The organism is Acinetobacter sp. YH12126, from assembly GCF_013418745.1.
Lineage (GTDB): Bacteria > Pseudomonadota > Gammaproteobacteria > Pseudomonadales > Moraxellaceae > Acinetobacter > Acinetobacter amyesii.
Genome location: NZ_VPBM01000026.1, coordinates 1 through 43894 on the forward strand (window position 1 = coordinate 1; position 43894 = coordinate 43894).

At 40.0% G+C, this 43894-nt stretch carries 39 protein-coding genes; 15 read left to right on the top strand and 24 right to left on the bottom strand.

Annotated elements, in window-relative coordinates:
* Positions 1-122 precede the first annotated feature (122 nt).
* On the bottom strand, positions 123-761 hold the full coding sequence (locus tag FTU62_RS15685) for a hypothetical protein (protein WP_180103162.1): 639 nt from the start codon (positions 759-761) through the stop codon (positions 123-125).
* Positions 762-825: 64 nt separating this feature from the next.
* On the bottom strand, positions 826-2529 hold the full coding sequence (locus tag FTU62_RS15690; RefSeq protein WP_180103163.1) for a M61 family metallopeptidase: 1704 nt from the start codon (positions 2527-2529) through the stop codon (positions 826-828).
* Positions 2530-2709: 180 nt separating this feature from the next.
* On the opposite strand from FTU62_RS15690, the gene FTU62_RS15695 reads away from it, so the two are divergent.
* The 3 genes from FTU62_RS15695 to FTU62_RS15705 all read left to right on the top strand — a co-directional run bounded on the left by FTU62_RS15695 (position 2710) and on the right by FTU62_RS15705 (position 6047).
* Complete coding sequence (locus FTU62_RS15695; RefSeq protein ID WP_168379355.1) at positions 2710-4023, top strand: D-alanyl-D-alanine carboxypeptidase PBP6B; 1314 nt, start codon at positions 2710-2712, stop codon at positions 4021-4023.
* 103 nt (positions 4024-4126) lie between these two features.
* Entirely contained in the window at positions 4127-5428 is a 1302-nt protein-coding gene (locus FTU62_RS15700; RefSeq protein ID WP_180103164.1) for an NAD(P)/FAD-dependent oxidoreductase, read from the top strand.
* Between the two features lie 136 nt (positions 5429-5564).
* A complete protein-coding gene (locus FTU62_RS15705; protein ID WP_078194383.1) occupies positions 5565-6047 on the top strand; it encodes a peptidylprolyl isomerase in 483 nt (160 codons plus the stop codon).
* A 156-nt stretch (positions 6048-6203) separates the two neighbouring features.
* On the opposite strand, the gene FTU62_RS15710 is transcribed toward FTU62_RS15705, so the two are convergent.
* The 6 genes from FTU62_RS15710 to FTU62_RS15735 all read right to left on the bottom strand — a co-directional run bounded on the left by FTU62_RS15710 (position 6204) and on the right by FTU62_RS15735 (position 12193).
* The gene (locus FTU62_RS15710; protein ID WP_111885895.1) at positions 6204-6983 is read right to left on the bottom strand and encodes a M48 family metallopeptidase; all 780 of its coding nucleotides are present in this window, start codon (positions 6981-6983) and stop codon (positions 6204-6206) included.
* 112 nt (positions 6984-7095) lie between these two features.
* A complete protein-coding gene (locus FTU62_RS15715) occupies positions 7096-7404 on the bottom strand; it encodes a hypothetical protein (protein WP_078194385.1) in 309 nt (102 codons plus the stop codon).
* A gap of 97 nt (positions 7405-7501) precedes the next feature.
* On the bottom strand, positions 7502-8305 hold the full coding sequence (locus FTU62_RS15720) for a M48 family metallopeptidase (RefSeq protein WP_180103165.1): 804 nt from the start codon (positions 8303-8305) through the stop codon (positions 7502-7504).
* 559 nt (positions 8306-8864) lie between these two features.
* Positions 8865-10184 (bottom strand): adenylosuccinate synthase, encoded by a 1320-nt coding sequence (locus FTU62_RS15725; RefSeq protein WP_078189071.1) that lies wholly within the window; start codon positions 10182-10184, stop codon positions 8865-8867.
* Between the two features lie 66 nt (positions 10185-10250).
* Positions 10251-11417: an ATP phosphoribosyltransferase regulatory subunit gene (locus FTU62_RS15730; protein WP_180103166.1), complete on the bottom strand. Its 1167-nt coding sequence runs from the start codon at positions 11415-11417 to the stop codon at positions 10251-10253.
* 320 nt (positions 11418-11737) lie between these two features.
* Complete coding sequence (locus tag FTU62_RS15735) at positions 11738-12193, bottom strand: Lrp/AsnC family transcriptional regulator (protein ID WP_078189073.1); 456 nt, start codon at positions 12191-12193, stop codon at positions 11738-11740.
* 142 nt (positions 12194-12335) lie between these two features.
* Here FTU62_RS15735 and FTU62_RS15740 point away from each other — a divergent pair, with 142 nt between their 5' ends.
* Positions 12336-13082 (top strand): AzlC family ABC transporter permease, encoded by a 747-nt coding sequence (locus FTU62_RS15740; RefSeq protein WP_180103167.1) that lies wholly within the window; start codon positions 12336-12338, stop codon positions 13080-13082.
* Positions 13079-13378, top strand: a complete 300-nt coding sequence (locus tag FTU62_RS15745) for an AzlD family protein (protein ID WP_111885892.1) — start codon at positions 13079-13081, stop codon at positions 13376-13378. Before FTU62_RS15740 ends, FTU62_RS15745 begins: the two co-directional genes overlap by 4 nt.
* A 163-nt stretch (positions 13379-13541) precedes the next feature.
* On the opposite strand, the gene FTU62_RS15750 is transcribed toward FTU62_RS15745, so the two are convergent.
* Together FTU62_RS15750 and FTU62_RS15755 are read right to left on the bottom strand one after the other, a co-directional pair.
* Positions 13542-13844, bottom strand: coding sequence for a hypothetical protein (locus tag FTU62_RS15750; RefSeq protein ID WP_180004122.1), 303 nt, complete (start codon positions 13842-13844; stop codon positions 13542-13544).
* Positions 13845-14043: 199 nt separating this feature from the next.
* Positions 14044-15072: a type I glyceraldehyde-3-phosphate dehydrogenase gene (locus FTU62_RS15755; protein WP_180103168.1), complete on the bottom strand. Its 1029-nt coding sequence runs from the start codon at positions 15070-15072 to the stop codon at positions 14044-14046.
* Positions 15073-15646: 574 nt separating this feature from the next.
* Here FTU62_RS15755 and alaS point away from each other — a divergent pair.
* The 3 genes from alaS (at position 15647) to csrA (ending at position 20470) form a co-directional block, all read left to right on the top strand.
* Positions 15647-18340 carry an alanine--tRNA ligase gene (gene alaS / locus FTU62_RS15760; RefSeq protein ID WP_180103169.1) on the top strand — a complete coding sequence of 898 codons (2694 nt, stop codon included), beginning with the start codon at positions 15647-15649 and terminating at the stop codon, positions 18338-18340.
* A gap of 346 nt (positions 18341-18686) precedes the next feature.
* Positions 18687-19967 carry an aspartate kinase gene (locus FTU62_RS15765; RefSeq protein ID WP_078194395.1) on the top strand — a complete coding sequence of 427 codons (1281 nt, stop codon included), beginning with the start codon at positions 18687-18689 and terminating at the stop codon, positions 19965-19967.
* A gap of 248 nt (positions 19968-20215) precedes the next feature.
* Positions 20216-20470, top strand: a complete 255-nt coding sequence (gene csrA / locus FTU62_RS15770) for a carbon storage regulator CsrA (RefSeq protein ID WP_078189080.1) — start codon at positions 20216-20218, stop codon at positions 20468-20470.
* Positions 20471-20562: 92 nt separating this feature from the next.
* Here csrA and rnhB read toward each other — a convergent pair whose 3' ends face one another.
* Together rnhB and FTU62_RS15780 are read right to left on the bottom strand one after the other, a co-directional pair.
* Positions 20563-21132, bottom strand: a complete 570-nt coding sequence (rnhB, locus tag FTU62_RS15775; RefSeq protein WP_180103170.1) for a ribonuclease HII — start codon at positions 21130-21132, stop codon at positions 20563-20565.
* A gap of 93 nt (positions 21133-21225) precedes the next feature.
* Positions 21226-21615 (bottom strand): hypothetical protein, encoded by a 390-nt coding sequence (locus tag FTU62_RS15780; protein WP_078189082.1) that lies wholly within the window; start codon positions 21613-21615, stop codon positions 21226-21228.
* Between the two features lie 212 nt (positions 21616-21827).
* Here FTU62_RS15780 and FTU62_RS15785 point away from each other — a divergent pair, with 212 nt between their 5' ends.
* Positions 21828-22385 (top strand): cytochrome b, encoded by a 558-nt coding sequence (locus tag FTU62_RS15785; protein ID WP_078189083.1) that lies wholly within the window; start codon positions 21828-21830, stop codon positions 22383-22385.
* A 52-nt stretch (positions 22386-22437) separates the two neighbouring features.
* Here the strand turns inward: FTU62_RS15785 and FTU62_RS15790 are convergent, their stop codons facing one another.
* From FTU62_RS15790 to yaaA, 4 genes are all read right to left on the bottom strand, one after another.
* Positions 22438-22812 (bottom strand): hypothetical protein, encoded by a 375-nt coding sequence (locus FTU62_RS15790; protein ID WP_078194399.1) that lies wholly within the window; start codon positions 22810-22812, stop codon positions 22438-22440.
* 56 nt (positions 22813-22868) lie between these two features.
* Positions 22869-23870 (bottom strand): adenosine deaminase, encoded by a 1002-nt coding sequence (locus tag FTU62_RS15795; protein WP_180103171.1) that lies wholly within the window; start codon positions 23868-23870, stop codon positions 22869-22871.
* Positions 23871-23936: 66 nt separating this feature from the next.
* Positions 23937-25259, bottom strand: coding sequence for an NCS2 family permease (locus tag FTU62_RS15800; protein ID WP_111885323.1), 1323 nt, complete (start codon positions 25257-25259; stop codon positions 23937-23939).
* A 957-nt stretch (positions 25260-26216) separates the two neighbouring features.
* The gene (gene yaaA / locus FTU62_RS15805; RefSeq protein WP_180103172.1) at positions 26217-26999 is read right to left on the bottom strand and encodes a peroxide stress protein YaaA; all 783 of its coding nucleotides are present in this window, start codon (positions 26997-26999) and stop codon (positions 26217-26219) included.
* Positions 27000-27124: 125 nt separating this feature from the next.
* Between yaaA and FTU62_RS15810 the strand changes: the two genes are divergently transcribed.
* Both FTU62_RS15810 and FTU62_RS15815 read left to right on the top strand, forming a co-directional pair.
* Positions 27125-27751 carry an alpha/beta hydrolase gene (locus tag FTU62_RS15810; protein WP_111885325.1) on the top strand — a complete coding sequence of 209 codons (627 nt, stop codon included), beginning with the start codon at positions 27125-27127 and terminating at the stop codon, positions 27749-27751.
* Between the two features lie 285 nt (positions 27752-28036).
* Positions 28037-28561: a hypothetical protein gene (locus FTU62_RS15815; protein WP_180103173.1), complete on the top strand. Its 525-nt coding sequence runs from the start codon at positions 28037-28039 to the stop codon at positions 28559-28561.
* 83 nt (positions 28562-28644) lie between these two features.
* On the opposite strand, the gene FTU62_RS15820 is transcribed toward FTU62_RS15815, so the two are convergent.
* The 4 genes from FTU62_RS15820 to pheA form a co-directional block, all read right to left on the bottom strand.
* Positions 28645-29016, bottom strand: coding sequence for a hypothetical protein (locus FTU62_RS15820; protein ID WP_180005242.1), 372 nt, complete (start codon positions 29014-29016; stop codon positions 28645-28647).
* Between the two features lie 112 nt (positions 29017-29128).
* Positions 29129-31378, bottom strand: coding sequence for a bifunctional prephenate dehydrogenase/3-phosphoshikimate 1-carboxyvinyltransferase (locus FTU62_RS15825; RefSeq protein WP_180103174.1), 2250 nt, complete (start codon positions 31376-31378; stop codon positions 29129-29131).
* A 3-nt stretch (positions 31379-31381) separates the two neighbouring features.
* Positions 31382-32473 (bottom strand): histidinol-phosphate transaminase, encoded by a 1092-nt coding sequence (hisC, locus tag FTU62_RS15830; protein WP_180103175.1) that lies wholly within the window; start codon positions 32471-32473, stop codon positions 31382-31384.
* Between the two features lie 69 nt (positions 32474-32542).
* Positions 32543-33652 (bottom strand): prephenate dehydratase, encoded by a 1110-nt coding sequence (gene pheA, locus FTU62_RS15835; protein ID WP_078194414.1) that lies wholly within the window; start codon positions 33650-33652, stop codon positions 32543-32545.
* 571 nt (positions 33653-34223) lie between these two features.
* Here pheA and FTU62_RS15840 point away from each other — a divergent pair.
* Positions 34224-34754 (top strand): DJ-1/PfpI family protein, encoded by a 531-nt coding sequence (locus FTU62_RS15840; protein WP_180103176.1) that lies wholly within the window; start codon positions 34224-34226, stop codon positions 34752-34754.
* 126 nt (positions 34755-34880) lie between these two features.
* Here the strand turns inward: FTU62_RS15840 and FTU62_RS15845 are convergent, their stop codons facing one another.
* Complete coding sequence (locus FTU62_RS15845; RefSeq protein ID WP_180020843.1) at positions 34881-36023, bottom strand: acyl-CoA dehydrogenase family protein; 1143 nt, start codon at positions 36021-36023, stop codon at positions 34881-34883.
* Between the two features lie 170 nt (positions 36024-36193).
* Positions 36194-37540, bottom strand: a complete 1347-nt coding sequence (locus FTU62_RS15850) for a dicarboxylate/amino acid:cation symporter (protein ID WP_078194416.1) — start codon at positions 37538-37540, stop codon at positions 36194-36196.
* A 408-nt stretch (positions 37541-37948) separates the two neighbouring features.
* Between FTU62_RS15850 and FTU62_RS15855 the strand changes: the two genes are divergently transcribed.
* Entirely contained in the window at positions 37949-38947 is a 999-nt protein-coding gene (locus FTU62_RS15855) for a glycosyl transferase family protein (protein ID WP_180103177.1), read from the top strand.
* A gap of 91 nt (positions 38948-39038) precedes the next feature.
* Here FTU62_RS15855 and FTU62_RS15860 read toward each other — a convergent pair whose 3' ends face one another.
* Complete coding sequence (locus FTU62_RS15860; RefSeq protein WP_078189099.1) at positions 39039-39305, bottom strand: YeaC family protein; 267 nt, start codon at positions 39303-39305, stop codon at positions 39039-39041.
* Positions 39306-39307: 2 nt separating this feature from the next.
* Positions 39308-40246 carry an NAD(+) kinase gene (locus FTU62_RS15865; protein ID WP_078189100.1) on the bottom strand — a complete coding sequence of 313 codons (939 nt, stop codon included), beginning with the start codon at positions 40244-40246 and terminating at the stop codon, positions 39308-39310.
* Between the two features lie 152 nt (positions 40247-40398).
* On the opposite strand from FTU62_RS15865, the gene mrcB reads away from it, so the two are divergent.
* Both mrcB and FTU62_RS15875 read left to right on the top strand, forming a co-directional pair.
* Complete coding sequence (gene mrcB, locus FTU62_RS15870; RefSeq protein ID WP_180103178.1) at positions 40399-42792, top strand: penicillin-binding protein 1B; 2394 nt, start codon at positions 40399-40401, stop codon at positions 42790-42792.
* A gap of 76 nt (positions 42793-42868) precedes the next feature.
* Positions 42869-43351: a tetratricopeptide repeat protein gene (locus tag FTU62_RS15875; protein WP_180103179.1), complete on the top strand. Its 483-nt coding sequence runs from the start codon at positions 42869-42871 to the stop codon at positions 43349-43351.
* Positions 43352-43894 lie beyond the last annotated feature (543 nt).

Sequence of the window (43894 nt, forward strand, 5' to 3'; positions counted from 1 at the left end):
TGTGTTTCAGAAAGCTTCTTTGAATCGATATATTTCATCCGCAGATTATGCATGAATATTTAAAATTCTTCGGTACAAATAATCAGCAAGAGACTGTTCGTTTTTTGATTTATGAAAGAGGCTTATTCTTTTACATAATCAAAATCAGTATCTTGGAAGTGCTCTTGATACCAACAAGTAAAATGATATAAATCACCTGTCTCCTTTAACGGAATTTTCTGTTCCTCTTCTAAAGCATCAAAACTCATGTATGCCTGCTTTATCAACTGATTTGCAAAATAGTAATGAATATTTACATGTGATTGGTCATACAGTTGACTTGACCTAAAAATTACACCTTGTGCTTTAGCAACTAACGCTACAGGGTTATTATCCATTTTTATTGCTTGATCCCAATAATATTGAGCACAAAAACTGCGCCCTATTGAAGATAAAAAATTCCCAAAATTTGTTAAAACAAATGATAATAATCCATGATTATCATTTGTTTTTTTAAGGATATATAATGACTTCTCATACAAATTAACCGTAGTTATTAAGTTTTTCGAAAACCAATGCTCATCCTGATATTTATAAATTTCTGAACTACAATTCGCTAAAATATAGTAAAAATAGCCTTTACAGCCATCATCAGTAAAAGTGAACTCGTTATCAAAATGAAAATTAAACCACTTTATTAATTCAGCTTTTCGACTTGTATCCAATAATAAATCATCTACCAACCCTGCAAATGAATTTAATTGTTGCAGCCCCAATTCCATAATTTTTCTAATAAAAAACCCATACTAAGTATGGGTTTTACATGAAATTTAAATGTTTTTCAAATTAAGCCTTCAACCACTTCTCCGCTTTAGCCTGATCTTCCACTTTAAGTTCAACTTCAGTTAATTCTGAACCTGCCGCTTTCACTTCAAAGCTCATCAGTTCATCGCGGCGAAATGCTAGTACGGTATAAGTACCGTCTTGCTTGGCATATTTTTCTGCCAATTTAACCGTCGCTTTTAAACCATCAATTGCAATAATCACATCATTTGCAGACAAGCCAGCTTTTGCCGCTGCACCATCACGACGAGCAGAATGAACCAACACACCTTCAGGCTTATCGACCAGCTTTAAACCAAATGGCAATGATTTGTCATTTTTAAGCGTGTAGCTTAGGCCAAACTCAGGGAATAATTGGTCTAACGGCAATTCATCCGTAGTATTAATCAAATGATTGATTTGTTCCAACCAATCATCACCTGTTAATTCATTACATAAATTGAAAATAGTCCGTTCATTCACTTGAATGCCGTTTTGTGCATTTTCATATAGCTTACGCATTAAGGCATCAAGACTTGAACCACGTAGGCGTAAGCCAAGGTCTAAACACAGCGCCACGAGGCAGCCTTTATTATAGTAACTGGTACCTGCATTATTTGAGTTTTCATCCTGACGGTAGAATTTCACCCACGCATCAAAGCTTGACTCAGCAACGGTTTGAATTTCACGACCCGGATTTTGCAAATAGCGATCAATTTGTGCTTTCAAAAGCTTGATATATGAATCCTGATTAATCACGCCGCTGCGCAATAAAATCAAATCATCATAATACGATGTAAAACCTTCAAATATCCAAAGCAAAGAAGTGTAGCCTTCTTTGTTCAAATCATAATTCACAAAGTTTTCTGGACGGATAAATTTTACTAACCATGAATGGAAATATTCATGGCTGCATAAACCTAAAAAACGTTGATAATCTGCCGAAGGCTCTACAGGTTCATTGGCTTTTGGTAAATCATCACGCGGGCTAATTAAACTCGTACTGTTTGGATGTTCCAAACCACCATAGCTATTCGCCGTTGCCATGGTCATAAAGGTATAGTCTTTAAATGGTGCTGAACCAAACATGGAAATTTCTGTCGAACAAATTTTTTCGATGTCTTGCTGCATACGCTGCGCGTTCATGGCATGTTTGCCCGAAACCACAAATTCGTGTGGAATGCCGTTGGCTTCAAAACTAAAACGGGTTTGTTCCGCCAGTTCAAACGGTGCATCAATTAACTGAGCATAGTTATCTGCATATAAGGTATAACGACCTTTCACTAAACTTTTTGACTTCAATCCAGTCGCAAGTTGGAAATGCTTTAACTCGGGTGGCAAGAATACTTCAACCTCAATGGCTGTATGTTCTTGGTCAACTAAACCTAAACATGCGCAAGCTGGATTGACGTATAAACGGCTTTGATCAACATAAGCACCACGGACCGACAAATCGAAGGCATATACATCATATTCAACCGTGATCAACTCATGATCTGTATTAAATAAGCGCCATTTATTTTTTTCAAATTTCTCTATTTGTAACAAACGCCCATCTTCATCATAAGCTCGAACAGCTTCGATATGCTTCGAAAATTCTCGGATTAAGTAACTTCCGGGAATCCAAGTTGGTAAAGAAAGCACCTGTGTTGGATTTGCCAAGAAACGTGCAGTGACATGGACTAGATGCTGACGATAATCGTCAAATTCGATTTGATAATGCAACATAATGGGCGATATAAAATTAGTAAAAGATAACTTATCAATTAGATTAACATTTTTTACAACTGAATGCGGAACTGTCGTAATTGTCTACAATTATGACTAGTCAGCAGAAAAAAAAAGGCATAGCATGCCTAAAAATTTTTTCGTTTTACCACCAACGGAATGGTTGGTTAAGGAACCTCATTGAAACACGTGATCTACCTCATCGCGCTGCTTAGTTTTCTATGCTCCACGATAGCAAATGCTGCCCTTTTAAATATTGTCCCTGAAACTGTTGAAGCTGAAGCTTGGACCATTTTAGACCCTCAATCGGGTCAAGTGATAGCAGAACATAATAGCCATGTTCAGCGTGCCCCTGCTTCACTTACCAAAATGATGGTGGCTTATATTGCTTTAAAGGAAATTAAAGCAGGTCATTTAAAGAAAAATGAAATCCTAACCGCAACCCCAGTTGTACAAGTGGTTCAATGGGATGAATCACAAATGTATCTCAAAGCTGGTGAACAAATTTCAGTTGATCAGCTTTTGGCAGGTCTTGTGGTCATGTCTGCCAATGATGCCGCTGTGACTTTAGCTGAACGCATTTCTGGTGATATTCCAAAATTTATTGAACGCATGAACAAAGAAGCTAAAGCTTTGGGCATGAATGATACCAATTTTCAAAATCCAGCCGGTATTACCATGCCAGAACATTATTCATCGGCGGCTGACCTTGCACGTTTAGGGCAAGCACTGGTGACTGAAACACCTGACTATTTGAATTATTCTAAACAACAAAGTTTTAGTTATAATCACCGTTTCCACCATGCAACTAATATTTTACTCAAACAAGATCCTACCGTTGATGGCTTAAAAACAGGTTTTACTAAAGCTGCAGGTTATAATTTAGCTTTAACAGCCAACCGTTTGATCGCGAATCCTGACGCGCCAGAACGTCGTTTGATTGTTGTGGTATTAGGGGCAAAAAGTGGATTAAAACGTGCAGAAGTAGCACACAACCTCATGAACTTGGCTTATACCTATACACGTAATGAAGTTGCAATCAAAGATAAGCAATTAATTGCAGAATTACCTGTGGTTAAATCAACCTTGAAAATGTTTAAGGTGGAAACTCAACAACCTAAACTAATTACAACTTCACTTTATGATCAAGCTTATGCCATCGATTTAAAAGCTTTTGACCCTACACAGCAACGTATTCTTTTAAATACCGGCAATGGTCAAATTCAAGCCATTGAACCACTTCATGAAACACAGACTAAACTGAGTGTTGAAGTAAATGAAAAAGAACTCACTGCGCCTTTGGCTGAAGTGATGAAATTAGCCACCGTTACGGTTTATCAAAATAATCAGCTGATCAATACCTTTGATATTGAAGATGACGTGCAAATTGAAGAAGCCAATATTTTTGAGCGTTTCATGATGTGGATTAAAGGTCTTTTTAGCATCTTTAATACGGATTCAGCTGAAGTTAAAACCTACCCTTTAGGTCAATGATGTGATTATGTAACTTGTAAGACAATTCGTTATTCGTGAAAAAAAGAAGATGGCATACTCGTGCCATCTTCTTTTTTTCAACAATAATAAAATAGGGAATTCAATGAATAACGCTGATGACTCCAAGTTACACCATATTGTCATTGTCGGTGGTGGTGCCGGTGGTTTAGAACTGGTCACTCAACTCGGTGATTTACTCGGGAAAAAAAAGAAAGCACGCATTACCCTCGTAGATATGAAACTCACGCATGTCTGGAAACCCCTTTTACATGAAATTGCCGCAGGGACGATGTCGGTTAGTGAAGAAGAAATTAACTACTATGCACATGCTGCGAAGCATCATTATGAGTTTGTCTTGGCTAAGTTTGAAGATGTCAATCCTGCTGAAAAAACTATTCAGCTTAGCAAAGTCCAACAAGGTAAATATGAATCTACTCAAGAACAACTGCAACTGAGTTATGATACCCTTGTTCTTGCTTTAGGCTCAGTTTCCAACGATTTTAATACACCGGGCGTGTATGAACATTGTCACTATTTGGACAGTCTGCAACAAGCTGAAATCTTCCAACAAGATCTCTTACAGTTGTATTTGGATGCGCAAAATAGCAATACAGCACGTGAGTTGAAAATTGCCATTATTGGCGCAGGTGCAACGGGGGTTGAACTTTCAGCAGAATTGGTTGAAGCCAAAAATAATTTTTATAAATATGGTTTAAATAAAATTCATCCTCAAAGCGTACAGATCAATTTGATTGAAGGTGCTGATCGGATTCTGCCTGCACTCCCTGAAAAAATGGCCGAGCATGCACAGCAGCAATTACAACGCATGAAAATTGAGGTCTTAACCTCTAAACGTGTGGAAAAAGTCGATGCTGAACATGTTTATTTTAATGATGGCAGTAAAATTAAAGCCGAACTAAAAGTTTGGGCGGCAGGCATTAAAACACCAGAAGTAATTTCTAAACTTGAAGGCTTTGAAAAAGACCACATGGGGCGTTTAAGTGTATATGCAACACTACAAACTAAGGCACACCCAGATATTTTCGCCTTTGGTGATTGTGCACATTGCCAACCGCGTGCAGATGAGCCTGTCCTCGGCCCACGCGCTCAAGTTGCTAGCCAACAAGCGTCATTTCTCGTGGATTGCTTAAAGGCGCGTATCCGTGGTCAGCAACTCCCGATGTTCGTATTTTCAGACAAAGGTTCCTTAGTCTCATTAAGTAAACATAAAGCAGTAGGTGAACTTTTAGGTCAGGTTAATGTTCAAGGCTTTGTTGCCAAATCAATGTATGTTTCATTATATCGACTGCATCAAGCTACAATTTACGGCTATGCACATGCAGGACTATTAACGGCTAAAGATTTTGTTACACGAAAAATTGCGCCTAAAATTAAATTGCATTGAAATTTACAGATTTGCCCCGATTAATGAAAAAAGCATCATAAGCATTTAAAAATTGCATTTTTTTGATAAATTTAGTCTACAAAAGTGCAATTTCACTTTATGATGTAACCCTTAAAAAATTGAATGGATCAATAACATGACTGCTATTGCAAATAACTCTGTGGTTTCTTTCCACTACACATTGACTAATGCAGAGGGTGAAACTCTCGACCAATCTCAAGGTGAGCCACTAGCATATTTGCACGGCGCTGGTAACATCATTCCAGGTCTTGAAAAAGCTCTTTTAGGCAAAACTGTTGGTGAAAAATTCACTGTAACTGTACCTGCTGCCGAAGGTTATGGCGAATACAACCCTGATCTCGTTCAAGAAGTTCCTGCTCAAATGTTCCAAGGCGTGGACAACATCCAACCAGGTATGCAATTCCAAGCTCAAACTGATGACGGCGTTCAAATCGTGACAGTTAAAGCTGTTGAAGGCGACAACGTTGTTGTTGATGCGAACTTTCCACTTGCTGGTCAAGATTTAACTTTCGAAGTTGAAATCGTTGAAATCCGTGAGGCTTCTGCTGAAGAACTTGAACACGGTCACGTACACGGTGCAGGCGGTCACCACCACTAAGATCTTCTGATCTCTAGTGCAAAAAGGCAAAGTTTTTACTTTGCCTTTTTTATTGCGCCTGATATAGGTATGCCATATAAGAACTTTTCAAACTATTAAATACAAAAAAGCAGGCCACGGCCTGCTTTTTTAAAACGGATAATTAATTCTTATGAATTAACGACGTTGGTTATAAATCTGCTGCGCTGCAGGTAGATTTTTACGCATCGCTTCAATACGTTGTGAGTTTGATGGATGCGTAGACAGGAATGATGAACCTCCCGCACCTTCAAGCTTATTCATTTTTTCCCAAAGTGTAATCGCCGCTTGTGGGTTATAACCTGCACGTGCCATTAACATTAAACCACCTTGGTCAGCACGGCTTTCCAGAGAACGTGAATACGGTAACCCTATACCGATTTGACTACCTAACTGCGCAGCAGCAGTGCCCAATTGACCGACATTATTGCCTGCGGCACTTAAACCAATATTCAGCGCAAGATCCGTTAAGGCTTGAGCACCCAATTTACTTTTTGCATGTTCTTCAAGAGCATGGACCATTTCATGTCCCATAACCGCCGCAATTTCTGCATCAGTTAAATTTAGTTTATTGACGATACCTGTATAAAATACAACTTTACCGCCTGGAGCGACAAAGGCATTGACTTGGTCTGATTTCATGACTGCCAATTGCCATTGGAACGCTTGACCCGTTTGGTTCATTTGGTCTGCAAATGGGCGAAGTTTGAGGAATACTGAATTAATTCGTTTATACGTACTTGATGAAGTATCTAACTGATTTTTAGAACGCGCATCCGCCACCATTTTGTTATAACTTTGTGTTGCTTGCGCGTTCAATGTAGCAGTATCCGCTCCTGCCATATCTGCCACTGTCGCACAGCCCGAAATCGTCATTACACCGGCCATACACAGGCTCGTTAGAATTATTTTTTTCATTAAGGATACTCCAGACCATTAAAATATAAGTGAATTTATGGATATTATATTCTTATGGTTTGGAGCTTAAAACGAAGTTATAGCGACTTATAATAGTATTTATGTAATTTTTTTAAGCTGAAAATTGAAGAACCAACCAATAGATTAAACAAACCACATTCAAGCCCAAATACACATGCATTAATGGCTTAATTTTTTCTTCTAACTGCACATTTTTTCGCTTAAAAAATAAGACAGCATTTTGTATCAAAACTATGGGCACAAGAATACAGGCAATAATCACCGACAACCCAATCAGGGCTTGATAAATTAATTGTGGATCTTGAGTTTGGGCACGAATGATCATCATAGCAATAGTGGGTGCTCCCCCCATCGCAAATAATAAAGAATAAAAAATGGTGGTCGAAATATTCTTTTGCATCCTGCACTTCTCTTCCTAATTCAAATTGCATTTTAGCAACTCAACACAATGTGTATAGCGTACTAAAATGCAACTTTAGTCTTGAAAACAGCCGATATTAACGACGTACACTCGAAGGTGTCGCATTTTTATAATATTGCTGTGCTTCTGGCATCATTTTTTGCATAGCAGCAATACGGTCATTATTGCTTGGGTGTGTAGACATAAATTTGCTCAGTGCATCATTGCCACTGTTGTCATTTGCATTCATTTTTTTCCACAACGAGATCGCTGCTTCTGGGTTGTATCCAGCTTTTGCCATCATCACTAGGCCACCTTTATCCGCGCGGCTTTCCAAATTACGTGAATACGGTAAGCCCACACCGAACTGACTACCCAAATCAAGCAAGGTTGCACCATAGCCGCCTGCAGCATTGCCTACATATTGTGAACCGATACTCACCGCAAGATTGGTCAGTGCTGAAGCGCCAATTTTATTTTTTGCATGTTCTTCTAAAGCATGAACCATTTCGTGACCCATGATTGCTGCGACTTCATCATCCGTCAGTTTGAGGGTTTCGACGATTCCTGTATAGAAAACAACTTTGCCGCCTGGTGCCACATAGGCGTTAATTTCTTTAGACTTGATCACGGCAACTTTCCAATCAAAAACCTGACCCGTTTGATTCATCTGATCTGCAAATGGTTTCATTTTCCAGAAAACACGGTTTACTTTTTGATAAGTCGCAGACTTGGTATCGAGCACTTGTTTGGTCTGTGCGTCTTTCAGCATTGCGTTATAAGACTGTGTTGCCTGTAAGTTCAAAGATGCAGAATCAGCACCGGCCAAATCGGCAATTGTTGTACAACCTGATAAAGAAGCTGCTACGGCAAAGCATGCCAAAGATTTTTTATAATTCATCATGATCTCTAGTTATTTATAAAGAGTGTCAAATATATACAAAAAATTGACTGACTCAATATTTTTATGCTTATTTTTTTCAAAATCTTTATTTTTCCATTATTTAAATTTAATACTGATGTTACCCCGTAAAAATAATTTCACATTTTTTAAATACTTTTAAGTATATTCGACGGAGTCTTACATCTAGGGCTTAAATAAAGGGATTAACCTTCGGCTGGAGGTACACACATGAAACAATGTTTCTCATTAGGCAAAATGAGAAGCGTGCTTCGCAAGGAAACCATCTTGCGGTGCAATGCACCTCACCGACAAAACTCGTTCACTAGTGTCAAAATATTTACAGTATTGCAAAAACATTTTTAATTAAAAGTAGTCCTGTCTCAAACACTTGCGGATGAATTATCGCGTATCATTCTTTTATTTGAATCAAATGGCACTTCGGATGTTACTGCATTTATCAGTTAATAATACCTGTCGGTTTTTGAATTTTTATTCTTCGCCCTATAAAAAAAGCCCCGCTTTCGCGAGGCTTTTGACATCTTAATTCAACAGCACATTATGCGTCGAATGGATGACGTAATACGATTGTTTCATCACGGTCTGGACCAGTTGAAATGATGTCGATTGGACATTCAATCAATTGCTCTAAACGTTTCACATAGTTAATTGCATTTTGTGGCAATTGATCTAGTGATTTCGCACCGAAAGTAGACTCAGACCAACCTGGCATAGTTTCGTAGATCGGTTTTAAAGTTTCAAATGCAAGCGCATCAGAAGAACCTACACAACCAGAATCAGCTGCTTCGTAACCTACACAGATTTTCACTTCTTCTAAACCATCTAGAACGTCTAGTTTAGTTAAGCAAATACCAGAAAGTGAGTTTACTTCTACTGAACGACGTAGAATTTCAGCATCGAACCAACCACAACGACGTTGACGGCCAGTAGACGCACCAAATTCAGAACCTACAGTACCCAAGTGTTTACCGATCGCATCACCAACATCGTTAGCAGCATCATAAACAAGTTCAGTTGGGAACGGACCAGCACCTACACGAGTTGTGTACGCTTTAGTAATACCCAATACATAGTCAAGGTGTAATGGACCAAGACCTGAACCAGAGCTTACGCCACCAGCAGTTGTATTTGAAGATGTAACATACGGATATGTACCGTGGTCAACGTCAAGAAGTGAACCTTGCGCGCCTTCAAACATGATTTTCTTACCTGCTTTACGGTAAGCATGGAGTTCACCAGTAACGTCCATCACCATAGGTTCGATGACTTTACGCCATTCGTCACATAGAGCGATCACATCTTCAACTTTAACTGCTTCAACACCGAAGAATTGAGTCAATTGGAAGTTATGGTATTCAAGAAGCTCTTCAAGTTGAGCTTTAAGATGAGCACCACCACGAACCAAGTCAGCAACACGGATTGCACGACGAGCCACTTTGTCTTCGTATGCAGGACCGATACCACGACCTGTTGTACCAATTTTCGCATTGCCACGTTTTTTCTCACGTGCTTGGTCAAGGGCGATATGGTGTGGAAGGATCAACGGACAGTTTGGAGAAATACGTAGACGTTCACGTACAGGCACGCCTTCTTTTTCTAAAACTTCCATTTCATGGATTAAAGCTTCAGGTGATAAAACAACACCATTACCAATTAAGCACAATACGTTGTCACGTAAAATACCAGATGGAATGAGGTGTAATACAGTTTTCTTACCACCAACCACAAGTGTATGACCTGCGTTGTGTCCACCTTGATAGCGAACTACCGCAGCCGCTTGATCTGTGAGCAGGTCGACGATCTTACCTTTACCTTCGTCGCCCCATTGGGTACCAAGTACCACAACATTCTTGCCCATAATAGCCTCATTGCATCATGCTGTTAAAATTGGAAAAAACGTGTGTGCCCGCAGGCACATCCGCGATTAAATTTGTTCGATTGTCCACTCGCCATTTGCATTCACCAACTGGTGCGTTGCATACGGTGCTGAGCTTAAATCATCATTACCTAACAATTGAACAACACTGAATCCTTCGGTACGTGCTGCCTCAATTGCCTTTAATAAATCTGCTTCGATGCCTTTTGGTGCAACCAAAACTTGGCTTTTCTGAACTTGACCAGCAGTTAATGCATATAAGTCACAAGAGAAACCTGTTGCTGGACGCGCACGGCCGAAGTGTTCACCAATACCGTCATAGCGACCGCCTTGAGCCAATGGCGCAGCACGGTTTGGTGCATATACGGCATACATTAAACCAGTGTGATAGTGATATGAACGAAGTTCAACCACATCGATACCAATATGTAGTTCTGGCCAACGCACCTGAATTGCGGCTTGTGTCGATTTCACTGCATCAAATGCAAGTTTAAATGCTTCGTTATTTAAAACTTCAGCACTTAAATTTGCTTGTAACGCATCTAAATCACTTGCAAAACGACCTAAGGTATAAAAATCTTGACCGAATGGAAGCTTTTGTGTGAATTCAGCAAGTTCAGGTAGAGCTTTACGTTGATACAAGTCAGATAACTGACGTTCAACTGCTTTGCTCAAGCCAGCTTGTTTCACCATGCTGCGGAATAAACCGACATGCCCTAAATCAAGATGAATACCATCTGCATGACCTGCTTTAGCAAGCAAGTTGATCATGACATCAATCAGTTCAACGTCAGCATCAATGCTGTCTGAACCAAATAATTCTGCACCTAACTGTAAAGGTGCACGTGTGGTATTAAAACCCTGTGGCTTAGTATGTAGTACTGTACCAGCGTAGCAATAACGAGCTACACCTTCGACAGGATGTACATGCGCATCAATACGAGCCACTTGTGGTGTCATATCGGCACGCACACCAAGCAAACGACCTGAAAGTTGGTCGATCACTTTAAAAGTGGCTAAGTCTAAATCTTGATTCGATTCTGAAAGAGAAGATAGAGATTCGATGTATTCAATGAATGGCGTGTACACCAACTGATAACCTCGAGATGCGAGGAAATCTAATGCTTCACGACGCAAAGATTCAATCACTTGCGCCTGTTCTGGCAGTACATCAGCTACACCATCAGGTAATAACCATGTCTCTGAAATGGGCATGTTGTAAACCTAAATTCTTGTCAGCGCGGAACAAATCCGCATAAAAAAATCGGGAGCACACCCGATTTCTCCTAGTTTAGCACGATAGTTTTACGCTTGCACACGACTTTTTCATAAAAGATGCTTCAGCATTCATTACTTCATCAACAGCTTTAATTTTTACAACTAAATATATGTTTATGCTTATATTTTAAAATCCTGTGAACGTTATTTTTTAACCATTTGATAAAAAATAATAAGCATCCTACTTTCTATAGATGAAGTTTTAAACAAAGTTATAAATATGATCAGGCTCAATAACTTAATTTAAGACACGAACATCAATCCAATGGAAGCGCTGTAGTTTGTTTAACGGCCTGTAACGGTATCTCTGTTTTTACATTTTGCACACTGGCGATCTGCGTTAAATGATGAATCTGAAACTTTCGATAGGCTTCTAAATCTGCCACGACGATACGTAAGAAAAAGTCACAATCCCCTGCCATGAGTTGACATTCAACCACCTCAGGCATCGTTTGAATCGCTGCGACAAAATCATTCACGGTTTTTGCATCTTGACCTTTTAGCCAAATCCGCGCAAATACCGTTAAACTTAAATTCAATTTTGACTGATTCAGTAAAGCCACATATTTCTCAATATAGCCTTCATCTTCTAGTTGCTTAACCCGTCTCAAACACGGCGAAGGTGATAAACCAACTAGTTGGGCCAATTCATTATTTTGTAGTTTTCCATTTTGCTGTAATGCTTGCAAAATGCGTTTATCTATCTGATCCATTAACAAAGGCACTAAATTTCACAATAAGCTTTATTTTAGCAATTTCATTGCACAATAAAAGTGATCTTTCATAAAATAGCTGCCAAATGCTGCTCAGATATCCATAAAATATTGCTTTCGATCTCACTTCATGGAAAACGTCATGATGATGTTTAGACAAAGTACACTCAATCACACCCATTCAGAGCATTCTATTGAGTTTAAACGAGGTCTAAAAACATCTATTCCAATGCTGCTGGGCATTATTCCTTTTGCATTAGTTTTGGGTGCTCAGGCAACACATAAAGGATTTTCTAGTTTAGAAGTTCCGCTTTTGACTGGCCTTAACTTTGCCGGTGGATCTGAATTTGCCATTTTGGAAGTTTGGACCAATCCCCCTAATATTCTCATGCTGATGTTTATTACGTTTTTAGTGAATAGTCGGCACCTATTAATGGGGGCGAGCCTTGTCCCGTATTTACGACATTTACCGAATCGTACGGTTTATACCGCTTTATTTTTTATGTGCGATGAAAGTTGGGCTGTGGGTTTGGCTGATGCGCAAAAAAAATCTAATGTTTTGGGAATTCAGCGCGCCTTTAGTTTGATGTTCTATGCAGGCTTATGCTGTGCTCTATATTTGATGTGGGTTGGCTTTACCACGCTAGGGGCAATGATCGGGCCCATACTTGGCGATATTAGTCGACTTGGTTTTGATATGGCCTTCCCTGCTGTATTTCTTGTTTTACTGCGTGGCATGTGGAAAGGCTTTAAAGCGGCGCGTCCATGGCTGGTCAGTTTGATTGCCGCATCTCTGGCGTATTTGTATCTCCCTGCGGGCTGGTATGTTCCGATTGGCGCAGTTACTGGCATTGCTTCTGCATTTTTCCTAATTGGAGATGATGCATGATCCACACTAGCACCCTGATCGCGATTCTATTTATAGCCTTAACCACTTACCTGACCCGCATCTTGGGTTATGTGTTACTGAAAAACCGTAGCCTCACCAACAAACAACGTCAAATTATGGAAGTTGTTCCCGGCTGTGTATTGATCTCAGTGATTGCGCCCTATTTTGTCAAAGATCATCCTGCTGATTTAATCGCGATGGCCATTACGCTATTTGCAGCATCACGTTTTTCGTTATTGCCTACCGTTGTGATTAGCATGCTTTCAGCAGCAGTATTAAGACAAATTTTGATTTAACTAAGTAATACGCGATCATGTTTTGAATAACGAAAGAACTACGATTTAAACCCAATGATGATGAATATTAGGAATCATCTTATTGGATAAAAAATACCCATACCTTGAGATCACATGCTTCATGCAGATATCGAGGTGTGGGCAGTCTTTTGTATTTTTTTGATTAGCTTTGGTCTGTCTTGACCACTTTTGCCAAAAGGTTCACCAACTCTGCATTTTGCAATTCAACTTGTTGTAATTTATGAGCGGTCTGATCTAGAACTTCTTGCTGGATATGCATTTTCTTTGCAAGGTCTTGCATAATTTCCAAGGTCTTTTTCAGGTTGGCTTCTAGATGCACCACTTTTTCTTCAAGTGGCAAGGTTTCATGCGCGGTAGATTGCGATACGTCACGATTAAACTGTAGCCAAATTAAAAAAATAACCGCCAGCGCCAATAATAAAATAAATCCCCAAAGTAACATCAACATCATGCTCAATACTCTTTATATATTTCTTTGACTTTCATCTTAAACAATAAATTGGCTGTGCTTGAATATTTTTTAAAGTTTTTCAATATTTTCGAGATACATCAACGTCATTACGCATGATTTTTCATCTAATTTTAGAAAATAAAAAACACCTATAAGCTAGTAGATGTTTTTTATATCGGATAAGTTTGAATTTTTAAAGAGAATGAAAACTTTCACATAAATCGAGTAAGCGGTTCGCATAGCCCCATTCATTGTCATACCATGCGAAGACTTTTGCTTGTTTTCCTACCACCATGGTTTGATTCAAATCGACAATCAATGAATAAGGTGAATGATTAAAATCACTTGAGACCAAAGGTTCATCGGTTACTGACATAATTTCATGATAATCAAAACGTGCAGCTTTGCTTAACACTGCATTTAACTCATGCTTGGTGATAAGCGATTGGGACACAAAACTTAAATCGATTGCAGCGACATTGATCGTCGGTACACGAATCGAATAGCCAGCGATTCGATCTTCCATTTTCGGCATGACCCGTTTCAATGCCCCCAGAGCTGAAGACGTCGTTGGAATAATATTTTGACCCGAAGCTCGGGCACGACGCAAGTCACGATGTGCATGATCCAATACAGACTGATCCGCAGTCACAGCATGAATTTCTGTCATGAGTGCTGTGTCTATACCAAAGGCATCATCAATAATTTTGACTAAAGGCACCAAAGCCTGCGTGGTACAAGACACACTGGAAATAATTTGATCAGTCGCTTTTACTTCACGATGATTAACACCATACACGATCGCAGCATCAACACTGTCAAACGGTGCTGCACCAATAATCACACGTTTGGCACCTGCACCAATATGCTGTGTAGCTGCCTCTCGCGATCTAAATAAACCTGTGCATTCGAGTACCACATCGACATTCAGTTGCTGCCAAGGCAAAAGACTCGGCTGTGCTTCATTTAAAACTTGCACTTTGAGATGTGCTTGGGCACAAGAGATCTCTAGAAAAATAGCGCCATCTTGTTCAAGAATGTCGACTTGGCCTGCAAAACGACCATGCGTGGTGTCGTATTTAAACAAATGCACCATGGTTTCCACATCAGCGACATCATTTATGGCAACAATTTCATAGTGAAATTCCTTTGGATTTTCAAACCAAGCGCGTAATACATTGCGTCCAATTCGACCAAATCCATTAATTGCCACTCGCTGCATGACCAATCCTTCGTTTTAAAACAAAAATAAAGCATCTATATGTTAATGGATTTCAACATGAAAACGTTATCATTTATTCGTTTAATGCTTATTGGGCTTTATTTTTATAAAACTTTAGCACCTGTATAGATCTAAATATTAGCTTTACTGAAAATGTACAGCACCAAGATCCAGTCCAAACACTATGATTAAATTGGATGTAAACATGCACATTCCCCAATGAACTAAAAAATATAAATGCAAAGCACCTTCATGTAGACCATTTATCAACATACTGAAGTTGAACATTTAAAACTTTTCAAGACATATAAATAAAACGCCGCAACAGTGCGCTCATTAGATTATTCAATGAATACTTTCAGCGTTCCAAAGGTTTAAAAATCTAAAAATATAGGCGCTAAATTTAAAACATATAAAAAGTCATAGAGATAGCCGAAAATCATTGGTCACTACACCTTTTTCCGTTATAATTTAGCGTTTTTAAATTTTATGTCAGCATCTCAAGCCAGCTTTAAAATTTTGTAAGACTTGCTTGATAGGCTATTACCAAATCGAAATTAGGAGAGACTTGGTTGTGAGTACTCGTTTTATGACATCAGCTGAAATTCGCGAAGCTTTTTTAAGCTACTTTGAATCGCAAGGGCATACACGTGTCGCGTCGAGTTCTCTGGTACCTGCCAACGACCCAACACTATTGTTCACAAATGCTGGTATGAACCAGTTTAAAGACTGCTTCCTCGGTCTTGAAAAACGTGACTACGTTCGTGCAACTTCTTCACAAAAATGTGTCCGTGCCGGCGGTAAACACAACGACTTAGACAACGTTGGTTATACAGCACGTCACCACACGTTCTTTGAAATGTTGGGTAACTTCTCATTTGGTGACTACTTCAAACGTGATGCCATCACATTTGCTTGGGATTTCTTAACCAACGAAAAATGGTTAGGTCTGCCAAAAGATAAACTTTATGCCACTGTTTACCATACAGATGACGAAGCATTTGATATCTGGAACAAAGAAATTGGTCTAGACGCTTCACGCATTATCCGTATCGGTGACAACAAAGGCGAAAAATACGCTTCAGATAACTTCTGGGCAATGGGCGATACAGGTCCTTGCGGTCCATGTTCTGAAATCTTCTTTGACCATGGTGACCACATTTGGGGCGGCTTACCGGGCACTCCTGAAGAAGATGGCGATCGTTTCATCGAAATTTGGAACAACGTATTCATGCAGTTTAACCGTACTGCTGATGGCGTACTACACCCTCTTCCAGCACCTTCTGTAGATACTGGTATGGGCTTGGAACGTATTTCTGCAGTTTTACAGCATGTAAACTCGAACTACGAAATCGACCTATTCCAAAACCTACTCAAAGCTGCTGCTGAAATCATTGGTTTAGATACCACTGAACTTGAAGCAAAAGCGCAAGCAGAAAACAAACCAGTTGAATACCCTGCTTCACTTAAAGTTGTGGCTGACCATGCACGTTCTTGCTGCTTCTTGATTGCAGACGGTGTTAACCCGTCTAACGAAGGCCGTGGCTATGTACTTCGCCGTATTATCCGTCGTGCAGTACGTCATGGTAACAAATTGGGTGCAACAGGTTCATTCTTCTACAAAATGTTGCAGCCGTTAATCGAAGTGATGGGTGCTGCTTATCCTGAACTTGCTGCTAACCAGGCACGTATCGAAGCACAGCTTTTGAAAGAAGAAGAACAATTCGCAAAAACTTTAGAGCAAGGTTTGAAATTGCTTGAAGGCGAATTGGCTCAACTTAAAGGTTCAGTGATTCCAGGCGAAACTGTATTTAAACTTTACGATACTTACGGCTTCCCGACTGACTTAACAGCAGACATTGCACGTGAACGTGATCTCACCATTGACGAAGCTGGTTTCGAAGTCGAAATGGCGGCTCAACGTCAACGTGCGCGTGATGCTGGTAAATTTGCTGTCGACTACAACTCAATTGTGAAAGTTGAAGGCGAGACTCAATTTGACGGCTATGACGCAACTCAAGGCCAAGGTCAAATTGTTGCAATCTACAAAGATGGCGAACAAGTTGATGAAGTTTTTGAAGGTGACGAAGCACTAATCGTTCTAAACCAAACTCCTTTCTATGCAGAAAGTGGCGGTCAAGTTGGCGATACAGGTATCTTCAAAAACGAAACTGGTATTTTTGAAGTTCAAGACACCAAAAAATCAGGCGGCGCTTTTGTACACCAAGGCATCGTGACCATGGGTAACTTAAAAGCAGCTCAAGCAGTTGAGGCTATTGTTAAAGCGGATATCCGTGCAGCAACATCGCGCAACCACTCTGCAACTCACCTATTACATGCAGCACTTCGCCAAGTTTTAGGTACGCACGTACAGCAAAAAGGTTCATTGGTTGCAAGCGAACTTTTACGTTTTGACTTTGCTAATGACCAACCTGTTTCATTTGAACAGCTTCAAGAAATTGAACGCATTGTCAATGCCGAAGTGATTGCCAATACTGCTGTTTCAACTGAACTTTTAGACATCGAGGCGGCCAAAGAAAAAGGCGCAATGATGTTGTTCGGTGAGAAATACGGTGACGAAGTACGTGTACTTTCAATGGGTACAACCAAAGATGAGAAAAACTTCTCTATCGAACTTTGTGGCGGTATTCATGTAAAACGCACCGGTGATATTGGTCTATTCAAAATCACTTCTGAAGGCGGTGTTGCTGCAGGCGTACGTCGTATTGAAGCCGTTACTGGTACTAAAGCTGTTGAAGCTGCGCAAAAAGCAGATCGTGACATTCATGCAATTAACGACTTGCTGAAAGCGCAAAAAGATCAAACTTTAGAAAAAGTTGAAGCTTTGTCTCACACAGCATCTAGCTTGCAAAAACAAATTGAACAATTGAACCAAAAATTGGCAAGCTTCCAAGCCGCTGAGTTATTGAGTCAAGTTCAAGAGATTGGTGGCCGTAAAACATTAATCACCACGGTTCAAGGTGTAGATGCGAAATCACTTCGCAACTTGCACGACGGTGTGAAATCTAAGTTAGACAATGCTGTGATCGTGATCGCAGCGGTTGATGCCGACAAAGTGAGCCTCATTGCTTCGGTTGCTAAAGAATACACTGCTGCTGTAAAAGCAGGTGACATCATCAAACACCTTGGTCAAGAACTTGGCGGTAAAGGTGGTGGTAAACCTGATATGGCTCAAGGTGGTGCGCCTTATAGCGACAAACTTGAAGCGGTAATGACTGACCTCGTTGCATGGTTAGCTGCAAAATAAGACCAAAAGTCCTATAGCTCAAAGTGACTCACCTCCTTTGAGCAAATCAACAGGTTTAAGCAGTGTGTTTTTTAATGCTGGATCCTGCTTAAACACTGTTGATGCGTGAAAGCGCAAACTCAATCATCATGTTGAAACCAATATTCAACCTCTGGCTAAATGATGAAAATGGAGTCTAAAAGGCTGGGTTCATGTGAATCCCCTGCAGACACAAAGTATCTATTTGAACTCCTCCTACCTTGGAGTTCATAAGCTACGTGGTATATTAAAATCGCGCCGAAGTGCGGTCTTAAAATATGTGTAAGTGCTTTAAGTCTTTAGACTTATTTACTTGGTAAGGATAGTTATGGCATTAATCGTTCAAAAATATGGCGGTACCTCAATGGGTACTCCAGAGCGCATTTTAAATGTTGCTCGTCGTGTAAAGCGTTGGCATGATCACGGTCACAAAGTTGTGGTTGTTGTATCTGCAATGAGTGGCGAAACCAATCGTCTACTTGCTTTAGCGAAAGCCATTACCGAAACCCCTGATCCACGCGAATTAGACCAAATGGTGTCTACGGGTGAACAGGTAACGATTTCTATGTTAGCAATGGCACTTAACTCTATTGGTGTTGAAGCTAAATCACTTACAGGCCGTCAAGTCGGTATTAAAACCGACAGCGCATTTACCAAGGCGCGTATTGAAGCGATTGATACGGATGTATTGACTTCAAACCTTGACGCTGGACGTGTCATTGTAGTGGCAGGTTTCCAAGGCTTTGATGCCGAAGGTAACACTACGACTCTAGGTCGTGGTGGTTCTGACACTTCGGGTGTTGCATTGGCCGCCGCACTTAAAGCTGATGAATGTCAGATTTACACAGACGTTGATGGTGTTTACACCACTGACCCTCGTGTCGCTCCAAAAGCGAAAAAAGTTGATCGTATTTCTTTTGAAGAAATGCTTGAAATGGCATCACTTGGTTCTAAAGTCCTTCAAATTCGTTCTGTAGAATTTGCCGGTAAATACCAAGTGCCTTTACGCGTATTATCAAGTTTTGATAATGACGATGATGGCGCATTCGACGAAAACTTTAAACAAAACGTCGGGACACTAATCACCACTGAAGCGGAAGACAACATGGAACAACCAATCATCTCAGGTATCGCGTTCAACCGTGATGAAGCTAAATTAACTATTCTTGGTGTACCGGATAAACCAGGTATCGCTTCAAACATCCTTTCACCAATTGGTGATGCCAATGTTGAAGTGGATATGATTATCCAAAACGTTGAAGAAGACGGCACAACTGATTTCACATTTACAGTTAACCGTAGTGAATTATCAAAAGCGAAAGCCATTCTTGAAGCGACTGCACAAGAAATTGGTGCACGTGAAGTTGCAACTCGCGCAGACATCGTAAAAGTATCGATTGTTGGTGTTGGTATGCGCTCACACGCAGGTGTTGCAAGCAAAATGTTTACTGCTCTTGCAAAAGAAGGTATTAATATTTTGATGATTTCGACTTCTGAAATCAAAATTTCAGTGATTATTGATGAGAAATACTTAGAGCTTGCTGTACGTGCTCTACACACTGCATTCGGTCTAGACCGTGAAACAGGTGAATCAAGCGCACGTGCTTAATTAACCTTGCTGTGTGTCAAAATTTGTCATTGTTAGACAGATTTTGAAAAACATCGTAAAAATTCAGAGCCACTATAGTTTTTTTTATAGTGGCTCTGTTATATTAAACCTGAGGATTTTAAAATTTACTCAGTTTGCGACTGTCACAATGATTGTTTCAGATGCACTGCTAAATTTTTTGCTTTTACAAGTTATGAATTTTACATAACAGATCATTTGCAGGTTTTGCATTTTGCAAGGAGAGAAACATGCTGATTCTGACTCGTCGTGTCGGAGAAACATTAATGATTGGAGACCAAGTTAGCGTGACTGTACTTGGTGTTAAAGGTAATCAGGTTCGTATTGGCGTGAATGCTCCAAAAGAAGTATCTGTTCATCGTGAAGAAATTTACCAACGAATTCAACATGAACGCGCAATGCACGAACATCTCCAAAACATTGATCAAGAATATCAGCCATCTTTTGAAGAAACTGATTATTCCCAAAATAACTATAATCGCTAAGATTTAAGTTGTTTAAATCATAAAGCGGCTCATTAGGCCGCTTTAAATTTATCTAGAACATGCTTTTACTATAGACGTTCAACTAAGCTTTATTACTGCCCTTCTAGAACTTTACGTACGGGACCAAAACTGCGGCGATGTTCATCAATCACCCCATACTGCGCAATTGCTTCAAAGTGTGCTTTGGTTGGATAGCCCTTGTGTTTTGCAAAACCATACTGTGGATATTTTGCATCTAGCTCAACCATTTCGTGGTCTCGAGTCACTTTTGCCAAAATACTCGCAGCCGAAATTTCAGGATGAATTGCATCACCACCTACCACAGCATCACAGCTCATCGCTAAACCAGCTGGGACTTTATTACCATCTACCAACACGTGTTCTGGCTGCACACTGAGTTTTTCGACTGCACGACGCATTGCAAGTAACGATGCCTGCAAAATATTGATCTCATCAATTTCTTGTGCAGAACTTTCAGCAATCGCCCAAGCCAAGGCTTTTTCTTGAATCTCAATAAATAACTTTTCACGTTTTTTTTCAGTGAGCTTTTTAGAATCGTTTAAACCTTCAATCGGGTTATTTGGATCTAAAATGACAGCTGCCGCAACAACCGAACCCACCAATGGACCGCGACCCGCTTCATCTGCACCAGCAATTTTCATATATCTCTCACTCAAAATAAAATACGACCCTTAATTTGGATTTGCTGATACTCAGCAATACCAATGTCTGGGTCGTATAAAATGTTCTAAATCTTAGTTTTTAAATGTTTCGATCACGCAAGCATTTAAAGTATTTGTCACGATTTTAGCTGCAAGATTAGCTTGTGAAGTTTTATCCATTGCTGCTACAACCAAATCCGTTGCAGTCACGCTAGTTGTCGCTTTCTCGCCTACACATGAACAAACTTCAGTTTGTAGTTCAGATTTTTGAGTTTCTGTTAATAATTTTGAACCTGTTTTCCAGTAGCTGTTGTTATTTAGCTCAGTCACGCATTTCGCTTGAACACCCACTTTAACAGCCATCATTGCCAAGCTGTTTGCTGAAGTTGTACCTGTAGATGTACTTGTACCTGTTGTACCAGTCGCAGCACATGCAGAAAGTACAAGCGCTAATGGCGCTAGAACAGCAACTAATTTTTTCACGAATATTTCCTTTGTTCTGTTAATTAACGCGCATATTGTGCCCCAAATCACACACCATCTGATATGACTATTTAAAATAAATTCGGTAGTTGTGTAGTTAATCATCAAAGCCTGTGTTGCATATTCACAACACAGTGTCCCGATTTTAAACGACGCATATTTTTGTGGTCTGTATTAGAATCTGCATAAGATTGGACGCTTAAATAATCAACATGAGCAATAACACACAATACTACACTCGAACAGCTCAGGTCTTACATTGGCTGATGGCGATCATATTCATCGTGGCATGGTTAATTGGCTTTTATAGTGGTAATTTTCTGAGTTATGACGTCGATGGCAGCTTTAAAGGGCAAGTCATTACCCTCCATAAAAATATTGCTACTACGATTATTTTTCTGGTGGTGATACGAATCTTTTGGCGCTATACCCACCCCGCTCCAGATTTACCTGACAACATGTCCTCCGGCATGAAAACCTTGGCACATTTGGGTCATTTAGCACTTTATTTTGTACTACTGGCTTTACCTATTACAGGTTGCTTATTTAGTTGGAGCGCAGGTCACCCGGCCCCTGTCCTGTATTTGTTTGAAATACCACGCTTGGTCCAAGATAATCCTGAATTATTAGCCATCGTGAAACCGCTACATATTTGGATTTCTTGGGCAGCAGGCTTGCTCTTAGTCGGTCATATTTTGGCAGCACTGAAACATCATTTTATTGATAAAGACCATGTGCTCAAAAGCATGACACGACAACCAAAACCCTAACAAAGACAAAATAAAAGCCACATTATATGGCTTTTATTTTAAGCATTATCTTTTAATTCAGTACTTGCTGAGCACAGCCACGCATACTATTCAAAACCGCTTTAGAAATCAGTTTATTCTTTTCAGTTTCATTCACTGCAGCAGTCATCAGATCTTTCGCACCGATATCATCCATAGCATGCTCACTCACGCACTGACAAATCGCAGCTTGATTGTCTTTTTTCTGTTGAGCACTCATAAACAACGCAGCACCTTTCCAAATTTTAGAACTATTTAACTCTTGCGAGCATTGATATTCAATCACGGGCTTTAGCATACGCTGACTTAAACTTGATTTATCTGCAATAGCAGCCGATGAAATCAATACTACGGCTAAAAATGTAATCGATGAGGCAAATATAGAGCGATTTGAATGAGAGAAAAGCATGATTTAAACATAAAAAAGGCAGTGAATATTCACTGCCTGAGATTATACGCTGATTATTAATTCAACGCTTCAATCTTTTTAATCCAAGTTTGTTTTTCCGCATCTGAAATAAATGATGCTTCAAATGAGTTAATTGCCAGTTGCTTTAAATCTGCATTGCTTAGATCAAGCGCTTTGGTGATCGCAATAAAGTTATCATTCATATAGCCACCAAAATAAGATGGATCATCTGAATTGACGGTCACATGCACACCTTGTTGCAATAGTCGGCGAATATTATGATCAGCCATATCATTCACCACACAAAGTTTTAAATTACTCAGCGGGCAAACGGTTAATGGCATTTTCTCTGCAATTAAACGCTGCATTAAGGCTGGATCTTCTTCTGAACGTACACCATGGTCAACACGATTTACTTTCAGTAGATCCAAAGCTTCCCATACGTATTCTGCTGGACCTTCTTCCCCTGCATGCGCAACGATAAGAAAACCTGCTTCACGGGCTTTTGCAAAAACACGTTCGAATTTTGATGGTGGATGACCCACTTCACTCGAATCTAAACCGACACCAATAATTTGATCTTTATATGGCAAAGCTTGATCTAGAGTTGCAAATGCTGCGTCTTCAGATAAATGACGCAAGAAGCACATAATCAGATGTGAGCTAATGCCCAGTTTCGTTTTAGCATCATCACAAGCGCGTTGTAAGCCATTCAAAACAGTTTCAAAAGCAACACCACGATCTGTATGAGTTTGTGGGTCGAAGAACATTTCGGTATGAACCACATGATCTTCTGCACATTTTTCAAAGTATGCCCATGCCAAATCATAAAAATCTTGCTCATGAATCAGTACGTTTGCACCTGCATAATAAATGTCTAAAAAAGACTGTAAATTATGAAAGTTATACGCATCTTTTAATTCTTCGACTGATTGATAAGGGATTGCAATATTGTTGCGTTGGGCAATTGCAAACATGAGTTCAGGCTCAAATGTCCCTTCAATATGCACATGTAGCTCTGCTTTTGGCAAAGCGCGAATCAGCTCAAGTTGATCCATCTTTTATCCTCATAAAAATAAAAAAGGGTGCAAACTGAGTTTACACCCTTTCGCTATTTGACAGTATTAACCGCCAAATGCAGCAAATTTTAATGCCCAAAGTGCAGCAATAATCCAGACCATATATGGTACAGTTTTCGCCTTACCTGTAAGCAATTTAACCAATGCATAGCTAATGAAGCCCATTGCAATACCGTCTGCAATTGAATAGGTAAACGGCATAAATACAATTGTCAAGAATGCAGGGACTGCTTCAGTAATATCATCCCACTCAATATGAACGATACCTTGAATCATCAACACACCAACAAACAACAATGCTGGCGCAGTTGCAAAACCTGGTACTGACTGAGCAAGTGGTGCTAAGAACAATGCCAAAATAAACAATACAGCAACTACAACTGCAGTTAAACCTGTACGACCACCGGCAGCAACACCTGCTGATGATTCAATATAAGGCGTAGTTGATGACGTACCCAATGCCGCACCCGCAACAATTGCAGATGAGTCAGCAAATAATGCTTTCTTCAAACGTGGTAATTTACCGTCTTTTAATAAACCTGCACGGTGTGATACACCGACCAATGTACCTGTAGAATCAAATAAATCGACCAAGAAGAATACAAAGATCACGCCAATCAAACTTGCGGTGAATAGACCTTCGAAGTTCATTTGCATGAATGTTGGAGCGATTGAAGGAATAGCCCCCACAACACCTTTAAATTCGTTGAAGCCCAGCAGGGTTGAAATTGCAGTAATCACCAAAATACTGATGATGATTGCACCACGTACTTTGAAGTGATGCATAACCACAACCATCAAGAAGCCAAGTAAAGCTAACAAGACAGACGGCTGTTTTAAATCACCCAGACTAACCAGTGTTGCAGGGTTATCAACAATAATGCCGGCATTTTTCAAAGAAACCAGCGCAAGGAATAAACCAATACCGCCGCCGATCGCCAGTTTAAGCGACATTGGAATCGCATTGACAATCGCTTCACGGATTTTGAACATGCTGATAGCGATAAAAACAAGGCCAGAGACAAAAACAGCTGCTAAAGCAGTTTGCCATTCCACGCCCATACCCAAACATACAGAATAGGTAAAGTAAGCGTTTAAACCCATACCGGGTGCTAAGGCAATTGGATAGTTAGCAACAAGACCCATCACCAAACAGCCAATGGCTGCTGCTAAACAGGTTGCGACAAAAACAGCGCCATGATCCATACCCGTTTCGGACAAAATCATTGGATTGACAATAATGATGTAACACATTGTCAAGAAAGTAGTTACACCTGCAATGACTTCTGTTTTGAAACTGGTTTTGTTTTCGCTCAGTTTAAACAGACGTTCAAGCATGTTCTCGGAAGATGGATTAGGAGTCGTCATGACCTAGCCCCTATGAAGTAAACTTTATGCATATAAGCATTCCACAAAATTAATCATGTGATGTATTCATCATTAATTTTGTGTATGCCTAAGCAACGAATATGCCAATTCGGCAGATTGTAGGCTTTAAAAAATCCTATTTTCAACAGCATACAACACAGTACAAATGTTGAAATTTGCAAACAAAAAAGCTGCATAAACCTATGCAGCTCCTCTATTTATGTCATTTAATTCGTATTTAATATCAATAAATACTGATCAAATTAATTTCGGCAAATTATAACACATTGATTTTTTAATGTTTCCACATTTTCATCGCTTTTCAATTTAGTAAATTTAAGACATTGTTTTATTTATAAAGTTTGAAATTATTATATGTAAAAATAAAATATCAATATTTAGACGAACTCTTCAAGATCATGCTTGAGCTCAATTCAAAAGCAGCAAGATTGATTTTTTTTAGCGCATATAAGGTGATGCGTTCAAATCATCATTGAACACCTGATTAATTTCTTGCTGTCGCTTTAACTCTGCATTTTTATAAACACTAAACCCTAAGAACACAATGCTGAATATAAAAATTGGTATCAGTATTTTTTTCATAACAAAATTTTATTCATGTTTAAATATTTGGCTATAATAACAAAAAACTTAAACAAAAAAGTGACGTATTTCACAATTTTATATCTTATTAAGTCATTTAGTAAGCTATTTGTTCGATCAATGTTAACTTTGTAATATATTTTAGACTGATAGACAAGATAATCGCTGAATGTTTTTTTAAATCCTTTTCCTCAAAAAGCCTCAAATTGTAGATCATTTCATATACGAAATTTAAAGCACGATCAATTTCACAGGCCCACCGTTACATCCCGAGTGAAGAAGATAAAAAAGCCGCTGACTTAAAAACAGCGGCTATTCATATTTTTTACAGATTCAAAATTTTCAATCTTGAACTTAAGCAGCTTGTTGCTCATCTCGCTTAAAGACCAATTCGCCCTTTAAGCTACTGTCGGCATCGAAATAATATCCATCGGTATTAAACGACTTGATATCTTCAATACGTTCAATTTTATTTTCCAACAAATATCGCGCCATTAGGCCACGTGCTTTTTTGGCATAGAAGCTGATGACTTTATATTTGCCGTTCTTTTGATCGAGAAAAACTGGCTTGATGATTTCGGCTTTAATTTTTGATTCTTTGACCGACTTATAATATTCATCTGAAGCGATGTTGACCAAAAGTTCAGAGCCGGCTTTTTCCAAATCGTCATTGATGAGATTGGTGATGGTATTGTCCCAAAACTCGTATAGGTTATGTCCACGTGGATTTTGCAGCTTGGTCCCCATCTCTAAACGATATGGCATCATTAAATCAAGCGGACGCAATAAACCATAGAGACCCGAGAGCATACGCAAATGGGTTTGTGCATATTCAAGGTCTGAGTTTGTAAGTTTATAAGCATCTAAACCGGTATATACATCACCTTTAAAGGCAAAGATTGCTTGGCGTGCATTGGCAAAATCAAAATCAGGCTGCCAATCTCGGAAGCGCTCAACATTTAAAGTCGCAATTTTCTCACTGACACTCATCAAGCTTGAAATTTCACTTACCGACAATTTACGTGCGACTGAGATTAATTCTTCAGAATGATTTAATAGCCGTGGTTGAGTGAATTTTTCAGTCGGTAAAGCGGTTTCGTAATCTAAAGTTTTTGCTGGAGAAATTAAAGCGAGCATAAACATCCTGATTAATTTTTAATTAAACAAACTATAACAGTAGAGTATTTTCAAATCCAATCTGTGTTTTTGATAAACATAATCTGTAAACTATGCGACTCTCCCGCTTTCACATTTTAGTCATTATGTCAGAACAACTGTTCATTCAAGGGCCTGTTGGTCAGCTTGAAATTTTTGTTGATTATCCACAGGGTGAAGTGAAAGGATTCGCGGTAGTTACACACCCTCACCCATTGCAAGGTGGCACACCACAGCACAAAGTACCTGTGCTTTTAGCGCAAATGTTCTTAGAACGTGGCTATGTTGTCTATCGCCCAAGTTTCCGTGGTTCTGGCCAAAGTGCAGGAATACATGACGAAGGCAATGGTGAAACTAAAGACACTATGCAAGTCATTGAATTTGCTCGCAACCAACATCCGAACCTGCCATTTTATGCAGGCGGTTTTAGTTTTGGTGCAAATGTCATGACTAAATGCTATGCCCTATTGCCAGTGGAGTTACAGCCTGTACAGACTATTTTATGCGGCTTACCAACCACAACAGTTGCAGGTGTACGTCACTATGTGACACCGCATATTAAGGGTGATATTTTATTTATTCATGGTGAAGAAGATAATGTCACACTGTTATCTGACTTGATTCAGTGGGCCAAACCACAGCGCCATTTAATCACGGTTTTGCCAGGTGCAAACCACTTCTTTACAGGTTATCTCAAACAGCTTCGTATTGCGATTTCACGCTTTTTAGTATAAACAATACCAAAAATGAGTCAGGCTTAACTGGCTCATTTTTTTTGCCTAGTGACCGCTCTATTCCCCACCAATATTTCAGATAAATTCACCCACAGCAATTCGATTTATCCATCTTTTTAATGCATTGGCGATCATTAGCTATTCAACATGTAAAGACCTAAGCCTATGCTCGTTTAATTTTGATTACGCCTCAATTTTTTATCTTAAAACCAATTATTTACTTGTTTAAATAATCAACTACAGAAATAATACCCAGAAAAATTAAGATAAAATTTAGAGGGAAAAATGAAATTTATTGTTGCTGTGATTTTAAGTCTAAGCATTGCAGCTTTGGTTTATTATTTTAATTCAACCCCATCCACAACGACAAATTTGCCAGCGTCTACGGTTGCTGCGAACGATGGTCCCAAAGCCTATTTGACTGCGTCATACAAGATGAATGTCGATGGTCGTGATTTTAGCTTAAAAATGGTCTACGACTTTCCCAACAGCCAAGTGTGTGAAGCCCAACTCAACAGCACTGACACCATGAATATGATTTCAACCTTTAAGCAACGCTGTTCGAGTGACTCAGTATGTAAAGAAGCAGATATTTCGTCTTGTTCATCTTTTACCGATCAAAAATATAAAGATATGCTCGATAAAAACTATCATGACACTCATTATATTTATTTAAGCGATAGCAAATTGACTGATCAACGTGGTGTGATCGTGTTTTGGGGACTCAATGAACAAGAGTCAGAAAAAATGTGTGACTATGTGAAAAAGAGCAATCGAACTATTAATCCTATCAATATTGAATGTCTATAACGTTGTTCGATACATTCCGTTAAAAATAAAAAAGCAGCGCTATGCTGCTTTTTTATAGATGATTTTTAATTCGATTTTTCAAATCATTTTGTCATTTGTTTCCATTGAAACTCACTATATGACTCTTCTTCTTTTAAACTGTTTTCGACCGCTTGAGCCAATTGATTCAATAAACTTTGCTCAGTAATACGATCTAACCAATCTTGGTCTTCATCTGGATAAGAGGTAATTTCACAGACTAGACGACCTGATTCATCCTGCCCCTGACATGTCACTGAAAGTGGCAATTCATGTTGATCGACACTGACTGCAATCTGATCACCACTTTGCGATAACGTTTGAAAGCCATAACGCTCTAATTTATTTGCCAATAATTCAGCAACCTGAGTTTGCGTATCAGCACTGCTTTCAACTCGATTTGAATCGCTATGGGCGGTGAATTGTAGTTTTCTCATGTATCTATCCAAAGACATTCTTGTTGTATGGTTTTAGCATAAGCAATTAAAACCAAACAGCCAAGCATTTGCTTGGCTGTTGTTGAATAAATATACAAATTTAGTGAATTATTTATTCACTTACCGCAATCGTTAAACCGGCTTGAGTCGCTAGCTCTGTAAATGTCGGGAAGCTGGTCGCAACAGTTTCTGTACCCACGATATTAATTTCACCCGAAGTACGTAAACCTGCCATTGAGAAGCTCATTGCAATACGGTGGTCATGATGTGATTCGATTTGACCACCTGTGAAGATTGCACCCCACTCACCCGCTTTGCCTTGACCTTCAATGATAATGCCGTCCTCGGTTGGCGTACAATCGATACCCATAATTTTTAGGCCATCTGCCATCACTTGAATACGATCCGACTCTTTCACTCGAAGTTCAGCTGCACCAGTCAAAATGGTTTGACCCTCTGCACATGCAGCAGCAATAAATAACGCTGGGAATTCATCAATCGCCAATGGCACTTGATCTTCTGGCATATGAATGCCTTTGAGTGTACGTGAACCACGAATACGAATATCGGCAATCGGCTCACCGCCAGCGATACGTTCATTTTCAACAGTCAGGTCAGCACCCATCTGTTTTAAAATTTCGATCACACCTGTACGTGTTGGATTAATGCCGACCGCTTCAAGTGTGACATCTGAACCTTCAGTAATCGCTGCACCCACCATAAAGAATGCTGCAGATGAAATATCAGAGGGTACTTGAATGTCCGTACCGACTAACTTGCCGCCACCTTGAAGTGAAATGCGGTTGCCTTCTGTTTTCACGTCATAACCAAATGCACGAAGCATACGTTCAGAATGGTCACGTGTCGGTTCTGGCTCAGTGACAACAGTTTCACCTTCCGCCCAAAGACCTGCCAACAAAATACCAGATTTTACTTGTGCAGATGCCATTGGTAAGTCGTAGTGAATACCTTTAAGGTTTTGACTTCCAGAAATAGACACGGGCGGCGTACCACGCTCACCTGTGGTTTGAATTTGCGCACCCATTTCACGTAATGGTTTGGCAATACGTTCCATTGGACGTTTTGATAATGACGCATCACCCGTCATCACCGAATCAAACTTTTGTGCCGACAACATGCCTGAAAGCAAACGCATTGAAGTGCCTGAGTTACCCATATACAAAGCGCCTGCAGGTGCTTTTAAACCATGCATACCTACACCATGAATGGTGACTTCGCCGTTTTTAGGGCCTTCAATACTTACACCCATATCGCGGAATGCTTGAAGGGTTGCCAAGGCATCTTCACCTTCAAGGAAACCAGTGACATGCGTTGTGCCTTCTGCAATAGCACCAAACATGATAGAGCGATGTGACACAGATTTATCACCTGGCACAGTAAATTTACCTTGGAATTGCTTTGGACCCGGTAAAATTTTGAATTGCTGTGTCGTCACTTTATTTTTCTCCATCAGTGGTTTCTTTGCGAGCATGTGATTGAAATGTTGGCGAGCCGCTTGTGCATGCCCCAACAGTCCCATCAACGCTTGTGAGTTTTCATCTTCAATCAGTTTGCGAAGAATAGCCAATTGTTTTTCAAAGCCATCTACCGCATTTAAAATTGCCTTTTTATTGGCAAAAAAGATGTCATGCCACATATGTGGGTCGCTTGCAGCAATGCGTGAGAAATCACGAAAACCGCCAGCGGCATAACGGAAAATATCTAAATTGTCTTCTCGGTTCGCAAGTTGCTCAACCAAGTTAAATGCCATCAAATGCGGAAGATGACTGGTATGGGCCAACACTTCATCGTGTTTTTCCACATCCATGCAAATTACTTCCGCTTTGGCAGCTTGCCACAATTGAATTAGTTTCTCTACAGCCCAATCTGCACTGCTTGGTAAAGGTGTCAAAATCACTTTGTGATTAGCAAATAAATCTACTTTACCGGCATGCACACCTGTCAGTTCAGCCCCAGCAATCGGATGCCCCGGTACAAAACCAGCAGGTAATTGCTCACCATAGACTGCTTTCGCTGCATCAACGACATTGCCTTTGGTACTCCCAACATCGGTAATAATCGTCTGTTCGGATAGATAAGGCTTGATCGCTTCAAGGACTTCTTGTGTCGCACGTACAGGCAAAGCCAAGACAACGAGATCTGCACCTTTGACCGCTTCGGCAGGATCACTATAACCTTGCTGAATAAGTCCTAAAGCTTTTGCATCTTCTAAAGTTTTTTGTGAACGCGTAGACGCCACAATTTCTTTAGCCAAATCTTCAGCAATCATGACACGAGCTAGGCTTGAGCCAATCAGCCCAAGCCCAATAAAAGCAACTTTTTCAAATAGTGGCACAGACATGACTTAAGCTTTAGCCTCTAAGCCCAAAACTTTAGCCAATGCAGCTAAGAATTTAGCATTTTCAGCTTCAGTCCCAATTGATACACGTAAATGCTCAGGGATACCAACAGGACGAACAATTACACCTTCTTTTAATAAAGCATTGAAAGTCTGTACAGGATCTGCTTTTACATTTACTAAAATGAAGTTGGCACGTGAAGGCACATACGCTAAACCTAAAGCATCAAAGCCTGACTCAAGTTGAGCCATACCCGCTTTGTTCACTACGCGTGATTTTTCAATAAATGCTTCATCTTTAAGTGCAGCAACTGCAGCCACCATCGCAAGATGGTTCACGTTAAATGGTTGACGAATACGATTGAGGAAATCCGTCACTTCAACTGAAGCCAAGGCAAAACCAACACGTAAGGCAGCCAAACCATAGCATTTTGACATGGTACGGCTAACGATTAAGTTTGCGTATTGATCTAAGAATTTCAAGCTATTGAAGTTTTCTGGGAAATATTCCACATAAGCTTCATCTAAAACCACGATCACATTTGCAGGTACTTTTTGCATGAACGCTTCAAATTCAGCTTCTTCAAACCATGTACCTGTTGGATTATTTGGGTTCGCAATAAAAATCAATTTAGTATTGTCTTTAATTGCCGCAGCCATTGCATCTAGGTCATGTGAAAAACCTTTTGCAGGCACTTCAATCGCTTCAGCATTAATGGCTTGTGTCACCAGACCATACACAGCAAATGCGTGTTGGCTATACACCACAGAGTCTTGCTCTGAAACAAAAGCACGAGCGAAAATTTCTAGAAGATCGTTTGAACCATTACCTAACGTAATGCGGTCATGTGCAATACCAAATTGTTTTTCAACTTGGTCTTTCAAAATAAAACCGCCACCATCCGGATATCGACCAATTTCTGCAAGTTCAGCAGCAACCGCTTCTTTCACTTTGTCAGAACAACCCAATGGGTTTTCATTTGATGCGAGTTTTACGATATCTGTAATACCCAACTCACGCTCAAGTTCACTAATTGGTTTACCTGGTTGGTAAGGCTTTAGCTTTGCAATGCCTTCATTGGCTGGGACAAACGTCATTTTACACTTCCAGTTTTTTCAAATGATGAAGGTGATCAACTCCTGATGGAATTGATCACAGTTGTGATCTTAAAGAACAGCAATCGGATATGAACCCAATACACGAATTTCTTTTACTAACGGACGAATTTCTTCAATTGCCGCTTTCACGTTTTCTTGCTCAACATGACCTTCCAAGTCCACAAAGAATACATAAGCCCATTTTTCTGGTAATGCAGGACGTGTTTCGATACTTGTTAAGCTAATATTATGCTTGGCAAACGGTGCAAGAATTTCAAGTAATGCCCCCGCACGGTCATGCGCAGAAATCAACAATGAAGTTTTGTCATTACCAGATTGTGGCACTTTCTCACGACCAATCACCAAGAAACGAGTAGTATTTTCAGGATTGTCTTCAATATTGCTATGTAAAATTTCAAGGTTGTAAATGTTCGCAGCGACTTCAGAAGCAATTGCTGCTGAGTGCCATTCATTGCGAATACGGCGTGCAGCTTCTGCATTTGAACTGAGTGCAACACGTTCTACACCTGGATAATGAGCATCTAACCAACCACGGCATTGCGCCAAAGTTTGTTGATGAGCATAAATTTGTTTAATGCTGTCTTTACGTGTGTTTTCAGACACTAGGAACTGGTGATGAATACGCAGCTCCACTTCACCAATAACATTCAGATGTGAAGATTTGAAGCAATCTAGGGTGTGGTTCACTACACCTTCAGATGAGTTCTCTACAGGCACAAGACCATAGTGCGCACTGCCTGCTTCTACTTCGCGGAATACTTCATCAATCGTTGGAAGAGGGCGAACAACAGCGTCTTGACCGAAATGTTTTAAAACAGCCGAATGCGTATAAGTTCCGACTGGACCTAAAAACGCAATACTTTGCGGCGCTTCCAGGGCTAAACAAGCCGACATGATCTCACGGAATAAACGTGCCATTGTCACATCAGACAATGGGCCTTCGTTACGATCCATAACTTTACGTAAAACTTGCGCTTCACGTTCAGGACGATAAAACAATGGATTCTCTTCTGCAGCAAATTTTGCTTTTGCCACAGCTTCAGCTAGTTTCGCACGACGGTTGATAAGTTGTTGAATCTGCATATCAACAGAGTCGATATCTTCACGAATTTGAGCTAAGTCCAGAGAAGTCGGAGTGTTTTGATCATCGTTGATCATTGTTATGTCGCCCTTCAAAAAAATTTTGCAAACAGTATAACAATAGTTAGCTTTCAAATGTTGCGCAATACGACTTTGATGGTTTCAGCCTTAAAAACATACAGTTGATTAAAGCTTCATCAGCTTAACTTAAGAGCCAAAACAGCCAAACTGATAGGTAAAGCCATAATTAAGACAAATCTTACCTTTTGACGGCTTTATTGATCATTCATCTTGAGCAGGACAATAAATAGCCTTTCTCCTTTCTAGCTAATTTGAATAGATCCATCTCCTTGTATAAGCCCATCAATCAATTTGTTTCATTGGTCATTTCATTTTTAAATTTTGCTCTCAATACCTGCAGCAAAATAAAAAATTCAAAACTTGGCTTTCATGGCATAGAAATAATTTGAAACTTAAAGATGATCTATATAAACACTTGGTCATTGATCGTTTTTTCAGTGACTTAATAGGCACTTTCATCTAGTGTTTACAGTCATTGACGCATTTATTACAAAAGACACAGGTAATTTTTTTCATTGCTTTGTAGTCTAAATATCAGAAAAAAAATAACAGACCCATAGGTACAAGTATGCACAAGAAAATTGCAGTGTTAGTGACCTACGATTTTGAAGATATTGAGTACCTTGAGCCTGTGGAGGCCTTTCGAGCCGCTCGGCACAGCATTATCAATATCGAAGATCAGGTTGGAAAAATTGTTTACGGCATGAAACGCCGTTCCCAGATCACCATTGACCAGAGTATCGACGATGCCTCTGTGCATGATTTTGATGCCTTATTTATCCCCGGCGGTTATTCACCCGAGAAACTCGCTATAGATGACCGTTTTATCTATTTTGTACGTAATTTTGCAGATAGCCAAAAGCCGATTTTGAGCAGTTGTCACGGTCCACAATTGTTATTAGAAGCTGGTGTCATACAAGGTCGCCATTTCGCCCAATCTGAAACGCTGAAATCTGCTTTACTAAACGCAGGTGTGGTGGTGTCGGATCAATCGGTCGTGAATGATAATAACCTGTATATATCGTCTCGCAGTACTTTAGATATACCTGAATTTATCGAAGTCTGTCTGCAAGTTTTGGGGCAGCCGTCATTATCTTAGGTCTCAATATATTCACTTACACTCAACCGCATAATCAAATTCAAACACGCAAATCTATAGAAAGACATCTTAAAAAAATAGCGAAGTCATCACTTCGCTATTTTAATTTTCAACCTGATAATTTGTTTATCGACCTAAAATACTTCGTGCCACGATTTCTTTCATAATTTCATTGGTGCCACCGTAGATTTGCTGAATACGTGCATCGACAAAGAAACGTGAAATTGGATATTCCGTCATATAACCATAGCCACCAAATAATTGAAGTAGATTATGGGCCACTTTCATTTGCATATCGGTAGAGAAGCTCTTGAGTGCTGCCGCAGTTTCAACATCAAGTTTGCCTTGCATATAAAGTTCAACATTTTGATTATAAAATGCCGCTGTAGCTAATTCGTCAATCTTAGCCTGTGCCAAGACAAAACGAGTATTTTGGAACTGTCCGATCGCCTGTCCGAAGGCTTGTCGCTCTTTAACATACTGCGTTGCCACATCAATGGAACCACGAATCGCACCAATTGCAGTCGAGGCAATTGCGGTGCGTTCACGCGGTAACTCTTGCATCAAGTAAGCAAAGCCTTGTCCAGCTTGACCCAAAAGTTGCTCTTTTGGCACTTTGACGTTGTCATAAAACAACTCTGAAGTGTCTTGCGCATGCAGACCAATTTTGTCGAGGTTGGTACCTTTCTTAAATCCATCCAAATGTGTATCGACTAAAAGTAATGACACACCTTTGGCACGTGCTTGTGGATCGGTTTTCGCAGCCAATACCACAAGGTCTGCATGTTGACCATTTGAAATAAAAGTTTTCGAGCCATTGAGTAGATAATGATCGCCCTGCAAAATTGCACTACTGCGCATAGACTGCAAGTCCGAACCTGCTCCCGGCTCTGTCATACCAATAGCACCGACCACTTCACCTGTGACCATTTTCGGTAACCAATATTGTTTTTGTTCTTCTGAACCAATGTGCAAAATATAAGGCGCTGCAATTTCAGAATGGCATGAAATACCTGTCGATAATGCACTAAAACCTGCTCGCGCAGATTCTTCGACTAGCATCAGTGAATAATGCGTTGGGACGCCATAGCCGCCATATTCTTCAGGCACATCCACACATAAAAAGCCATTTTCACCCAAAGCATTCCATACTGAACGCGGCATAATGCCTTCACGTTCCCATTGCTCATAATGTGGTGCGACATGCTCTGCCATAAAGCGGCGAAAGTTATCTCGAAATAATTCTAAGTCTGCATCATAAGCTAGCATGTGTTTCTTCCTTGGTTGAGTTTGTTATTTTGTTGAGCTCCATCCTATTGCAGTTTAGAACAGCCGTCATGCCTAAAAACTAAAGCGTTCAAATTTGGCTTTGCCCTTGCATTAAAAAAGGAAGCCGAAGCTTCCTTTTTAATTACATCTTTTACATCACAGCATCAGCGTTATGCATGATGTGCATTGCCTTCTTCTTGCATCTGACGGTCAATTTCTTCAGGATTTGCTAAAGCAAAATCTAGTTTTTCTTTGTCTAATTGACCCACCCATTTCGCAACCACAATCGTTGCCAATGAGTTACCTACAAGGTTCGTTAATGCACGTGCTTCTGACATGAAACGGTCAATACCAAGAATTAATGCCAAACCTGCTACAGGAATATGACCCACAGCAGACAATGTTGCAGCCATCACAATAAAGCCTGAACCCGTCACACCCGCAGCACCCTTAGAAGAAATAAGTAGAACCAATAACAATGTGATCTGATGCGAAATATCAAGCGGTGTATTGGTCGCTTGTGCAATAAAGATTGCTGCCATGGTCAGGTAAATAGACGTACCATCTAGATTAAATGAATAACCTGTTGGAATAACAAGACCCACTACAGATTTTTCTGCACCAGCAAGTTCGAGTTTTTTCAACATACGTGGCAGTACAGATTCAGAAGATGACGTACCCAGTACGATCAGTAACTCTTCGCGAATCATGCGAATCATTTTCAAAATACTGAAACCGCAAATACGTGCAATTGAGCCAAGTATAATGAAAATAAACAGCAAACATGTGATATAGAAGCAGATGATCAATTGACCCAATTGCGCCAAACTACCAATACCATATTTACCAATGGTATAAGCCATCGCACCGAAAGCACCAATTGGTGCAAGCTTCATGATCATGTTTACAATGTTAAAAAATACATGTGCAATTTGATCAATAAACTTCAATACAGGCTTACCTGCATCACCAAGTTTATGCAAAGCAAAACCAAATAATAAGGCAAATAATAGAACTTGAAGAATTTCACCCTCAGCAAACGCACCAACAACGGTGTTTGGGATGATATTCATAAAAAATTCTTGTGTAGATTGTGCTGCACCAGATTCAACATATTTAGAAATACCTGCAGTATCTAAAGATGCTGGATCTACGTTCATGCCCACACCTGGTTTTGCAATATTAATCACTGCAAGACCAATAATGAGTGCGATGGTCGAAACGATTTCGAAGTATAGTAAAGCGACCCCACCTGTCTTACCCACAGATTTCATGCTTTCCATGCCTGCAATACCACTTACCACGGTACAGAAGATCACAGGTGCAATAATCATTTTAATTAGCTTAATGAAACCTTGTCCTAGTGGATAGAACAATTCACCCCAGCCTTTTACGTATTGCTCGGTACCATTGATAATTTGCGTACCACTTGGTGAGAAATGACCCACCAATACACCCGCAATAATGGCAACGATCACTTGAAAATATAGTGACTTATAAATTGGTTTTTTAGCCATGACATTACTTCACGATATATTTCTGCTTCAAAGAAATATTCAGTTTTTGTCTATTTTCAAAAAATAAACAGCCCAAAACCCCTTTGTCTTCGACAAAAGAGCACCAAAGGTATTTGACTTAGCCAAATACAGAAAAACGAAATATGTATGGTGATTAAATAATCACATCAGGACCTGATATAAAATCAGCACATTGATCAGGAGATGAAACGCATACTAAAGTAGGTTAAATTTTACCTGTTTTTTAATGGCTTGTTCTGCCACAAATGTTAATTTCGGTTAAATAATAGACCGAGATCATTAGACTATAGTCTAAAGACTGCATTTTTTACGCTCATTATTAGGCTGAAAAATACCAACTATAGAAGTAAACTATCCTTAAGTCCTAATTTTAAGCCCAGTATTTGCATGAACAATAAACGAAATATTTACAAAGATTTTGAACATCCATTTGCGCAATTTGTCCGTATCGTGGGTAAAGGCAAAAATGGTGCACGTTCGCTTACTTATGATGAAGCCTACCAAGCATTCAACATGATCTTAAAAGATGAGGTTTTGGACGTTCAATTGGGTGCTTTCTTGATGTTATTGCGTGTAAAAGAAGAGTCAGTCGATGAACTCACTGGCTTTGTCCAAGCCACACGTGATCAACTCAAGTTTAAAAAGCTAGATGTCGATTTAGATTGGTCATCTTATGCAGGTAAACGCAAACATTATCCTTGGTTTTTATTAGCAGCATTAACGCTGGCAAAACACGGTTACAATGTCGTGATGCATGGGGCTTCAGGTCATACCATTAACCGCCTTTATACAGAACAAGTATTAGAGTATTTGGGTTTTCCTATTTGCCAAAATGACACAGATGTGGAAGAACAACTAATACAACGTCATTTTGCTTATATTCCGCTCGACGTCATTTCACCAATACTCAGTGATTTAATTTCACTGCGCAATGTGATGGGTTTACGTTCCCCAATTCACACCCTTGCGCGTCTGATAAATCCATTTAATGCCAAAGCCACCATGCAAGCTATTTTCCATCCAGCCTATCGTGGATCACACCAACGTGCGGCATTTCAATTGGGTTATCAAAATAGTGCTGTCATTAAGGGTGAAGGTGGTGAATTCGAACGTAACCCTGATGCAAAAACCTTAATTTGTGGCATCAAGGATGGTGAAATGTATGAGCATGAACTGCCTAAACTGACGGACAACCGTAGTCCAGTCGAAGAAGAACTTGATTTGGCCGTTTTTAAAGCCGTTTGGGACGGTCACCAGACACATGAATATGGTGAAATCGCGGTCACCGAAACCATGGGAATCGCACTGTATACCATGGGTGCCGTCGTAAGTTTTGATGAAGCAATGCAAACTGCCAAAACCATGTGGGCAAATCGTCACGCTTAAATAAGCAGATATGAAGCAACAAATTTAGGCATGCATCAGCTAATAAAAAAGCCAGCATTAAGCTGGCTTTTTCAATCAGAAAGAAAAAGGATTAAACGAAACGAATCGGCTTGAACTCAGGTTCTTCCACATGTGAGTCGCAATGCTCATCTTCTTCTTTAGTCCCGCGGTCGATATAACCACTACGCTCATCTTCTGGCAAATGTTTAATTTCCCATGCATAAACCGCTTGCATACAAATTTGACGTTGTTCTTGAGTCAGCGCTACACCATTTGGCCATTTACCAATTTCAATTGCCGTTTTTAATCGACCAACAATTTCAGGATCGAGTACGGCAAGCATCTGTTCAATATTCATAATTAATCCTGCTTTAATGAGTCAAAATCTTGGTTCCAGCCTAGCTTGGTACGACATGCCATATAGAAGTCATAACCAGGTGGATGTAATAAGTTGAGCTTAAATGGATGTTTGCGGATATGTAAACTATCGCCTACACCCAATGATACACTGTGTTGACCATCGGCACTGACCATTGGTAGAACACGATTTTCACGAATCAAAATTTTAATTTCGCTTTGTCCACCTACGACAATCGGCCGTGACGACAAAGTATGTGGATGCATTGGCACTAAGGCAATCGCATCCATACTTGGGTGGACAATCGGACCACCACCAGATAATGCATAAGCTGTAGAGCCGGTTGGCGTCGAAACAATTAAACCATCACTGTGTTGGCGGTATACATATTGCCCATCAATATTCAGTTCAAAGTCAATCATGTGTACCGATTTACCCGAGTGCAGCACAATATCATTTAAAGCCACAGCATCATAAATCGACTCGCCTTTCGAGCGAATTTCCATTTCCAACAAGAAACGTCGGTCTAGCTGAAACTCACCTTTGAGCACTTGATCTAACTTGAAAATCACTTCTGTCGGTTTGATATCGGTCAGGAAGCCCAAACGACCACGGTTCACCCCAATCACAGGGGTATTGTATTTCACCAAGGCACGTGCGGCATGAAGCAATGAACCATCACCGCCGACTACGATCACCAAATCGACAACTTCACCCAATAAATTACGGCTGACCGTCTGAGTATTATTGTAGGGAACCAGCTGCGCTGTTTGCGTATCAAATACAGGATGTAATCCCAAACTCAAAATATGATCGTGGATCAAACATAGGGTTTCGATCACTGATGATTTGTCTGGACGACCAATCAACCCAATGTTTCGAAATGATTTATGTGAAATTTGCACCTGCGCTTTTGCTCCGCTTCGCCTCATTGGTATCATATCACTAACAGAAATGATTTAAAAAAACTTTAAAGTTTCGACTTTAGTGAAGTAGCTTCCAATATTTTGCATACATATAACAGTTTAAATATTGCAAAATACTGAAAAGCTTCGCATGATTAGCAAAATTTCTCAGGGTTTTATCACTATTTATGAAGTCTGAACGTGGCATAGGCATAATTGCACTGATTTTTTCGCTGTTGATTATCGGCGGATTTCTCGTGTTCAGCATTTATCTTATTCGTCTAGATAATATTGTACGGGATAAATTCGAAGGTCAACGTTGGGATATTCCAGCTAAGGTATTTGCTCGTCCTTTAGAAATTTACACCAATGCGCCTGTAAGCCAAGCAGACCTCAACCAAGAACTGAAACTTTTGGGCTATAACGCTCAAGACAGCTATGCGAAAACGGGAAGTTACGTTACTTCTGGCAATGTAACCTATATCCATACGCGTGGTTTTGACTTTGGTGATAGTGTCGACCCTGAGCAAGTCCTTAAAGTGACCTTTGGTGAAGGTCAAATCACTGAAGTGAGTGCAACCAAGCCTTCAAGCAGTGGTATTGTCCGCTTAGAGCCGATGTTAATTGGTGGTATTTATCCTCAGCACAATGAAGACCGTGTGCTGATCAAACTTGATAAAGTGCCTAAGCCTTTAATCCAAGCTTTAATTGCTACAGAAGACCGTAATTTCTATCAGCATCATGGTATTTCCATTCGTGGTACAGCACGTGCCATCGTAAGTAATGTCACTGGTGGTAAACGTCAAGGTGGTTCGACCCTCACTCAGCAATTGGTGAAAAATTTCTATTTATCGCCTGAAAAAACCATTAAGCGTAAGGCCAATGAAGCCTTAATGGCGATGCTGATTGAACTCCACTATGACAAAGATGAAATTCTTGAAGCTTATTTAAATGAAGTGAACTTAGGTCAAAACGGTAATTATTCAATCAATGGTTATGGTTTAGCCTCACAATTCTATTTTGGTTTACCCCTACGTGAACTAAATATTGCTCAGCAGGCGTATTTAGTCGGTCTAGTTCAAGGCCCGACCCTATTTAATCCGTGGAAAAACCCTGAAGGTGCGATTAAACGCCGTAATATTGTGTTAAACAATATGGTGGTGATGGGCTATTTAACTCAGGAACAATATGAAACTGAGTCAGCACGTCCATTGAATGTCATTACAAAACCAACATTGGGCCCTTCTCGCTTCCCAGACTATATGGATATCGTGCGTCGTCAACTGCGTACTGAATACCAAGAAAGCGATTTGACCAATCAAGGTCTGCGTATTTTCACCGCGATGGATCCTATTGCTCAAACCCGTGTACAAACTGCATTTAAAGAATCTGTGGCGCGTTTAAGCAATGCCAATCCAGCACGTTTGAAAGAATTACAAGGCGCGGTATTGGTGTCTCATCCTGAAAATGGTGAATTGGTTTCAGCAGTCGGTTCAACGCAGGACTTTACCGGTTTTAACCGTACAATGGATGCTAAACGTCAAGTCGGTTCATTGCTAAAACCTGTGATTTACCTCAGTGCGATAGAATCCAACCGCTATAACTGGGCGAGTCAAATCGAAGACAGTCCGATCAGCATTCAAAGTGATGGCAAAGCTTGGACACCGAAAAACTATAGTGGTGGTGCACATGGTGTCGTATCAATGGTCGATGCCCTATCAAACTCTTATAACCTCTCTGCGGTACGCTTAGGTCAAGAGTTCGGTATGTCCACGTTTATTAACCATCTGAAAAAGTTTGGTGTGACGTCTAATATTCCAAACTACCCTTCGATTTACCTCGGCGCTATCGATATGTCACCGATGGAAGTCATGAGTGTCTATGGCAACTTTGCAACTGGTGGCTTCAAATATCCAGTGAAAGCCATTCGTTCAGTGGTCGATGCCAATGGTCGTTTATTAGATCGTTATAGCTTAACGGTACAACCGACTATTGCACCTGATGCTGCATTTATCTTGAACTACGGTTTACAACAAGTGATGAGTTCAGGGACAGGCCGTTCTGCTTATGCATCCTTACCAGCTTCACTCAAACTTGCAGGTAAATCAGGGACAACCAATGATACGCGTGACTCATGGTTTGCAGGTTATTCAGGTAATTACTTAAGTGTGGTTTGGTTAGGTTTAGACAACAACAAAGTCACAGGCTTAACTGGTTCGTCAGGAGCACTTCCTGTTTGGACCAATGTCATGAAGCAGTTACGTCAAAAACCAGTTAATTTACGTCAACCAGACAGCGTACAGTGGCATTGGTTAGACCGTTATTCAGGTAATTTATCTGCACAGCATTGTACAGGTGCGATGTATATTCCTCTGTCGCGTAACTCTATTCCAAATCAGGCTACGGCATGTGGTTCGACACAATATGAAGTAGAACCTTACACAGTTGATACTGAAGAGACGCAGCCAACTCAGGAACAAAATGATAGTTTAGGTGACTACATTCGTGAAAGTGATGTCGATAATGATCAGGGTTCATCTGATCAACCTCGCATCATCTCAAGTGGAGAGTATTCAAATTAAACTGCAAAACATTAAAGTTTTAAAAACGTTCAGTATTCTGAGCGTTTTGACGATCATTTTGGCAGGTTGCCAAACCATGAACGAACCTGAGCAAAAGCCGCCTGCGGCGCCTGAAAAAAAGGCAGACATCCATGACCCTTCTGGGGTCATCATTACGCCATATGACCATCCAGAAATTAAACGTCAACGCATCGTTATTCCTGAACAGAAAACCCAAATTCAACAGTTTGATGATGGTCGCGACTTACCTGCATTCAACAAATTGATGCAAACTACGCAAACCGCTTATGCCAATGGAAAATGGAATGAAGCTGAAAGTGCGGCAACTCAAGCACAGCGTTTGGCACCACAATCTGCGGAAACTTTTTTATATTTGGCAATGATCGCCAATCGAAAAAGTCAGCCTGCGAATGCAGAATCGTTGGCACTGCGCGGATTAAGCTATGCTCAAACCAAGCCGATGAAACAACAGCTTTGGAATGTTGTTTTAAAAGCCGGTCAAATGCAAAAGAAAAGCAGCACCATTCAAAAAGCCCAACAAGCCATCAAAGCTCTTTAAGCCCCCATAAAAAAGCCTGATCTTAATTGAGATCAGGCTTTTTTATTTAAAACATACTAAAAGTAAGTTTATTTCTCATAGTTACTATTAAATAATGTTACGCAGTAACATCAGAAGCATAATTTGATCTAAATAAAAGTACGATACACGGTAACGTCATCTGCAAGCGTTTGAGACAAGACTACATCTATTTAAAAATGTTTTTGCGGTACTTTGGATAAATTGACGCTAATGAACGAGTTTTGTCGGTGAGGTGCATTGCACCGCAAGATGGATTCCTTGTGAAGCACGCTTCTCATTTTGCCTAATGAGAAGCATCGTTTCGTAAGAGTACCTCCAGCCGAAGGCTAATCCCTGTATTCAATCTCTAGATTTAAGACTCCGTCGTATCGGTTTAAAAATCATTTAAAAATGCGCTCTGTACACGACAAAAATAGATAACTCATTGAAATAATGTCACAATAATTGTTTTCTAACGACGAATACTATGACACATCTCAATGAGTTATATCTTATCTTAAACAAATCTCTAAAATGGAACAA

Excerpts from the sequence above, each read along its gene's own strand:
- FTU62_RS15685 (WP_180103162.1), bottom strand. The coding sequence starts at position 761 with ATGGAATTGGGGCTGCAACAATTAAATTCATTTGCAGGGTTGGTAGAT.
- FTU62_RS15690 (WP_180103163.1), bottom strand. The coding sequence starts at position 2,529 with ATGTTGCATTATCAAATCGAATTTGACGATTATCGTCAGCATCTAGTC.
- FTU62_RS15700 (WP_180103164.1), top strand. The coding sequence starts at position 4,127 with ATGAATAACGCTGATGACTCCAAGTTACACCATATTGTCATTGTCGGT.
- FTU62_RS15705 (WP_078194383.1), top strand. The coding sequence starts at position 5,565 with ATGACTGCTATTGCAAATAACTCTGTGGTTTCTTTCCACTACACATTG.
- FTU62_RS15710 (WP_111885895.1), bottom strand. The coding sequence starts at position 6,983 with ATGAAAAAAATAATTCTAACGAGCCTGTGTATGGCCGGTGTAATGACG.
- FTU62_RS15715 (WP_078194385.1), bottom strand. The coding sequence starts at position 7,404 with ATGCAAAAGAATATTTCGACCACCATTTTTTATTCTTTATTATTTGCG.
- FTU62_RS15720 (WP_180103165.1), bottom strand. The coding sequence starts at position 8,305 with ATGAATTATAAAAAATCTTTGGCATGCTTTGCCGTAGCAGCTTCTTTA.
- FTU62_RS15725 (WP_078189071.1), bottom strand. The coding sequence starts at position 10,184 with ATGGGCAAGAATGTTGTGGTACTTGGTACCCAATGGGGCGACGAAGGT.
- FTU62_RS15730 (WP_180103166.1), bottom strand. The coding sequence starts at position 11,417 with ATGCCCATTTCAGAGACATGGTTATTACCTGATGGTGTAGCTGATGTA.
- FTU62_RS15735 (WP_078189073.1), bottom strand. The coding sequence starts at position 12,193 with ATGGATCAGATAGATAAACGCATTTTGCAAGCATTACAGCAAAATGGA.
- FTU62_RS15740 (WP_180103167.1), top strand. The coding sequence starts at position 12,336 with ATGATGATGTTTAGACAAAGTACACTCAATCACACCCATTCAGAGCAT.
- FTU62_RS15745 (WP_111885892.1), top strand. The coding sequence starts at position 13,079 with ATGATCCACACTAGCACCCTGATCGCGATTCTATTTATAGCCTTAACC.
- FTU62_RS15755 (WP_180103168.1), bottom strand. The coding sequence starts at position 15,072 with ATGCAGCGAGTGGCAATTAATGGATTTGGTCGAATTGGACGCAATGTA.
- FTU62_RS15765 (WP_078194395.1), top strand. The coding sequence starts at position 18,687 with ATGGCATTAATCGTTCAAAAATATGGCGGTACCTCAATGGGTACTCCA.
- csrA (WP_078189080.1), top strand. The coding sequence starts at position 20,216 with ATGCTGATTCTGACTCGTCGTGTCGGAGAAACATTAATGATTGGAGAC.
- rnhB (WP_180103170.1), bottom strand. The coding sequence starts at position 21,132 with ATGAAAATTGCTGGTGCAGATGAAGCGGGTCGCGGTCCATTGGTGGGT.
- FTU62_RS15785 (WP_078189083.1), top strand. The coding sequence starts at position 21,828 with ATGAGCAATAACACACAATACTACACTCGAACAGCTCAGGTCTTACAT.
- FTU62_RS15790 (WP_078194399.1), bottom strand. The coding sequence starts at position 22,812 with ATGCTTTTCTCTCATTCAAATCGCTCTATATTTGCCTCATCGATTACA.
- FTU62_RS15795 (WP_180103171.1), bottom strand. The coding sequence starts at position 23,870 with ATGGATCAACTTGAGCTGATTCGCGCTTTGCCAAAAGCAGAGCTACAT.
- FTU62_RS15800 (WP_111885323.1), bottom strand. The coding sequence starts at position 25,259 with ATGACGACTCCTAATCCATCTTCCGAGAACATGCTTGAACGTCTGTTT.
- yaaA (WP_180103172.1), bottom strand. The coding sequence starts at position 26,999 with ATGCTCGCTTTAATTTCTCCAGCAAAAACTTTAGATTACGAAACCGCT.
- FTU62_RS15810 (WP_111885325.1), top strand. The coding sequence starts at position 27,125 with ATGTCAGAACAACTGTTCATTCAAGGGCCTGTTGGTCAGCTTGAAATT.
- FTU62_RS15815 (WP_180103173.1), top strand. The coding sequence starts at position 28,037 with ATGAAATTTATTGTTGCTGTGATTTTAAGTCTAAGCATTGCAGCTTTG.
- FTU62_RS15820 (WP_180005242.1), bottom strand. The coding sequence starts at position 29,016 with ATGAGAAAACTACAATTCACCGCCCATAGCGATTCAAATCGAGTTGAA.
- FTU62_RS15825 (WP_180103174.1), bottom strand. The coding sequence starts at position 31,378 with ATGTCTGTGCCACTATTTGAAAAAGTTGCTTTTATTGGGCTTGGGCTG.
- hisC (WP_180103175.1), bottom strand. The coding sequence starts at position 32,473 with ATGACGTTTGTCCCAGCCAATGAAGGCATTGCAAAGCTAAAGCCTTAC.
- pheA (WP_078194414.1), bottom strand. The coding sequence starts at position 33,652 with ATGATCAACGATGATCAAAACACTCCGACTTCTCTGGACTTAGCTCAA.
- FTU62_RS15840 (WP_180103176.1), top strand. The coding sequence starts at position 34,224 with ATGCACAAGAAAATTGCAGTGTTAGTGACCTACGATTTTGAAGATATT.
- FTU62_RS15845 (WP_180020843.1), bottom strand. The coding sequence starts at position 36,023 with ATGCTAGCTTATGATGCAGACTTAGAATTATTTCGAGATAACTTTCGC.
- FTU62_RS15850 (WP_078194416.1), bottom strand. The coding sequence starts at position 37,540 with ATGGCTAAAAAACCAATTTATAAGTCACTATATTTTCAAGTGATCGTT.
- FTU62_RS15855 (WP_180103177.1), top strand. The coding sequence starts at position 37,949 with ATGAACAATAAACGAAATATTTACAAAGATTTTGAACATCCATTTGCG.
- FTU62_RS15860 (WP_078189099.1), bottom strand. The coding sequence starts at position 39,305 with ATGAATATTGAACAGATGCTTGCCGTACTCGATCCTGAAATTGTTGGT.
- FTU62_RS15865 (WP_078189100.1), bottom strand. The coding sequence starts at position 40,246 with ATGATACCAATGAGGCGAAGCGGAGCAAAAGCGCAGGTGCAAATTTCA.
- mrcB (WP_180103178.1), top strand. The coding sequence starts at position 40,399 with ATGAAGTCTGAACGTGGCATAGGCATAATTGCACTGATTTTTTCGCTG.
- FTU62_RS15875 (WP_180103179.1), top strand. The coding sequence starts at position 42,869 with ATGAACGAACCTGAGCAAAAGCCGCCTGCGGCGCCTGAAAAAAAGGCA.